Genomic DNA, 45,231 nt, shown 5'->3' on the forward strand with positions numbered 1-45,231 from the left:
GAAGTACTGGGACGCGCTCGTGAAGGCCTACGAGAAGGGCCATCCGGGCGTCACGGTCGACGTCAGCGTCTACTCCTGGAACGACGTCGACCGCAAGGTCAGGGAAATGGTCGCCGCCGGTGAGGCGCCCGACATGGCGCAGGTCGGCACCTACGCCGACTACGCCTCCACCGGCAAGCTCTACGAGGTCGACGACCTGCTCTCCATCCCGGTCCAGGCCGGTTTCCTCCCCCAGCTCGCCGACGCGGGCAAGGTGCGGCGGGTCGCGTACGGGATGCCGTTCGCCGCGTCCACCCGCGTCCTCTTCTACAACAAGAAGCTCTTCACCGCGGCGGGCATCGACAGCGCCCCCGGCACGTGGAGCGAGCTGGCGGCCGACGCGAAGGCCCTCGACGCGGCCGGCGTCAAGATCCCGTACGCGCTGCCGCTCGGGGCGGAGGAGGCCCAGGCCGAGACGTTGCAGTGGCTGCTCAGCGGCGGCGCCGGCTACACCGACAACGTTGGCACGTACCGGCTCGACTCGGAGGACAACGTCCGGACCTTCACCTGGCTCAAGGACGAACTCGTGGACAAGGGCCTCACCGGCCCCACCGCCCCCGCCGAGCTCAACCGGGCCGACGCGTTCGCCGCGTTCGCCCGCGGTGAGGTGGGCATGCTCAACGGGCATCCCAGCCTGATGCGTATGGCCGCCGACAAGGGCGTCGAGTTCGGGACGGCCGCTATGCCGGGGCGGGAAGGGCGGAGGCACCCCACCCTGGGGGTCACCGACTGGATGATGGCCTTCAAGCAGAACGGCCACGGTGACGAGATCGGCGACTTCCTCGACTTCGTCTACAGCGACAGGAACGTGCTCGCGTTCTCCCGCGAGTACGACCTGCTGCCGGTGACCGCGTCCGCGTCCGAGGCGATGGCCGCCGACAAGGACGACGCGGATCTCAGGCCGTTCCTCGCCGAGCTTCCCGACGCCGAGCTGTACCCCGTCGGCAAGGTCTCCTGGGCGGATGTGAGCGCGGCGGTCAAGGAACAGATCGGGCGGGCGGTGCGGCCGGACGCGAAGCCGGGGGTCGTGCTGGAGCAGTTGCAGCAGACGGCGACCGTTGCGGACCGGGAGTAGGACGCCTGCACAAGCTCGGGGGTGCGGGTTCGTCCGGCGGGTGCGGGTGCGGGTGCGTGCGTGGGCGTGGGCGCGGGTGGGCTGGGCGGGGCTTCTCGCGCAGTTCCCCGCGCCCCTGAGAAGCAGGGCTGCGCCCCGTGCTTTCGGCCGCCAGGCCGCGTCTTCGAGGGGCGCGCAGAACTGCGCGATCAGCCCCCACCCACCCGCACCCGAAGGACGCAGCCCCACCCCCGATGTCACAGCCGTCCATTACGGTCGTCCCATGGACGAGCTCGACGCGCGCGAACAGGCGATCCTCGCGTTGGAGCGTCAGGGGTGGCCGGGCCCGGGCGCCAAGGAGCGGGCGATACGAGAGCGGCTGGGCCTCGCGCCGGTGCGGTACTACCAGCTGCTCAACGCCCTGCTCGACGACGAACGCGCCCTCGCCCACGACCCGGTCACCGTGAACCGCCTGCGCAGGGTGCGGGAAAGCCGCCGCTCCGAGAGATGACCCTTTCGGGGCCGGTCGGGCACCGCGGTCGCGGGGTCGTGGATAGGGTCGGACCCATGGGCAGCCACAAGGACGAACAGAACCCCAAGGCCAACCCCAAGGCCACCTTGCCGACCCCCGTGACGCCGGCCGGACGGGACGCGCTGGACGCGATCCTCGACCGTCCCGGCCGTACGGTGATCGCGCTCGACTTCGACGGCACACTCGCCCCGATCGTCCCCGACCCCGAGCAGGCCCGCGCCCACCCCGACGCGGTGGCCGCGCTGGCCGCCCTCGCCCCCAAGGTCGCCGCCGTCGCCGTGGTGACCGGCCGCCCGGCCGGTGTCGCCGTCCGCCACGGCGGTTTCGCCGGCGTCCCCGGCCTCGAACATCTCGTCGTCCTCGGCCACTACGGCGCCGAACGCTGGGACGCCGTCACCGGCACGGTCAGCGCCCCCGCCCCGCACCCCGGCGTCGCCGCCGTCCGCGCGGAGCTCCCCGGTCTGCTGGACAGCGTCGGCGCCCGGCAGGGCACCTGGATCGAGGAGAAGGGCCGGGCGGTGGCCGTCCACACCCGCCGCGCCACCGACCCCCAGGCCGCCTTCGAAGCCCTCCGCTCCCCCCTCACCGACCTCGCCGCTCGCCACGGCCTCATCGTCGAACCAGGCCGCCTGGTCCTCGAACTCCGCCCACCGGGCATGGACAAGGGCGTCGCCCTCCGCGAGTACCTGGAGGAAACGGACGCCGAGGCGGTCCTCTACGCCGGCGACGACCTGGGCGACATCCCCGCCTTCGCCACCCTGGAGAAGCTCCGCACCGAGGGCACACCGGCGTTGCTGGTGTGCAGCGGCAGCACGGAAGTGACGGAACTGTCGGAGAGGGCGGACGTGGTGGTCGACGGCCCGGAGGGCGTGGTGCGTCTGCTGGCGGCGATCGCCGACCGCATGTGACGGCGACCGCATGTGACGCCGACCGCATGTGACGGCGACCGCATGAGACGGCACGACCGCTGGTGAAGGAGAACCGCCCCACATCGCCGCCGCTCGCCCGCCGACGCGTGGTGGTCGGTGACCAGGACTAGGTCCACCGTGGATCCCTGCCGGTGCGTGCGAGCAGCCGCTCGTACGCCGACGCGCCCTCGGGCTCCGGCACCGGCTCCCCGAAGACCCCCATCTTCCTGGCCGTCGGTGCCAGCTCGTCCACCGCGCCGGCCAACTCCGTCACCACCGCTTCGTCGGCGCCCGGGTCGTCCTGGCCCGTCGCCCGCGCAAGGTCCCACACATGCACGGTCAGATCGAGCAGAGCCATCGAGCCGACCAGCCGCGCCGGCATGTTCATCCCGCCGGTCCTGCCTTCCTCGGCACCGGGCGCGGACCAGGCCGCCACGAGACGGTCCGCCTCGTCCGCGAGCCGCTCACGCCACTCAGGGCTCTCGGCCACCCGGTCGGGCGTCTCGCCGAAGTCCGCCGTCTCCTTCGCCGCCAACCTCTGGAACTGCACGATCACCTGGAAGAGATGATTGACCAAGGCCTTCACGTCGTACTCGGCGCACGGCGTGGGCCCGGCGAGCGCCCCGTCGGGAATGCCCCGCACCACCGGAACCGCCCGCGTGCGCGCCATGGCCAGCAGCTCACCGATGCCGTACGTCTTCGCCTCGTTCGTGTCCATGACCCGACCGTAGGGAAACCGCGCCCGCGCCTTCTTGAAGAAACGCGACGCGGGAGGCGTGACCCACACGGCGCGACGTACGATCCGGTCATGAAGGCTCCCCGGCACGACACCCGCGGGATCGTCGACCCGAGCGGGCTGCTGAACCGCGTGCGCTTCCGCCGCCACGAGCCCGCCGAGCAGCTGCGCCGGTACGTCGAGTGGTACTGGCTCATCGACTGGGACCTGCCCGAGCCGTACGCCTCCCAGCTCGTCCCGCACCCCGCTGTGAACCTCACCTTCCAGTGGGACGGGGTCGACGACCCGCGAACGCCGCCGTACGGAGAGGTCACCGGCGTGGCGCTCGGCCTGTACACAAGGGAGCTGACCGGAAGGGGCCGGGTCTGCGGGGTGAAGTTCCGCCCCGGTGGCTTCCGGCCGTACGCCCCCGAGGTGCCGGTGTCGCGGTGGACGGGCCGGGTCCTGCCTGCCCAGGAGGTGTTCCCGCAGGTCACGGACGACACCGCCCGCTCGGTCGTCACCCCGGCCGACGACCGGGCCCGCGTGGCCGCCCTCGACGCCTTCCTCCTTGCCCTGCCCCGCGCCCCGGACCCGCAGGCCGACCTCGCCATGCACCTCGTCCGGCGCGTCCGCGCCGACCGCACGGTGCGCCGTGTCGGGGACTTCGCCGACACCGCCGGCCTGTCGGTACGGGCGCTGCAGCGGCTCTTCTCGGCCCACGTCGGCGTCAGCCCGAAATGGGTCATCCTCCGCTACCGCCTCCACGAGGCCCTGGAACACGCCGGCAGCCGCACCGACATCGACTGGGCCACCCTCGCCAACGACCTCGGCTACGCCGACCAGGCCCATCTGACGCGGGACTTCACGGCGACACTGGGCCTACCGCCGACGGCCTACGCGGCGGAAGCCCGAACGCTCGCTCAGGCCTCCTCCAGCGCCCTCAACTGATCCAGGAACCACTGTGTCGGCGGCAGCGCCGTAGCCGCCGCGGCCAACCGCTTCGTACGCTCGGCCCGCTCGCCCCCGGGCATCGACAAGGCCTGGTGCAGAGCGGCCGCCGTAGCCACGACGTCGTACGGGTTCACCACCACCGCGTCGTCCCCCAGTTCCTCGAACGCCCCCGCCTCCCGCGACAGCACCAGCGCGCATCCCTCGTCGGACACGACCGGCACCTCCTTGGCGACCAGGTTCATGCCGTCCCGGATCGGGTTCACCAGCGCCACGTCCGCCAGCCGGTACGCCGCCAGTGACCGCGCGAAGTCGTCCTTCAGATGGAGGATGACCGGGGTCCAGCCCGGCGTGCCGTACCGCTCGTTGATGTCGTCCGCCACCCGCTGGACCTCGGTCATGTAGTCCCGGTACACCGCGAGGTCCTGCCGCGACGGGTAGGCGAGGGCGATGTGCACGACGCGCTCGCGCCAGGACGGCTGGTCGTCGAGGAGCTGCCGGTACGCCAGCAGGCCCCGCACGATGTTCTTGGACAGCTCCGTGCGGTCGACGCGGACGACCGTGCGGCGCGGCGTGCCGTCGGGGGCCGTCCCGATCTGCTCCCGCAGCGTGGTCATGCGCTCGTCGACGTCCGCCTGGTGAGCGCGGGCCCGCAGGAAGTCCGCGTCGGCGCCCAGGCCGTGCACCCCGATCCTCGTGCCGGACGAGGCGTCGGGGCCCAGCACGGCGTCACAGCACTCGGTGAACGCGTCCGCCCACCGGCGGGTGAGGAAGGCGGCCCGGTCGGCGCCGAGGATGCCGTGGAGCACCCGCGCGGCGATGTCGTCGGGGAGCAGCCGGAAGTAGTCGACCGGCGCCCACGGGGTGTGCGAGAAGTGGCCGATCCGCAGGTCGGGGCGGAGTTCGCGCAGCATCCGGGGGACCAGGGTCAGGTGGTAGTCCTGCACCAGCACGGCCGCGCCCTCGGCCGCCTCCTGGGCGAGCGCCTCGGCGAAGGCGTGGTTGTACGTCTCGTACGACGCCCACTGGCGGCGGAACTCCGCGTCGAAGGCCGGTTCCAGCGGGGTCTGGTAGAGCATGTGGTGCACGAACCACAGCGCGGAGTTGGCCACGCCGTTGTAGGCGTCATGGTGCACGTCGGCGGGGATGTCGAGCATGCGGACGCCGGGCTCGGCGACACCGCGTCGTACGGCCTCGCGGTCACCGTCGCCGAGGGCCGAGCACACCCAGACCGCGCCGGATTCCGGGTCGATCGCGGAGAGCCCCGAGACGAGGCCACCGCCGCCGCGCTTCGCTGTGAGGGCGCCGGTCTCGTCCTGGGTGTAGGTGACCGGGCCGCGGTTGGAGGCGACCAGCACCTGGGCCGCACCGTGCGTTGATGCCATACGGCTCAACCTAGCCAATGGTCCAACCGGTCAAACGTGCGGTTCGGCCGTATACAGGAGCGGCCAGGGGGGTGGGGGGTGCGTGGGGACGGCGGGTGCGGGTGGTTCGTGGTTGCTCGCGCGGTTCCCCGCGCCGTTGAGGATCAGGCCCTGCGGGCCCGATCACGCGGCCCTTCGCCGCACGTACTCCGTGATCTCCACCATCGGTGGCCTCTCCTCCAGGTCCACCGAGTACGTGCGCGGCTCGAAGCCCGCCTCACCCCGTTCGAACTGGGTGAGCACCGGCCGGATCAGATGGCCCCGGGCCAGCCGGAGCTGGGCGGTGCGGTAGATGGCCGCGGACATGCGGCCCAGCGCCGCGCCGTCCTGGTGGCGGTGTTTGCGGACGCCCACGTCGACCTGGGCCAACGCGTCGAGGCCGACGAGGTGGAGCGCGTCGACGAGCATGCCCAGCTCGACGCCGTAGCCGACGGGGAAGGGGAGCCGTTCCAGCAGGGAGCGGCGGGCCGCGTACTCGCCGCCGAGGGGCTGGACGAAGCCGGCCAGTCGCGGCCAGTGCATGTTGAGCAGGGGGCGGGCCATGAGTTCGGTCACACGGCCGCCCTGGCCGGCCGTCGTCGTGTCGGAGGCGCGCCCGTCGGACACCGTCAGGGGGCGGTCGTACATCGCCTTGACGAGGTCGACGCCGGGATCGGTGAGCAGCGGGCCGACGATCCCGGAGACGAAGTCCGACGAGAACTCCTTGAGGTCCGCGTCGATGAAGCAGACGATGTCCCCCGTCGTCACCATCAAGGAGCGCCAGAGGACCTCGCCCTTGCCGGGGACGGCCGGGATCCGGGGCAGGATCGCGTCGCGGTGGACGACCTTCGCCCCGGCCGCCGCCGCCACCTCCGACGTACGGTCGGTCGAGCCGGAGTCGACGACCACGATCTCGTCGACGAGCGGGACCTGCCGCATGAGGTCATGGCGGATGATCGCGACGATGTCGCCGACCGTCGCCTCCTCGTTCAGCGCGGGCAGGACGACGCTGACCGTCTGTCCCGAGGCCCGTTTGGCGGCCATGATCTTGTGGAGCGGGCGGTCTGCCACGGACCAGGAGCGGGTGCTCAGCCAGCGCTCGACTTCCTTCAGCACAGTGAGCGGCTCCTCTGCGTTCATCTCGCGGTTCGGACGGCTCTCTCAACTGTCCTGGCCGTCGGTTACAGTCTTGGACAACGCTGGTGACCATCGCATGTCGGTGTTCGTGTGCGTATACAACCAAATACCGCTCATCCAGAGGGGCAGAGGGATACGGCCCGATGAAGCCCCGGCAACCCTCCAGCCGGTCTCGTGACGATCACCGTCGATCGCCCCGCGAGGCTCCCGGCTAGGGAAGGTGCCAAATCCGTCTCACGACGAAATGCGTCGTGAGGAAGATGAGGAGAAAGGGCCTCGCCTCACATGGCTGCGCAGACTGTTGTCACCGAATCCCCGAAGACCGTCGACCTCGGTCCCGCCGCGGCGCTGAGCTGCCGCGAGTGCGGCCACCGCGTCCCCCTCGGACCGGTCTTCGCCTGCGAGGAGTGTTTCGGGCCGCTGGAGATCGCTTACGACTACTCCGAGTACGAGACGGAAGAGCTCCGCAAGACGATCGAGTCCGGGCCCGCCAACATCTGGCGCTACGCCCCTCTCCTGCCCGTCCCGGCCGACGTCGCCGGCAAGCCGAACATCAACCCCGGCTGGACGCAGCTCGTCAAGGCCGACAACCTGGCGCGTGAGCTGGGCGTGACCGGCGGTCTGTACATCAAGGACGACTCCGGCAACCCGACGCACTCCTTCAAGGACCGCGTCGTCGCCCAGGCCCTGGAGGCCGCCCGCGCCTTCGGCTTCACCACGCTCTCCTGCTCCTCCACCGGCAACCTCGCCGGTGCCGTGGGTGCCGCCGCCGCGCGCGCCGGCTTCCGGTCCTGTGTGTTCATCCCGCACGACCTGGAGCAGGGCAAGGTCGTCATGGCCGCGGTCTACGGCGGCGAGCTCGTCGGCATCGAGGGCAACTACGACGATGTGAACCGCTTCTGCTCCGAGCTGATCGGCGACCCGGCCGGCGAGGGCTGGGGCTTCGTCAACGTCAACCTGCGGCCGTACTACGCGGAGGGCTCCAAGACCCTGGCGTACGAGATCTGCGAGCAGCTCGGCTGGAGGCTGCCGGACCAGCTCGTGGTGCCGATCGCCTCCGGGTCGCAGCTCACGAAGATCGACAAGGGGCTGCAGGAGCTGATCAAGCTCGGGCTCGTCGAGGACAAGCCGTACAAGATCTTCGGTGCGCAGGCTGAGGGGTGCTCGCCGGTGTCGGTGGCCTTCAAGGCCGGGCACGACGTGGTGCGCCCCCAGAAGCCGAACACGATCGCGAAGTCGCTCGCGATCGGCAACCCGGCGGACGGGCCGTACGTCCTCGACATCGCCCGGCGGACCGGCGGGGCCGTGGAGGACGTGAACGACGAGCAGGTTGTCGAGGCGATCAAGTTGCTGGCGCGGACGGAGGGGATCTTCGCGGAGACCGCCGGCGGTGTGACGGTCGGAGTCACCCGGAAGCTGATCGAGAACGGGGTGCTCGACCCGACGCTGACGACCGTCGTGCTCAACACGGGGGATGGTCTGAAGACGCTGGACGCGGTGGCCGGAACCGGGCTTACGGCGACCATTCGGCCCAACCTTGATTCGTTCCGTGCAGCCGGTCTTGCGTAAGGCCTGGTAGTCGTTCGTCTGCGGGGCTGTGGGGGCTTGTCGCGCCCACGCGGCGGAGCCGCACATCCAACGCAGCCGCACATCCAACGCAGTCCCGCGCTCCTAACCCCACTGCTCTGACCGGAGGTCACACGTCATGTCCGTCAATGTTCGGATCCCTACCATCCTGCGCACTTACACGGGCGGCCAGGCTGAAGTCCAGGCCGAAGGGGCCACCCTCGCCGAGGTCATCGCCGATCTGGAAAAGAACCACAACGGGATCGCCGCCCGGGTTCTGGATGATCAGGGCAAGTTGCGGCGGTTCGTGAATGTGTACGTGAATGACGACGATGTCCGGTTCGAGCAGGGGCTGGAGACGGCCACTCCGGACGGCGCCGGCGTGTCCATCATTCCGGCGGTCGCCGGTGGCTGAGGCCCGGCGAGTACCGGCCGGTAGTAACCGTCGGTAACATTGATTACCGAGCGTTCACCGAATTGCCCCCTCCGCGAGAGAAGCGGAGGGGGCAATTCTCTATGATTAAGCGCGGTAGAGTTGGGGAACCCGGTCCGATCGCCGTAGTGATTCCATGCCGGGTGCATATTTGATCGCGCCGCACGCCCTATATGAAGTAGCCAAAGTGTGCAGGGCTTTTGTGTAATTTGTTCCCTTTGTGGGGCCCGACTTGCCCTGAATTCGGGCGAATTGTTCGTACATTCCCGACCGGTCGTGTCCAGATTTCTCGTCCGATTGACCTGTTGCAGAGGGCAGTTGGACAGATACATTCGGCCGCGGTCGACGCGTTCCGGCGCACGCCCCCAACCGTTGGGGGGTGAGGTCTGACCCGGATCCGCGAAGTGTGGATCTGTGCAAGGGCCAGTAATAGGGGAGTTAGGCATGGCTCAGGGCACCGTCAAGTGGTTCAACGCGGAGAAGGGGTACGGCTTCATCGCGGTCGACGGTGGTGCGGATGTATTCGTCCACTACAGCGCGATCCAGATGGACGGTTACCGCACCCTGGAAGAGGGCCAGCGGGTCGAGTTCGAGATCTCGCAGGGTCAGAAGGGGCCGCAGGCGGACATGGTCCGGCTCGCGGCCGGCTGAAGTAACGCGCCGGGTTTTCGCAGCGACGTTCTTCGTTCTTTTCGGGAGGGCCCGCACCCCGTACAGGGGTGCGGGCCCTCCTGCGTGTGGGGGTGCCGAGAGGTCCCGAGCCGCTGCCGAGCCGCTGCCGAGGCGCTGCCGGGAGGGCGCGCGGGGGCGCGTTCACCTGCGGATCACCGAGAGGCGCTTGCTCCCGCCCGTCACCCGACCACCACCCCTCGACGAGCCCGCTACGCGGGCGCACCTTGCACTCGGGCATGCCGAGTGCTAATCATTGGCGTTAGCACTCTGAAGGTGAGAGTGACAACGAGGACCGGGTCGGTGAGGCCCGCAGGCCATGTGGGGCAAGGAACCACGAGGCAGGCAGGCCGTCCGTCGCGGGCGCCAGCGCGGTCCGGAGCAATCCACCCCAGTCCGGGAGGACCACTTCACATGGCCAAGATCATCGCGTTCGACGAGGAGGCGCGGCGCGGCCTCGAGCGCGGCATGAACCAGCTCGCGGACGCCGTCAAGGTGACGCTCGGCCCCAAGGGCCGGAACGTCGTCCTCGAGAAGAAGTGGGGCGCCCCCACGATCACCAACGATGGTGTGTCCATCGCCAAGGAGATCGAGCTCGAGGACCCGTACGAGAAGATCGGCGCCGAGCTGGTCAAGGAAGTCGCGAAGAAGACGGACGACGTAGCCGGTGACGGCACGACGACCGCGACCGTCCTTGCCCAGGCGCTCGTCCGCGAGGGCCTGCGCAACGTCGCCGCCGGCGCCAACCCGATGGCCCTGAAGCGCGGTATCGAGAAGGCCGTCGAGGCCGTCTCCGGTGCGCTGCTCGACCAGGCCAAGGAGGTCGAGACCAAGGAGCAGATCGCCTCCACCGCCTCCATCTCCGCCGCCGACACCCAGATCGGCGAGCTGATCGCCGAGGCCATGGACAAGGTCGGCAAGGAAGGCGTCATCACCGTCGAGGAGTCGCAGACCTTCGGTCTGGAGCTCGAGCTCACCGAGGGCATGCGCTTCGACAAGGGCTACATCTCCGCCTACTTCGCGACCGACATGGAGCGCATGGAGGCGGTGCTCGAGGACCCCTACATCCTCATCGCCAACTCCAAGGTCTCCAACGTCAAGGACCTGCTCCCGCTCCTGGAGAAGGTCATGCAGTCGGGCAAGCCGCTGCTGATCATCGCCGAGGACGTCGAGGGCGAGGCCCTGTCGACCCTGGTCGTCAACAAGATCCGTGGCACCTTCAAGTCCGTCGCCGTCAAGGCCCCGGGCTTCGGTGACCGCCGCAAGGCCATGCTCGGCGACATCGCCATCCTCACGGGCGGCGAGGTCATCTCCGAGGAGGTCGGCCTCAAGCTGGAGAACGCGACCCTGGACCTCCTGGGCCGCGCCCGCAAGGTCGTCATCACCAAGGACGAGACCACCATCGTCGACGGCGCCGGTGACACCGACCAGGTCCAGGGCCGGGTCAACCAGATCCGTGCCGAGATCGAGAACAGCGACTCGGACTACGACCGCGAGAAGCTCCAGGAGCGCCTGGCGAAGCTCGCGGGCGGCGTGGCCGTCATCAAGGCCGGTGCCGCGACCGAGGTCGAGCTCAAGGAGCGCAAGCACCGCATCGAGGACGCCGTTCGCAACGCGAAGGCGGCCGTCGAGGAGGGCATCGTCGCCGGTGGTGGCGTGGCCCTGCTCCAGGCCTCCCAGGTCTTCGAGAAGCTGGAGCTCGAGGGTGACGAGGCGACCGGCGCCAACGCCGTGAAGCTCGCCCTGGAGGCCCCGCTCAAGCAGATCGCCGTCAACGGTGGTCTCGAGGGTGGCGTCGTCGTGGAGAAGGTCCGCAACCTCCAGGTCGGCCACGGCCTGAACGCCGCGACCGGTGAGTACGTCGACATGATCGCCTCCGGCATCATCGACCCGGCGAAGGTGACGCGTTCCGCTCTGCAGAACGCCGCGTCCATCGCCGCGCTCTTCCTCACCACCGAGGCCGTCATCGCCGACAAGCCGGAGAAGGCCGCCGCGCCCGCCGGTGGCGGTATGCCGGGCGGTGACATGGACTTCTGATCGACCCCGGTCGATCGCCGTCCCGCGTGTCCGAGGGCGGCACCCCCTGTCGAGTCAGGGGGTGCCGCCCTCGGGCGTGTCCGGGGTCACAGCGGGTGGGGTGCCGCGGGTGGAATGCCGTGACGGCGGAGGAGGTTGAGAGGAGAGACATTATATGCGTACGCATGTAGTGAATATTCATCAGATCTCCGTACGCCCCCGAGGAGCCCACGTGACCACCGTCTCCACCTCCCGTGCCGCCGAGGTGCTGTCCCGCCCCGTCACGATCAACGGCCTGACCGTCCCCAACCGGATCGCCATGGCGCCCATGACGCGGGTGTTCTCGCCCGGTGGTGTGCCGGGTGCGGACGTGGCCTCGTACTACGGGCGGCGGGCCGCGGCGGGGGTGGGCCTGATCGTGACCGAGGGGACGTACGTCGGGCACGAGACGGCCGGCGATCTGGACGGGGTGCCCCGGTTCGCCGGGGAGGAGCAGCTCGCGGGGTGGGCGAAGGTCGCCGAGGCGGTGCACGCCGGGGGCGGCACGATCGTGCCGCAGCTCTGGCACATCGGCACGGTCCGCCAACAGGGCAAGCTCTTCCCGGACGCCCCGGTGTTCGGCCCCTCCGGACTGAAGGTCGACGGGACCGCGGCGGAGGGCGGCCGGGCCATGACGCAGGCCGACATCGACGAAGTCGTCGCGGCCTTCGCCAAGTCCGCCGCCGAGGCCGAGCGCATCGGCATGGACGGCGTCGAACTCCACGGCGCCCACGGCTATCTGATCGACCAGTTCCTGTGGGAGCGCACCAACCGCCGTACGGACGCCTACGGCGGTGACCTCGTCGCCCGTACGAAGTTCGCGGCGGAAGTCGTGGCGGCCGTGCGGGACTCCGTGTCCGCGACCTTCCCCGTCATCTTCCGCTACTCGCAGTGGAAGCAGGAGGCGTACGACGGGCGCCTCGCCGAGACGCCCCAGGAGCTGGAGGCGCTGCTGAGCCCGCTCGTGGCGGCCGGTGTCGACGCGTTCCACGCCTCCACGCGCCGCTACTGGCAGCCGGAGTTCGAGGGCTCCGAGCTCAACCTGGCTGGCTGGACGAAGAAGCTCACCGGCAAGCCCACCATCACCGTCGGCTCGGTCGGCCTGGACGGCGAGTTCCTCGCGGCGTTCGCCGGTGAGGGGGCGACGCTCAAGGGGATCGACGACCTGCTGGACGGGCTTGAGGCCGAGGAGTTCGACCTCGTCGCCGTGGGCCGCGCGCTGCTCCAGGACCCCGAGTGGGCGGCGAAGGTGCTCGACGGCCGCTTCGGCGAGCTGAAGGCGTTCGAGCCGGCCGCGCTCGGTTCGCTCAGCTGATATGCGCCGGGCCGGGGATCTTTCGCCAAGTCTCCCCAGTACCCGGCGGTAGTGATCCAAATCCGTCAGATGTGTCGCTGTAGGGTCAAGACCGCAGCGTCGCCCGGCACCCCAACTGCCGCTGTTCCGGCTGTAGTTGGGGTGTTCTGTTGTGTGCGACCGCTTCCTTCACCCCCACGGACGGACGAGAGATCCAATGGCACGACACAAGCTCACCCTCAGGAACAAGCGCCTCATCGCGGCCGGTGCCGCCGTGGCGGCCGTCGCCGGCGGCCTCGGCGTGGCCGCCAGCGCGGGCGCCAGCGAGACCACCGAGAGCACGAAGAAGAAGCCGGTGGAGAAGGTCGTCGTCAAGACGGTGTTCGCCCCGGCCGACACCGCGGGCGTGGCCCCGGCCGTCACCTACAACACCGCACTGGTGCCCTTGGCCGCTCGCGTGCAGGTCAAGGAGGAGCTGCGGCGCGACGGCGGTACACGGATCGAGCTCCGGCTGCGGGACCTCGCCGCGAACCGTACCTACGGTGCCCACGTCCACACCAAGCCGTGCGGCAAGCTGCCCGCCGACGCAGGGCCGCACTACCAGGACGAGCTGGACCCGAAGCAGCCGTCCGTCGACCCGAAGTACGCCAACCCGGAGAACGAGGTGTGGCTGGACGTGAAGACCAACCGGGACGGCTCGGCGCGTTCGATCGCGGTCGTCGACTGGCGGTTCCGGGAGGGCGGGGCCCGGTCGGTGGTGCTGCACGAGGCGGCGACCTCCACGCACGAGGGGCACGCGGGGACGGCGGGAGCGCGTCTGGCCTGTGTGAACGTGCCGTTCAAGTAGGAGTTCAAGTAGGAGTTCAAGTAGGAGTTCGAGTAGGCGTTCACGTGACGGCTGGGTGCGGGCCCGGCGCCGTGGTCAGGCGTAGTCCTTTTGTGTGTTAGGTCAGATCCTGACCCCTTGGCTCATGGGTCCCGGTCTGTAGCTCGACTTGTGTGTGGTTCGCTCACATGTTCCCCAGCGGCTCGATGTCCATCCGGACGGGCTCGCCCCAGATGCGCGTCACGTCGTAGTCGGTGAACTCCTGGACCAGGCGGTAGGCGATGGCGGGGCGCGGGCCCCGGCGCTGGGCGGCCAGGTACAGCTCGGCCTCGCGGCGGTCGCGGCGGGGGGTGCCGCAGAGCTGCCAGACCTGGCCGTTCCACGCCTCCGGGAGCCAGCGCTGCTGGGGCTGGGGGCGGTCGTCCCGCACGCCGTAGCGCGAGGGGGCCGGGGTGACCGGGCCGGTGGGGCGGGGCGGGGCGTAGCTGTCGTTCAGCTCGGTGCGGCGGGCGGCACGGCGGCGCGTCTCGCAGAGCAGACAGCGGTCGGGGGCCTCCTCGTCGACGGGGCCGTTCGGGTGCTCGGCGCAGCGGGTGGTCGGCGCGGCCGTCGTGACCGTGTCGTCCAGCAGCTCCAGGGCTCGTCTGATGTCCGCCTTCACCTCGTGCAACCGGGCGTCCGGCGTGTCGGCGGTCAGGGCCTCGCCGTGCTCCCCGAGGACACGCAGGGCACGGCCGAGGGCGGTGAGCTGGGCGTGGTTCACGGGCTCTGTCCTTCCCGGAGAGACGAGGGGAGACGAGGGAGACGACAACGACCCCACCACCGTGCCACACGCCACTGACAGTCCCGCCGCGCCCAGGCCGCTCCATGCGCGTCAGGGGCCGCTGTGGACGGCAGCTTCAGGACGCCCATCAGCGGCTCCTCACCGCATCGCCGCCGCGAGGGCCGCCCTCAAGTGTCCGGCGTTCTCGGCCAGCAGGTCGGCCGCCGTGGGTGCGTCCACACCGCTCAGGAGGGTGAGGATGGCGTTCTTCACCTGGCCGCCGGACTCGGTGAGGGCCGTTTCGATCTCCGTGTCCGTCGCGCCCGTGGCCAGGGCGACGATGCGGTGGGAGCGGGCGCGGAGCTTGTCGTTGGTGGCGCGGACGTCGACCATGAGGTTCCCGTAGGTCTTGCCGAGACGGATCATCGTGATCGTCGAGAGCATGTTGAGGACCAGTTTCTGCGCCGTGCCCGCCTTGAGACGGGTCGAGCCCGTCACCAGCTCCGGTCCGACGACGATCTCGATGCCGTGGTCGGCGGCCGCGGCGAGCGCGCTGGCCTCGTTGCAGGACAGGCCGACCGTCAGGGCCCCGGCGGCGCGCGCGTGCTCCACCGCGCCCACCGCGTACGGCGTGCGCCCGGACGCGGAGACGCCGACCACCGTGTCGTCGGGCCTGATCACGAGCGCGTCGAGGTCGGCCCTCGCCAGCTCCGCCGAGTCCTCGGCCCCCTCGATGGAGGTGACCACGGCTTCCCGGCCGCCCGCGATCAGACCCATGACCTGCGACGGGCTCGTGTTGAACGTCGGCGGACACTCGGACGCGTCGAGCACACCCAGCCGACCGGCCGTGCCCGCGCCCGCGTAGATCAGCCGGCCGCCCCTGGCCATCCGCTCGGCGATCGCGTCGATCGCCGCCGCGATCAGCGGCAACCGCGCCGCCACGGCCGTCGGCACCGCCGCGTCCTCCCCGTTCATCAGCTTCGCGATGTCCAGGGTCGGCCGCTGATCGATGTCCGCCAGCTCCGGCCGGAACGCCTCGGTCGTCAGCGACTCCAGCTCGGCACGGACGGAGAGGTGGTGGGCGAAGGCGGAGGTGGCGGCGGTTGCGGAGGATGCGGAGGTGTTGGGGGAGGAGGTGGGCATGGCGGCTCATTCCGTACGGTGCGGTGCGACGTGCCTTCGGTCGACGTGCCTTCGGTGTGACTGTGCCTTCGGTACGACGTGCCTTCGGTACGACGTGCCTTCGGTGTGGCGCCCCGTCCCGAGGCGCGGGGCTGGGTCGATGTGCGGCGCCGCCGCGTGCGTGTGGTCCATCACGACGAACCGGCGGCCGGTCACGGCGTGTCGTCCCGGGCCCTGCGCCTATCGCGAAGGTCCCCCGACCCGATGCCGATGGGCGAGCGCCTCGTACGACGCCGACAACGCCGGCGCGGCCGACTCGTACGTCCGCTGGGCCACCCCGATGAACAGGCAGTCCACCACCAGCAGTTGACTCGTCCGGGACGACATCGCCGCCGGCCGCAGCTCGCTCTCCCGAGCCGTGGACGTCGTCAGCACATGATCGGCGTACTGGGACACCGGCCCGTCCGGTCGCCCGGTGATCGCGATCGTCGTCGCTCCGTGGTCGAAGGCGACCCGCAGCGGCTCGATTACGTCGCCCGTGGAGCCGGAGTGGGTGATCGCGACGGCGACGTCCTTCGCGCGGAGCTGCACCGCGTTGGTGACGGCGAGATGCGGATCGCTGTGCGCGTGGGCTATCAGCCCTATGCGGAGCAGCTTCTGCGTGAGGTCCTGGCCGACGAGCCCGGACGCCCCGACACCGTAGATGTCTATGCGGCGGGCCCCGGCGAGCGCACCGACCGCCGCGCCGAGCTGGCCCATGTCGAGCCCGGCCGCCGTGTCCGCGAGGGTCTGCTGCTCGTCGTACGCGAGCTTGGCGACCACGTCCGGCAGCGGGTCGTCGACCGCGATATCGGCCGTGACCGAGGGCGCGCGGCCCGACTGCTGGTGGGCCGCGAGGCCGGCGAGGGCCAGGCGCAGGTCCCGGTAGCCGGGGTAGCCGAGGAGACGGGCGGTGCGGACGACCGTCGCCTCGCTGGTGCCGGTCAGCTCGGCGAGGCCGGTGACGGTGAGCGCCGCGCAGCCCGCCGGGTCGTCGGCGACGGCCTCCGCGACCCGCTGCATGGAGCGGGTCATGGAAGGCGCCAGCGTCCGCACCTTCGCCGCGAGGGCGGCGGGGGCGGGCGCGCCCGAAGCGCCGGACGCGGTTCTGGCGAAAATTTCTTTCACGTCATCACTCACCTCATGAAAGATATTTTCTGTTCGGTGGTGTGGTCAAGGGTGCGCACAATGGACGCATGAGCACCGGCAGTGACCCCGTGAGCCCCCTTGAGCAGGCGCTGCACGCGGCCCGCGCCCTCGTCCTGGCCGATCTGGCGGCCGGTGAGGTCGCCGAGGCCGACGTCGTCTCCATGGTGGAGGACTCCGTCGTCCAGCGCCGCTGGTGGGTCGAGCAGTGGCCGGACGGAGCGGCGTTCGTCGCCGGGCTCGTCGCCCAGGACGTCCAGGACGCCCTGCTCGAACGGTACGGGCGCTGGCCGCTCTGCCCGGTCTGCGGCGTCGGCGACCCGCACGCCCTCGATGTCGAGCCCGAGCTGGGACCCGATCCGCAGTGGGTGTGTCACAAGGCGGGCGTACGGGTCGCGGCGGTCGGGGCGCTGGGCGCCGCTTCGGGAGGGGCGCCGTCGTGACCGTCTACATCGACCCGCCCACCTGGCCGGGGCACGGCCGCATGTGGTCCCACCTCGTCAGCGACGTCTCCTTCGACGAGCTGCACGCCTTCGCCGGGAGACTGGGCATCCCCGAGCGCGCCTTCGAGCGCGACCACTACGACATACCGTCCCACCGTTACGCGGAGGTCGTCCGGGCGGGCGCCGTGGAGGTGGGCTCGAAGGAACTGCTGCGCCGGCTGACCGGAGCGGGGCTCCGCCGACCGAAGCGGCGGGGGCCAGGGGCTGAGACGGCCGCGGGCTGAGGGGGACTCGGGCGGAGAGGTCGAGGGGGCGGGTGCCACGGGTTGCGGGTGCCACGGGCCGGGGTGCGACCGGCGCGGGCCGGAGCCGTCGCCCGGCTGGGCGGCGGTACGGACGCTGCGGCGAGCGGTGAGCGGGCGGAGTTCGTAAGACACCGCCGCGCAGCCGGAGTTCGTGAGGCTCAGGCACGCAGCCGGAGTTCGTGAGGCTCAGGCACGCAGCCGGAGTTCGTACGCGAACTGCTCCCCGTCCTCCCCGTCGCCCCGGTCCTCGCTCACCTTCTCGAAACCTGTCCGTGAGACGACGGCCTGCGAAGGGGCGTTGGCCTTGTCGACGACCGCGAACAGCGACCGTACGTCCCCCCGCTCCCGAGCCCGCTCCCGCGCCCAGCCGACCAGCGCGCGCACCGCCTCGGTCATGTAACCCCGCCCGCGCGCCCCCTCGACCAGGTCGTAGCCGATCTCGACCCGGCCCTCCTCGTCCGGGGCGCCGTGGTAGCCGAGCGCGCCGAGGGCCAGCCCGTCCTCCTTGCGGACGAGTACGAACATGCCCCACTCCGGCCGGTGCACCCCCGCCTCGTACGCCTGGAACACCAGCCCCGCCCCGATCCGCGTCCCCTCGACCGGCCCGCCCGCGATCCAGTCGAAGCCACCGGTGCCGCCCCCGGCGAGATCGGCCGCGGCCGCCGGGTGGACGCCCTGGAGGACGACGCGCTCGGTGTCGATGTGCAGCGGGTTGTTCCAGCGCCACTCGGTGACGGGTGCGCGCCCCGCCGACTCGTCCCGGCCCGTGGCCCACAGCAGCGTCGCCCAGGGGTCGTCACCGGGCCGGACGTGCGGGAAGAGGCGGGCGAGCACGGACTCGCACAGGCCCACGGGCGGTACGGACGAGGAGGACGCGAGCCCCAGGCCCTCCGCGATGTCGTGCGTGTGCAGCAGCACCTCGGCGACACCCATCGCCGCGAAGCCCTCACGGTCGGCCCAGCGGAACGGATAGGGGTGGAAGGCGCGCACCTCGCGGGGCGTGACGCGCACGGTCGCGGCCAGCAGTTCACCGGTCGTCTCGATGACGTGCAGGACGTCCGCGTTGTCGCTGCCCTCGTCCATCGCGATCTCGAACGGTACCCACGCCGTCGTCGCCCGCCCCGCCAACTGCGCCGCGTACGCGATCAGGTCCGACGCGACGTGCTCGGCGGTCTCACGGCAACTCCACTCCAGCCGCCCGGCCTTCGTTCCCGCCCAGTCCCGGTCCGTGACACCGCGCAGCACCGCGAGGCTGTGTGTGACGGCCTGCCGTACCTGTTCCCCACCCATTGGTCGCATGGGCGTGAGGATAGGAGGGATCAGACGTCCGTACGTACCGGATTTACGGTGCTGCCGCTGGTCCCGGCCACGAGACGGGAGGCGCGCGTACGGCGGTGCAGGCGCAGCGACACGGCCGTGGTGCCGATCGCGGCGGCCATGATGGCGCCGCCCGCCCAGGCCGTGGAGGCGAAGCCGAGGCCCGCGTCGATGACGACCCCGCCGACCCAGGGGCCGCCGGTGTTGCCGAGGTTGAACGCGGCGGTGGTGGTGGCGCCGGCGAGGGTGGGCGCGGCGGCGGCGACGTTGAAGAGACGGGCGTTGAGGGCGGGGGCGGTGTAGAAGCAGGACACCCCGAGGAGGAAGGAGAGAAGGACGACGGCGACGGCGTACTCGGCGAGCAGGGCCAGGGCGACGAGCAGGACCGTGGAGGCGGAGATACCGCTGAGCAGCACCCCGAAGAGGTGCGCGTCGGCGAACCGCCCCCCGATCGCCGTGCCGATCAGCGCCCCGATCCCGAACAGCGCGAGCACGGTCGGCACCCACCCGTCGTCCAGCCCGGCCACGTCCGTGAGCAGCGGCGCGAGATAGCTGAACGTGCAGAAGACCCCACCGGCGGCCAGCGCCACGACGGCGATGGACAGCCAGACCTGCCGGTCACGGTAGATCCGGGCCTCCCGCGCAAGCCGGGGCCGCTGGTCGGGAAGTGGGATGGCCGGCACGAGCGTGACGACTCCGACCAGCGCGACCGCCGACGCGACGGCCACCGCCCAGAACGCCGACCGCCACCCGAAGTGCTCCCCGAGGAAGGCCCCCGCCGGCACGCCCAGCACATTCGCGATAGACAATCCGCCGATCATGATGGCCAGCGCCCTGGCGCGCGCGTTCACCGGCACCATGGCGACGGCCACGGCCGCGCCGACGGCCCAGAACCCCGCACAGGCCAGCGCGCTCACCACCCTGGAGGCGAAGAGCACGGCGTAGTTGGGTGCGAGGGCACCCGCGACCTGCCCCAGTCCGAAGACCGTGATCAGCGTGACGAGCGTCGTCCGACGCGGCAGCCGCAGCGTCGCCACCGCCAGCAGCGGCGCCCCCACCACCATCCCGATCGCGAACGCGGAAATAAGCAGCCCGGCCCGTGGAATCGACACGTGCATGTCCTGCGCGATGGGCGGCAGCAGCCCCGAGAGCATGAACTCGCTGGTCCCGAGCGCGAAGACGGCGAGGCCGAGGACGTAGACGGAGAGGGGTATGCGGAAACGGGCGTGGTCGGTGGCGGGGTCGGCGGAGGGTGAGGGCATTCTCAGTGCAACCGACGACCGGGGGGCGGCATTCCCAGGGGCGTGCCGCGTAAGCCCGCCCGCAGCCCCCGGGCAGTCCCCCGGGCAGTCCCCCGGGCAGTCCATGGGGCAGCCCCCGGGCAGTCCCCCAGCCAGTCCCTCGGTCAGCCGGTCGTCAGTCCGCTGTCAGCTCGGCCAGCTCCGCCCGCAGGTTCTCCCGTGCCCGCGCCTCCCACTGCCGCTCCCCGTGGGGTGTCCGGAACAGCCTCGGCAGGTCCAGGAGTTGCCGTAGAACGGCCGCCCTGCCCTCCCGGAAGGTGTCGTCCGGGACGAAGCCGTACTCCTCGCGCACGGCGGCGGCGTAGGCGGCGTACGCGTCCGGCGGAGACGCGAGGACGGCGAGGTCCGCGTCGCACAGGACCTGCCCGTTCGGGTCGTCGGCGGCCGGGTCGTGGGTGACGGTCAGCCGGACCAGGCGGGCGACCTCCGCGACCTTCTCGTCCGGTACCCCGGCCTCGGGCAGCGCCCGCTCCGCGAGCCGGGCCGAGCGCTCCTCGTTCGTCGACCGCTCCGGCAGGTACACGGCGTCGTGGAACCAGGCGGCCAGCCGCACGAGATCCGGGTCCGCCGCGTACTCCGTCAACTCCTCGACGCGGTCCAGCACCGCGATGAGGTGGTCGAGCGTGTGATAGCGGCGCTGCGGCTCCGCCCACCGCCCGATCAGGTTGTCGGCGTAGGGGAACGGCGCGGGGTGGCAGGCACCGTCGCGGGCGGGGAGCAGGGCGCGCAGCCAGCGGCGGTGCAGGTCGTCGCGGACGTCATCGGGAGCCGTGGGCATGGGGACATTGTCCCGCCCTCGCCCCGCTGCCACACACGGCCCTCCCGCCCGACTGGACGAGCTGGACGACCTGGACGAGGCGGAAGACCTGGACGAGCTGGACGAGCTTCAGAAGGGGGCGGTCCAGCCGTTGTCGGACGTCCAAGTCAGGTAGCGGGATTCTCCGCCGTCACGGGTCGGGTCGACCTGCCACAGTGCCGCACACGCCTCCGGCGGAAGCGCGGTGGGGATCTCCACCGTCACATCCGTCTCGGGATCCTCCACGACCAGCGTGATGTCGCGGTCGGTGCGTGTGGCGCGTAGCCGTTGGAGCCACCCGTGCAGGCGCCTGCCGGCGGCGGTGGCCGGCTCGACGCTGGCCTCGGCCGCCAGTTCGCCGAGCTTCGACACATATCCGTCCACGAACTTGGTCAGCAGATAGGCCAACGGAATGCCGATGCACAGGGTCCATGACGACAGGTCTCTGCGCTCCTCCCCGTCCACCGCCACCTCGGCGTCGAGGCCGAGGTCGGCGAACAGGGAACGAAGCGCCGTACGGTCGGCCTCGGTGACCGGGGTCTCGGTCCTGACCTCGAGCATGCTCACGTCGTCAATCCCTTTCGTCTGCTTCGTCTGCTTCGTCTGCCGTCCGCTTGGGTTCGGGCAGCTCGGTGACCATCAGTCCGGCCCATTCGACCGGGTTCTCCCGCGGGAGTGTCCGGTACACGGATTTCACGGCGTCGTTGATGCGCCTGGTGAATCGGCCGGACGGGGCGATGGCGCCGTACATCGCCTTGAGGATCTCCGCTGTCGACCGGTCGGGAAGAGCCCATGCCCCGGCCGCCAGGGCGGAGCAGCCGGTCGCCAGGGCGGTGGCGATCAGCCCGGTCGGGTCGGCGCCCGCGTCGGAACCGGAACTGCAGGCCGCGGCGACGAAGAACGGTGGAAGGGGGAGCCCGAGCAGGTCCGCGCAGGCCAGGGAGCGCCCGCCGACGAACTGGAACTCGTATGCCAGCCCTTCTCCGCTGCCGTGGGTGGAGAGTACGAGGACGTCGGGCGAGGTTCGTCTCAGGGCCGGTGCCAGTTCCTCCGCCCGGTCGATCAAGGTGAGATCCACTGCTCCGGCGGTGGCGAGATCGCTGAGAGCCCGCAACTCCTGCATGCTTCCCGGCAGTTCCGGGTTGCAGTATGCGACCACGCGGGTTCTCGCGTCCGGGGCGCGCGGAGCGGGAGCCGTCCTTGCGTGCAGGAGCAGACGGAGCAGGGGCAGTCGGTTCACCGCCGCGCGGTCGGCCACGACGGTGTCGTCCGACAGTGGAAGCGCTGCCACGGGCAGCGCGCGCAGGGTGTTGTCGGCGACCACGACCAGCTCGCGGACCGAGGTGCTCCGCAGAAGCCAGTCCCGCAACGGCGCGGGCATGAGCTGTGCGGCCACGCCGTCGGCGACCTCGCCCCAGCGCGAGCGGAACCTCCGGTCGTTGGACATGACCGAGTGCAGGATCCGGGTCTCCTTGACGGAAAGCCCGAAGCGGCGAACACCGGGAGCGCACCCGGGAATCGACCAGGTGACGACTCCGGACAGTCCCTCCGAGTCATCGTCGGTGGCGGTGACCGACAGGATCGCCGCATCGCCCGAAGCCGTGATGAGGGTCTCCGCGTCCAGCGTGACCGGGATGTAGAGACGGGAGAACTCGTCGGACACCAGATGGCCCAACTCGCCCCGCAGTTCCTCGAGGCGCTTCTCCCAGTAGGCCAGGGGCGGCCCGAACCGCGCGGTCTCCTCGGTGGACGACCTCGGTCGCTCGACGCAGAGAACGCGCAACCGGTCGATCTGACCCAGGAGCTCGGCGAGTCGCGGGTCGAGCGTACGGGAGGTCTGTCTCAGCAGCGCGGCGAGCGTGTCCTCGCGCGCGGCCTCGGAGGCTTCCAACGCTGCCAACCCGGCATGTGGGGCCCCGTGTTCGGCCGCGGTCACCGCGATGTCGAGGAAACGCTGGTGATAGTTCGCCTGAGCGGACAGCAGACGCTGTCGGTGGCCCGTCGTACCGGTCCGTCCGCTGGCGAGGACGAGATGACCGACTGCTTCCCGGATCAACTCCACGGCTTCGTCATGCCGGCCGAGAGCGGAAGAGATCTCCGCGTCGAGTGCCAGAAGCTCCAGTCGTGCCAGCGGTGCGTCCACTTCCCGGATGCCGTCCAGCCCGGCCCGTACCGCCTGCCGGGCATGCTCGAACCGTCCGGACGACAGGAGGGCGGTGGCCAGGACCGCCTGGGCGTCCGATGTGATCACGGGATCGGCGGACGCCAGTTCCGCCGCGGCCCGGGCGCATTCGGCGGCGCGTTCGGCGCGCCCCGACACCAGGTGGGCACGTCCCAGCATGGCGAGGGTCTCCGCCCTGGCGGACGCGGCCTCCGGAACCCTCTCGGCCTGCTCACAAACCTGCTCAAGGTTGTCGATCGCGTCGTCCACCGCTCCGGCGAGTGCCTGGCCCTTGGCGTATTCGGTCGCTGCCCGCAGTACCAGCGTCATGATCGCGATGGGATGAGTGCCGCTGAAGTCCGTCTGTGGAAAGTAGTGGAAGAACGCTTCCAGGCAGTCGGCGGCGTCCTCGTACTCCTCGAGGAGCAGTTGGATGGACGCTCGGGCGACGAGGGCGCCCAGCAGGACAGGGTGGTCCTTGCGGCGCCGCGAGGACTCGATCACGCCGGCGCACATCCCCAGGGCCTTGCTGACGTCGCCTCGCCAGTGTTCGAGGATCGCCAGGTTGAGCCGGGTCTGGTCGATGCGGTGGTACGCCTGATCCGCGAAGAAACCTCCGATACCGCTGACGAGTTCGGTCACCGCCTCGATGGCGTCGGAGTACGCCCGGGCGGCCTCGTCCACCCGTTGCTCGGAAATCAGGCCCATGGCCTCCACCGTGCGGGTTTCCCACGCGATCACCGCACGCTCCTCCGTGCCGATACGCGGTATCTCGCTCAGCGCGCGGTCCAGCGGCTCACGCCACCGTGGATCTCGTAGCGCCTGGTAGGCCTTGGCCTGCAACGTCCAGGCGAACGCGGCTCGGTTGGCGCGACCGACGGAACTCGCCAGCTCCGCCGCCTCCCCGGCGACTTCGGACGCCCGGGCGTACTGCCGGCCGTCGTAGAGCGCCGATGCGTGGGAGATGGCCCGGTGCAGCGCGCGGGCGGTGGACATTCGCTTGATCAGAGACATGGTTCCCCCGGCCCGTCTTCAGCTTCGCGCTGGACGGAATCTACTGGAGCTGGGAATGCTTCGCTGCCGATTCACCCATCGGCTCTGGACGGTGACCCGGCGGTGATCCGGTGGCGATCCGGTAGTGATCCGGTGGTGATCCGGTGGCGCCTCGCTCGAAGACGCGCCCACGCGCCCTGGGTGACAGCTGCACAACCCCCTTCCCACGACCGCACTTGACGCGGCGCGGCGCATCAGGAGGAGGGGCGGGGAGTGGTCGCGCGTGCGTGAACGGTGATGTCCGTGCCCGGTGGTCCGGGGTGTTGGTAAATTGGACTAGACCTGTTGTCGTCATTCGAAGCCCGATGGAAGGGGCCCCATGACAACGCGCGCGCTTCTGGAGGTGATCGCCCTCGGCGCAGAAGACGCCGTCGCAGCCCAGGCCGGAGGTGCCGACCGGCTGGAGCTGGTCACGGACATGGAGGCCGACGGGCTCACCCCGGCGGTCGCGACGTTCGTGGGGGTGCGGACCGCCGTCGACATCCCCGTACGGGTCATGCTGCGGCTGGCCGACGGGTTCGCGGCGGGGGATGTGGACGCGTTGGTGCGGGTGGCGTGCGACCTGCGGGCGGCCGGGGCGGAGGAGTTCGTGCTCGGGTTCCTCGGAGAGGACGGCGGGGCGGATCTCGACGCCGTGGAGCGGGTGGTCGCGGAGCTGGACGGGTGTCCGTGGACGTTCCACCGGGCGATCGACCGCGCCGCCGACCGGGACGCCCTGCGCAAGCAACTCGCGGACCTGCCGGGGCTGGACACGTATCTCACGGCGGGCTCGAAACGAGGCGTCGACGACGGCCTGCCCGTGCTGCTCACCGAGGCCGCGCGCAGTGGCGACCCCGGCTACACCCAGCGCCTCATGATCGGCGGTGGCCTCCGCCTCGACCACGTCCCCCGCCTGCGCGCGGCCCGCGTCGACGCCTTCCACATCGGTGGCGCGGGCCGACCGGCGGGCTGGGCCGCACCGGTCGACGCCGACGCGGTACGGCGATGGCGTACGGCACTGGACGCCCACGTCGGACGCGCCGGGATCGGTACTTCGGGCAGGCCTGGCCCCACGCGACGGTGACGGCGCACGTGGGCTGCGACTCCCCGGACCGTACCGGGCCGGGCGACCAGGGGTGGGGTCGATGCGAGACGGGCCGGGCGGCCGGGGTGGGGTCGATGGGAGACGGGCCGGGCGGCCGGGGTGGGGTCGATCGAGACGGGGCCGCGTGGGCGCGGCGGGCTCCGGCTTCGGGACGATGTAGGGGTGACGGCCCCGTCGGGTGTCGCTTCCCGATCCCCGTCGAGCCGGCCGCGCGTGGACGTCGGCGTCACTCGCGTCGCCGTCGCCTGCTTCCCGGCGTCATTCGCGTCGCCGTCGCCTGCTTCACCGCGTCACCCGCGTCGCCGACGCCCGTGTCGCCCTCGGCTGTGTCAGAGCGGCGGGCGACCCCGGTCGGCTCGGCCCGGCGGTGCGCCCGCCCCGTCCCCGCTCCCCTACGCGTTCGGGTCGAAGGAGATGCCCGACGGCATCGCCGCCGCGAGGTTGGACTGGAAACTGCCGTCCTTCAGACCGAAGTTGGCGCTGCCGAAGTCGTACGAGACGAGGATGTCGCGGACGCCTGACGGGTAGCCGTTCCAGCCGACGAGCGGCGGGTACTGCCAGGCGCCCTCGTGGTTCTCCGGCGGCTCGTCGCCGGAGCCCGCGAGGCGGAAGCAGTGCGTCCGGATGCCGTCCTTGTGGTAGACGATCTTCGGGTGGGTGCCGTCCCAGCGGACCGAGGACGCGGCGTGCACGGTGAAGCCGCCGTGGGCGGATGTCGAGACGTACCGGGCGGTGCCGTTCTGCACCCAGACCACGACGTGCTCCCAGTCATGACGGTGGCCGCCGATGCCGCTGCCGGCGACCGCCTGGTCCTTCTCGAAGTAGAGGTCGTACATGATCGCGCACCAGCCGTTGTTGCACTTGTAGCGCGAGTAGCCGTTGGTGTTGTCCAGGTCGGACCGGTCGCGGCAGTCGCCGCTGAGCGAACCGGTCGGCTTGAGGCCGCCGTTGACCGTGCCGGTGGGGCCGATCGCGGGTGTGGAGTAGCAGCCGTCGGTGTCGTAGTCGTACGCCGGCTGCCAGGTCGTCTCCAGGGTCTCCGCGTTGGCCGGCAGCGCGGCGGGCGGCGCGGCGTACGCGCTGCCCGCGATGCCGACGACGAGCGCGAGCGCGCCGCCGACGGTGAGCACGGATCTGCCGACGCGGGAGCGGACGCGGGGGCTGACGCGGGGACGTGTCTTCACTGCGACCTCCTGATGGGCCACGGCGCGGGGCGGCATGCGCAGGGGGTGGGCATGCGCAGGGGTGGCATGCACACGGATGCATGCCATGGGCATGGCATGTGCAGGTCAGATTCGCCCTACCCGTGGGTAATGCACAAGGGGCGGGAGGTGTCGGAGTGATGACGAATCAATCAATGTGAGACGCCTGTGAGTTGGACTTCCAGGGCGGGCGGATCCGGCAGGGGCGGTGAGACGCCGCGATGTGACGTCACATCACGGATCGATATCCGCCACGTAGTTGTTGTGTGCGAAGTGGCCCCGAGAGGCGCCTCGGAGATCATCAAGCCCTGGCCCACGTGCATAGTTGTCTCCGCCCCAGCCAAACGGGGGCATGACAAGTTTCAGACACACGGGGACGGGCTCCATGCCATTCATACGCCGCCGTGGCCTCACGGCCGCAGCCGCCGTGATCGCCGCGGTCATGGTCACTACCACCGCCTGCAGCAAGACCGACGAAGGCGGGGCCCAGGCCTCGTCCTCGACGACAGCCCAGGCGGACGCGGGCGACAACATCGACACCGGCGAGAACGAGAGCGGAGGTGACACGACCGTCGGCGGCTTCAAGCTGCCCGAGGGCGTGCCCACCGACCTCACCGGTGACGCTCTGCAGAAGTGGAAGAACGGTGGCTGGCAGGACTTCGGCGACTGGGCGTCGAAGGCCGAGGACTTCGCCAACCCGTACATCGAGAACTTCTGGACGCCGGAGCGCGTCGCCGAGGCCGAGGAGCGGATGGCGGACCTGCCGAACATCGCCGAGGCGGGCAACACGGCCAAGGGCTCCGGCAAGACCACCCAGGCCTGGATGCCCGACGGCAAGGTCAGGAAGCAGACGGCCACCAAGGTCAAGGCGACCTACCACAAGAACGCCGCCCCGGTCGGCAAGCTCTTCTTCACCACGCCCCAGGGTTCGAGCGTCTGCTCCGCCGCGGTCGTGAAGGATCCGGCCCACCCCGGCAAGTCCAACCTCGTCTGGACCGCCGGGCACTGCGTGCACGCGGGCAAGGGCGGCGGCTGGTACCGCAACATCGCCTTCGTCCCGTCCTTCAACAACACGGGCAAGCTGAACATCAGCCAGGCGTCGGGCAACTTCCGCGCGAAGAACGTCTCCCCGTACGGCATCGCCTGGGCCGACTGGGCCACCACCTCCGGCACCTGGATCAAGGGGGGTGCCGCCAGCCAGGGCACCGTGGCCGCCGCGTACGACTACGCCGTCCTCCATGTGAAGCCGGAGAAGGGCTCCAAGTCCCTGGAGGAGCGCCTCGGTTCGGCACTGCCGGTGTGGTTCAACGCCCCCGCCGCCAACAAGGTCAAGAACATGAAGGTCCGCGGCTACCCGGCCGAGGCCCGGTACGACGGCTCGAAGATGTACCACTGCCAGGGCGCCACCAAGCGCTTCGTCCTCGGCTACAGCTACCCGAGCGACTACCCGGCCCAGTACATGGTCGGCTGCACCATGAACGGCGGCGCCTCCGGCGGCCCCTGGTTCATGAGCCACAAGGGCCGCACCTACCTGGTCTCCAACAACTCCCTGAGCGACCGCTCCTCGTTCATCACCGGGCCGCGCCTCGGCAAGAACGCCAAGCAGGTCTACCTGGCGACCAGCAACAAGTTCAAGTAAGGCGCACCCGCGCCCGATCGGCCCCCGGTGACCTCGGTCGCCGGGGGCCGATCACGTACGGGTTCCGCGTAGCGTCTACATTCGGCGGCATGAACACGTCCGAGGCGTCCGAGTGGTGGGAGCGGTTGCCCGCCGGTATCCGTGAACAGGTGGACGGATACGTCCTCCAGGACGCCCTCATGCCGGCGGTCCGTGTCGTCTTCACGGCTGGTCGCGCGCTGGGCCTGAGCCTCCACGACGCCCAGAGCGTCGTCAACGACCGCTACCTCCACCACGGCGACCGCGTCGCCCGCACCCCCGACAGCCCTCTCGACACGGAATCGCTGGCCGCCCTCGCCGCCGGCAGCCCCGGCCGCGTCACCGCGATCGAGGCGGTCTGGGACGGCGACACGGTCCACGGCTGGTTCGTCGAACTGCTGGCCCTCACGGCCGACCCGCCCGGGGAACACCGCCTGGCCGCCATCTATTGGGGGGCGGCCGAGCGGTACCTCGGCGAGGAGGCGGACGGAGACGGGCTCCACCCCTCGGCGGCAGCCGCCGACCACTGCGGCCGAGCCCTCGCCACCCACCTCTCGGTCCCCTTCCACTTCGCCAGCCCGCACACCCCGGACGACGAGGCGAGATGGCAGACCGAGGTGGGCTAGGGGGTGTTCGCGGCCTTTCGGGCGGCACGCGGCCTCGGGACCCAGGTCCTGGTCAGGCCAGCTGCGGCGGCAGGGGAGCCGCGTGGGTGACGATCAGGCCGGAGACCGCTCGGGTGAGCGCCACGTACAGGCGGCGCAGGCCGGTCCGTTCGTCCGGTTCGCCGTCGACGACCGCCTGCGGCTCGTCGAGCACCACGTAGTCGTACTCGAGGCCCTTGGCGAGCGACGCCGGTACGAGGGTGAGGCGGGTCTCGTACGTCGTCTCCTCGCCCGGCGCGAGACAGCCGATACCGGCCGCCGTGAGGGCCTCGGCGAGCGCGGGCACGCGGGCGTCGGCGGCGATGAGCCCGATCGAACCTTCGTTGCGAAGCAACTCCACGCACGCGGCGACCACTTGGGATTCGCCGGTGCTCGGCCGTACCTCGAAGAGGCCCGGGTTCTCCCGGACCGACGCGACCGGGGTAAGACCGGGCGCGATGTGAGGGAGGAGCCGGGAGGCGTACGTGATGACGTCGGTCGGCACGCGGAAACCGGCGGTCAGCTCCTCCACATGGGCCTCGGCCTTCCCCAGATGGGTCAGGGCCTCCTCCCAACTCCGGGTCGCCCACGGGGTCGTGCCCTGCGCGAGGTCGCCGAGCACGGTCGCGGAGCCCGTGGTGCAGCGGCGCCCGACCGCCCGGTACTGCATGGGGGACAGGTCCTGCGCCTCGTCGAGGACGACGTGCCCGAGGGAGTGGGTGCGCTGCACGAGGTCGGTGGTCTCGTCGACCAGCACGGCGTCGGCGGCCGACCACCTGGCCGACTTCACGCTCCGCGCGGGCTTCGCCCACAGGATCGTCTTCTGCTCGTCCCCGGTCAGGATCCCGTCCGCGTGCACGGCGAGGAAGTCCGCGTCGGAGAGGAGACGCAGCACGAGCTTGGCGGGGTCGACGGGCGGCCAGATCTCCTTCACCGCCGCCTTCACGGCGGTGTTGCGGGCCACCGCGTCCTGCACCCGGTCGTCGGGAGCCTCACCGGACCGTTCCATCTGCACCAGCACTGCGTGCGCGATCCGCTGCGGCAGGGCCTCGCGCGCGGCCCCGTAGCGAATGTCCCGGTCCAGCAACTCGCGGACGATCTCCTCGAGTTCGTACGCCGGGACGCGCCAGCGCCGCGATCCCCGGACGACCACGACCGGTTCCGTGGGGAGGGTGACGTGCGACCGTACGGCGCGGCGGAGCACCTCGGCCATCCGGGCGTCGCCCTTGACGACGGCGGCCGCCGCGTCGTCCGTGCCCCGGACCTCGACGTGGGCGACGAGGTCGTCGACCGTCGCCTGCTTGACCTCCAACTCGCCCAGCGCCGGAAGGACCTGCTCGATGTAGTGGAGGAAGGAACGGTTCGGACCGATGACGAGGGTGCCCGTGCGGGAGAGGCGCTCGCGGTGGGCGTAGAGGAGGTAGGCGACGCGGTGGAGGCCGACGGCAGTCTTGCCGGTCCCCGGACCACCCTGGACGCACAGCGAGCCCGACAGGTCGGACCGGACGATCTCGTCCTGCTCCGGCTGGATCGTCGCCACGATGTCCCGCATCGGGCCGACACGCGGGCGCTCGATCTCCCGTTGGAGCAGTTTGCTGGTGGTCGCCGCCTCGGCGGGGTCGGAGAGGTGCTCGTCCTCGTACGCGGTGAGGTCGCCGCCGGTGTAGCCGAAACGGCGCCGCAGCCCGACGTCCATCGGATCGGCCTGGGAGGCGCGGTAGAAGGGCTGGGAGACGGGGGCACGCCAGTCGATGACCATCGGGTCGCCGTCGGCGTCGTGCACATGCCGGCGCCCGATGTAGAAGCGCTCCCCCTCCGCACCCTCCGCCCGGTCCGCGCCCGGGGCGTGGAGGTAGTCGAGGCGGCCGAAGAAGAGCGGGGTGTGGCTGAGGTCCGCGAGGGCCTTGATCCGCTCGTCGATCTGGCGGGCCAGCACCTCGGCGTTCACCCAGTTCGCGGTGACGTCCCGGATGTCCAGTGCCTCCACGTCCTCCCGCATCGCCCGCAGCGCGGAACGGGAGGCGGAGAGGTGGGACCGCTCACGGGAGAGGGGGCCGGTGGGATCGGCGACGTGCGCGTCGGTGGGGTGCGCGTCGGTGGGGTGCGCGGACAAGGGGGTGCCTCCGGTGGCCTACGGGACTCAGGGGTCTGCCTGACGGCGGGATCTGCCTGACGGCGGGATCTGCGTAGTGGCGTTGGCCGGCCGGTTTCCGTCCGGGCGGCGGCGCTCCACGGACGGGAGGCGGGCAAGAGCGGAGAGTGTAGGGGAGGTGCTGGGGCGGAGGCCAATGGATTTCCCCGGGCCCCCGCGCCCACCGGCTCATGGCCCCTGGCCCCTGGCCCAGTCGGGCTCGTATACCCGGATCTCCGCCCGGCGTACCCCTAGGGGTGTTGCGAAAGTCAAGTACGAGGACTTTCGTCCGGCACGCCGAGAGCACGCACCGGACACCGCGTGCACCGCGGGCACCGCACAGGACTTTCGAACCGCCCCCTAGGGGGCCCGTACTGCTCGGGTATTACGGGAGTGCCGAACCTGAGGTGGAGCCGGGGGCTCAGCGGGTTCAGTCCGGAGACCGACGCAATCCACCGGCGCGAGTTCCACCATGGATACATGAGTGCAGCGACCTTCATCCCAGCCTCGGCCTCCGGCCGACCCGGTCCGCCGCCCGGCGCGACCGGCCTCGACGACCACCACCACCGCCACCGCCTCGCCGACGCCCTCCGTGCCATCAAGGTCTTCGCGGGCGCCGCCTTCGACGTGATCGTCCTCGGTGAGTACGCGGAGGAGGCGGGCGTCCGCCGCCGGTAGCGACGCCCGCCCTCCTCACCCTGGCCCGTGACGTCCGTCCTCGTGACTCCCGCGCGAGCCACAGGCCGCTCACGCCCCGACGACCTGGCTTCCGCTGCCCGCACTCAAGGCGGCCCAGGTCCTCGGCGGCACGGCCTGGCTCCACCTGTCGCTTGACCTGTCGCTTCGACCTGTCGCTCGACCTGCCGCTCAGCCCTCCGTCAGCAGTTCGTCGGCGTCCATGATCCGGTAGGCGTAGCCCTGTTCGGCGAGGAAGCGCTGGCGGTGGGCGGCGAAGTCCTGGTCGATGGTGTCGCGGGCGACGACGGAGTAGAAGTGCGCCTGATGGCCGTCGGCCTTGGGCCGCAGCACACGGCCGAGGCGCTGGGCCTCCTCCTGCCGGGAGCCGAACGTACCGGAGACCTGGATGGCGACCGTCGCCTCCGGCAGGTCGATGGAGAAGTTCGCGACCTTGGAGACCACGAGGACGTTGATCTCGCCCTCCCGGAACGCGTCGAAGAGCTTCTCGCGCTGCGCGTTGCTGGTCTCGCCCTTGATCACCGGCGCGTCCAGGTGGGCGCCCAGCTCGTCGAGCTGATCGATGTACTGGCCGATGACGAGGATCTGCTGCCCCGCGAAGCGGCGGACGAGCGCCTCGGCGACCTTCCGCTTGGTCGCGGTGGTGGAACAGAAGCGGTACTTCTCCTCCTGCTCGGCGGTGGCGTACGCCAGCCGCTCGGAGTCGGTCAGGTTCACCCGGACCTCGACACAGTCGGCGGGCGCGATGTAGCCCTGCGCCTCGATCTCCTTCCAGGGCGCGTCGAACCTCTTGGGCCCGATCAGCGAGAAGACGTCCGACTCACGGCCGTCCTCCCGGACGAGGGTCGCCGTCAGGCCCAGACGCCGTCGCGCCTGCAGATCGGCGGTGAACTTGAAGACCGGCGCGGGCAGCAGATGCACCTCGTCGTAGACGATGAGGCCCCAGTCGCGGGAGTCGAACAGCTCCAGGTGCGGGTAGACGCCCTTCCGCCGGGTCGTCAGCACCTGGTACGTGGCGATGGTGACCGGACGGATCTCCTTCCTCGTCCCGCTGTACTCGCCGATCTCCTCCTCGGTCAGCGACGTCCGCTTCACCAGCTCGTGCTTCCACTGCCGGGCGGAGACGGTGTTGGTGACGAGGATGAGGGTGGTCGACTTCGCCTGGGCCATGGAACCGGCGCCGACCAGTGTCTTCCCCGCGCCACAGGGGAGGACGACCACGCCGCTGCCGCCGTGCCAGAAGTTCTCGACCGCCTGCTTCTGGTAGGGCCGCAGCGCCCAGCCGTCCTCGGCCAGCTCGATCGGGTGCGCCTCACCGTCCACGTACCCGGCGAGGTCCTCGGCCGGCCAGCCCAGCTTCAGCAGCGTCTGCTTGATCTGCCCCCGCTCGGAGGGGTGCACGGCGACGGTGTCCGGGTCGATGCGCGCGCCGACGAGCGGGGCGATCCTCTTCGACCGCAGGATCTCCTCCAGCACCGGCCGGTCGGTGGTGGTGAGGACCAGGCCGTGGGTCGGGTGCTTGGACAGGGTGAGCCGACCGTAGCGGTCCATCGTCTCGGCCACGTCCACCAGGAGCGCATGCGGTACCGGGTACCGGCTGTACTGCACGAGCGCGTCCACGACCTGCTCGGCGTCGTGCCCGGCGGCCCGCGCGTTCCACAGACCGAGCGGTGTCACGCGGTAGGTGTGGATGTGCTCCGGCGCTCGTTCCAGCTCGGCGAACGGCGCGATGGCCCGACGGCATTCGTCCGCCCGCTCATGGTCGACCTCCAGGAGCAGCGTCTTGTCCGACTGGACGATGAGTGGACCATTCACGCGTGACACCCTTTCGATTCGGCCCGGACCAGCGCCTGGTCGTCGTGGGCTCTGCGGCGCTTCGGCCAAACGTCCAGTGTGCCTGATCGTTCCGCTCGGCCGCCGGGTCTGCCGTACGGCCCGCCCCCTCTCACCAGTGCTATTGGATGTCTATTCATTCCCCTGAGTGGCGGGAATTCAGATTTGTGGCAATGGTTCCGAAGAATGGCGAACCGTGCAGCCACCCACCCCGGCCGACCTCGCCGATCCGGTCACCCCGTCCGTCTCTCCGCAGGGCACCACGCTCGGCTACGCCCTGTTCGCCACCCGCTGGCTCCAGGCGCCGCTGTACTTCGGACTGGTCGCCGCGCAGGGGGTGTACGTCTACAAGTTCTTCAACGAGCTGTGGACGTTAATCGTCAAGTGCGTGAGCGGGAGCGCCACCGAGACGTACGTCATGCTCGCGGTGCTGAAACTGGTCGATGTCGTCATGATCGCCAATCTGCTGATCATGACGATCGTCGGCGGCTATGAGACCTTCGTCTCCCGCATCGGTCTCCAGGGCCACCGCGACCAGCCCGAATGGCTCTCGCATGTCAACTCCAACGTCCTCAAGGTCAAGCTCGCCACCGCCATCGTGGGCATCTCCTCCGTCCACCTGCTCCAGATGTTCGTGGACGTCCACCACACCTCGCGCCACGCGCTGCTGTGGGGCACGGTGATCCACATGGCCTTCATCGCCTCGGCCGTGCTCCTGGCGTACATGTCGGGGCCGATGCTGCGCGACGACAAGAACCACGGCTCCCCCCACGTCGCCCCCGCTCCCGCTGCTGCTCCCGCCGACGCCGACGCCGGCCCGTCCGCCCCCGTTCTCGTCCGGGCCCCGCTGCCGATCCCGGCCCAGGCGACGTCGTACGAGAACTTCGAGACGTGCGGGAGCCGGGGCGCCCCGTCCGCCTACGAGACCCGGTCCACGCGGGGCGGCACGCGGCTCGTGGCGTACGAGGCCCGGCGCGCGCCGTACACGGCCGAGGCGGAGGTCGAGGGACGGGTGGGGGCGGCCGGGTTCCCGGCGCGGAAGCTGTTGGAGGAGTTCGACCCGGGGCACCCTCGCTCCTTCGACCGGCGGCTGCTGGCGCGGCTCGGGACGCTGGACTTCCTCGCCACCGGGCGGAACGTGGTGTTCGTCGGCGCCCCCGGCACCGGCAAGACGCATCTGGCGATCGGACTCGGCGTACGGGCCTGCCAGGCCGGGCACCGGGTGCTGTTCGCGACCGCCACGGAGTGGGCCGCGCGGCTGGCCGGGGCGCGGGCCGAGGGCAAGCTGGCCGAGGAGCTGTCCGCGCTCGACGACTGCCCCCTGCTGATCGTCGACGAGGTCGGCTACCTGCCCTTCGACGCCGACACCGCCCGGCTCTTCTTCCAGCTCGTCGCCCACCGCTATGAGCGGGCCTCGCTGATCGTGACCAGCGACCGCCCGCTCGGGCGCTGGGAGGAGATCTTCGGCGGGGCCGCCCCGGCGATGGTCGACCGCCTCGCGCACCACGCCGAGATCGTCCGTCTCGAAGGGGACAGCTACCGGCTGCGGAGCGCTACTTCAGCAGGCTGACGTTCTGGATCAACGGCCCCTCCACGCTCAGTCCTTCGCCCACCAGCGTGCTGAGTTCGGGCAGGGGCAGCGGGTTCGCCGCCGAGGCCGGAGAGGCGAGCGCACCGACCAGGACGACGGCGGCGACGGCGGCGACGGCGGCGACAGCGGACAGGAGCGTGGCGATGGGGCGCATGCGTAGGAGGGGCCTTTCGAGCGCAGTGGTCGATCTCGATCGGACACAGGGTGGCTGCCCCACCGCCCACCCCACGATGCGCGCGCCCCGGCGCGACCGCTCGTCGGAGGGAAACCACCGGGTGGCCTGCATGAACTCCGGCATACGCCCGAACGGGTGAGAGGGGGGAGTCCGCTTGATCAACTAGGTCAGGTCGACTCGGTCAGGTCCAGTCGGCTCGGTCAGGGCAGGTCGACTCGGTCAGGTCGCGTCGTCCGCCAGTTCCGCGACGCCCGTGATCCGGTGGAGCGGGTAGGTGCGTACCTCGTCCGCCGTGTGGTCGTACGCGGTCACGAAGCCCCCCTCGACGCGGACGGGGGCGATGACACGCTGGCTGGCGGAGCCCTCGGCGTTGACGTAGCCGATCCACAGGGCCTCGCCGGTGAGGACGGCGGCCTGCATGGTGGCGAGGGTCTCGGCGGAGCCGGTGCGGGGCAGGCCACCGGCCGGGGCCGGGCCGCCGGGTGTCCTGCGGGGCGCCGTGGAGGCGAGGTCACCGGCGCGGATCGCGCGGATCGCGGCGCCCAGCAGGGTGTCGTCCGGAGCGGGAGGGCCGTCCGGGACGGGCTCCGGGGCCGTACGGGGTGGCGTGCGGCGGGCGTGGGCCCGGGTGATCAGGACGTCGCCCTCAGCGGACTCGGCGGCCGGCGCGTACCCCATCGCGCGCAGTCCGTCGAGCAGTGCCGCCGGGTCGGTCTGGGCGGCGAGGACGGTCGGCGCCAGACGCCGCAGCCCGAGCCCCTGCGACCGCTTGTCGGCCAGGATCTCGCTGAGCATCGCGTCGTCGTCGCAGCGGACGTACGCCGACGCCGCGCCGATCCGCAGATGGCCGTGGCGCCGGGCCACGTCGTCGATCAGATACGCCAGCGGCTGCGGCACCGGGGTGCGGGAGTGCGCGGTCAGGAAGTCGTGCAGGTCGGAGGCGGTCTGCCCCGCGTCCAGCGCCCGGCGCACCGAACCCGGTGTGAACCGGTACACCGTCGCGCCACCCTTCGACTCCACGTCCGCCACCACGCCCAGCATGTCGGCCAGGGGCCGCTGCAGCGGACCGGGTGCCACGGCCGTCAGGTCCGCCTGCAGCAGGACGTGGTCCAGCGGCTCGGGCAGCAGCGGCGCGAGCAGCCGGGCGGCCCGTGAGGCGGCGGCGGCCTGCTCGGCGACGGGATCGGGGGAGGGGGTGGGGTGGGGCGGCAGGGGGACGTGGTGGGCCGGGAGCTTGTCGCCGGGCGTCTCCGGCAGGCCGGCCGGGGGCGCGGCTTCGTGGGGGAGGCCGAGGAGCGCGCGGCCGTGGCTGGACAGGGCGCCGCGACCGGTGACGCCGAGCGACTCGGCCTCCGAGAGGGTCCAGCGGGCGATACGGGCGCGCAGGTCGCCGGGGAGCCGGGGCTGTGCGGACGGCGGGGGCGACGGGGGCTGTGACGTCTGCTGGGGCTGTCGGCCGCCACGGGTGGGGCGTTCCCAGTGGAGGCGGGCCAGTACGGAGTCAGGGGTGGCCGAGGTGCCCTCGGGGAGACCGGCGAGCAGGGTGAGCACCCGGTGGCGTACCTCGGGCGCGGCCGAACGGTCCAGGCCCGGCCCCAGCGCCGACAACGTACGGTCCTTGGCGTCCCGTTCACCGATCACGCCCGCCGTACGGGTCGCCGTCAGCCAGGCCGTGGCGAGCCGCGCCCAGCGCTCGGCGGCGGGCAGCTCCAGCCACTCGTCGTACGCGGGGGTCGCGGCGTACCGTTCGTCGGCCTCGCCGTCCGAGGCCAGCAGCCCGGCGGCGTAGGCGAGTTCGACCCAGAAGGCGGCGGTCGGTTCGGGCAGGTCGAGCGCGACGGCCGTCCGTTTCAGGTCCCGCACGCTGAGCCCGCCCGCCCGCAGGACGGCCGGGCCGCCCTCGTCCCAGTCCTTCAGCAGCTCCTCCACCGTCGCCAGCGCGGTGTACGCCTGGCCGGCCGCGGTCGCGTCCACCACCTGGGGGCGGTGCGCGGCCGAGGCCTCGAGCGGCGGCGGTACGGATTGGACCTCCCGGTGCGCGCGGCCCCCGCGCAGATGCAGGGCGACCTCGCGGGGGATGACGACCGTGCCGGGGGCGGTGGGCAGGAGGAGACCGCGGTCCAGGAGCCAGCGCAGATGGGGCGCGGGGTGGGCGGTGACCTGGCCGTACGGCGGGCCCCAGATCAGGCGGGTGAGGACGTCGAGGGACTCGGCGGGTGCGGAGGCCAGCAGGGCGGCCATGCGGCGTCTGTCGGTGAAGAGGGCGGTGAGCGAGGTGACGGCGGAGACCGAGTCGTGGGTGCTCGGCAGACCGGTCGCCGCGACGATCTCCTGCACCCGCCCCGGTGACATGCCCGAGGTGGCTTCCGCGACGGTCGGACCGAGGCCGGTGGCGGAGGGGTGCTGGGGGGCGGGGGCGAGGAGTTCGCGGGCCGTGCGGACGAGGCGGAGCCGGGACTCGGGGCCCCAGACGAGCGCCTGGTCGCGGAGCGTGCCGAGGGCGTGGGGCAGCGCGGTGGTGACGGCGGGGTCGGCCTGGTCGCCGGCCATGAGGGAGGCGAGTTCGTCGTACGACGCCGGGTCCGGGGCGACGGCGAGGGCCTGGGCGGTCTGCAGGGCGAAGCAGTCCAGGCGTTCCAGGGCGCGCACGACGGAGGCGCGGGTGCCGGCCCGGGTGGCCAACTGGGTCAGGTCCGTGGGCACGGGGGTGATGAGGTCAGGGCGCGCCCTGAGCAGCGCGGCGAGCGACCGGTCGTCCCTGCCCCGCAGCGCTTCCGCCAGCGAACGGGGGGCGCCTCCGGGTGACGCCGCCGTGGGGGTGTGCTCCTCGGTGCTCATCCGGCCAACGGTAGCGGAGGGGCTGCGCCGAACCGGGGCGCCTGAGGCTCGGGGCGGACTGTGTTCGGGCGGCTGAGGGTCGGGATGGGGTCGGGATGGGGTCGGGATGGGGTCGGGATGCGGGTCGGACGGGGGTCGGGATGCGGGTCGGGCGGGGGCTGATCGGGCAGTTCCCCGCGCTCCTCATGGGGCGTGGGCCCCCGGTTGCCCCAGCCGCCCCGGAGCCGAACAACTCCGGGTGCCGGGAAGCGATACCGTCGGAGGAGTATGCGCGCGGCCGACCCCGGAGGGGCTTCGTGGGGATTGAGAGCGACCAGGTCGTCTACGAGTACCTGAGCCGTGTCGGTGACGTGGCTCAGCAGAGGCAGTTGCCGTCGGGAACGCGGATGCGGCTCGTGTCGGGGCTGCGGGACGAGATCGACCGGCGGCGGGCGAAGGCGCCGGTGGACAGTCCGGCCGCCGTGCGCCGCATCATCGCCCGCCTCGGCACGCCGGACGAGGTCGTCGAGGCGGCGGGCGCGCCCGGGGACGTGCCGGAGCCGAGGGCCGCCGTGCCGGTGCAGCGGGTGACCGGGGCGGGCGAGGAGGAGGGCCGGCCCACAGGGCTGTCCAAGAGCCTGCGGCGGATCGTCCCACGGCCCCGGCCCGGTGAGGCGGACACGGACGCGGTGCCGCCTCCGGTGATGCGGGACGGGGCCGCTCCGCCGCATCTCGCTCCGCTGCACGAGTTGGGGGACGGGGAGGAGCAGCCCGACTGGTGGCGGGTCGGCGGGGGTGGGCCCGGCGGTGGTGATCTCGGGTTCGGGATCGGGGACGCGGTGCCGGGGTTCGTCGGCGGTGTGGAGATCCCCGAGCTGTTGAAGCCGCCGCCGGTGCGGGAGGAGGACAAGAAGGGGGAGGGGGAGGGGCAGAAGGGGGCGGTCGACAAGGAAGCGGTTCCCGCGGCGGCGGCCGTCGCGGGGGACGCTCCTCGGCGGCGTCGGGTGACGCTGCCCCGGCTGCGGCCCGCCGGTGGGGGGTGGAGCAATCCGCTGTTGCTGCTGGCCGCCGTGTTGTTGGTCGTGGGGGCGGTCATGGGGAGCCTGGTGCCGTTGGGGCTGGGGTGGTTGATCGCCTACCTTTCGCGGCGGCTGACGCCCATGGAGTCGAAGTGGGCGGTCATGGGGATTCCGGGGGGCGTGGCCGCCGGGGGGATCGTGTGGCTGTGGGGGCGCAGTGAGCGGCGTTGGGGCGAACCCATCGCCGAGGGGCACATGAACGCGGCGCTCGCGGAGACCTGGCCCTGGGTGCTTCGTCTCGCAGCCCTCTTCTCCGCCCTCTACCTCCTCTGGCGCTCCCAACGCCCCCGCTGACGCCGGATTCCGGGCACTTTCCTCGCCCCCGCCGCCTCTGCCAGTCCCTCCCGCGTCCCTCCCCCCAGGGGCGCCGCTCTTGCTCGCTCGCGCAGTTCCCCGCGCCCTGAAAGATCAGGCCCCGTGGGCCGAGCTGCATGGGCGCAGCCCCTGCTCTCAGGGGCGCGGGGCTGTGTCGACATGCGGCTCCGCCGCGTGGGCGCGACCAGCCCCCACCGACCCGCAGCCGCCTGCATACAGTCCGTCCCGAGCCGTCAGGCGCCCCCCATCCAGTCGCAGTCGAACGGGCCACCCCTGGCGCCCCCGCCCACGACACCCGGCCGAGCCCAGCCCAGCGGATCGGCAGAATGGGGGGCATGACTTCTCGTGGGCTGACCGTCGGGTTCGATCTCGACATGACGTTGATCGACTCGCGGCCGGGGATCCACGCCTGCTACGAGGCGCTGGCGGCGCGGACGGGGACGTACATAGACGCCGATCTGGCGATCACCCGGCTGGGCCCGCCCTTGGCGGACGAGTTGGCGCAGTGGTTCCCGGCGGCGGACGTACCGGCGATGGTGGACCTGTACCGCGCGATGTACCCGACGATCGCGATCGCCGCGACCCCCGCGATGCCGGGCGCGCCGGAGGCGATCGCGGCGGTCCGGGCGGCCGGTGGCCGGGCGATCGTGGTCACCGCCAAGTACGAGCCGAACGCCGAGCTGCACCTGGAACACCTCGGCATCGAACCGGACGCGGTCGTCGGCGACCTGTGGGCGGAGGCCAAGGCGGAAGCGCTGCGCGAGCACGGCGCGAGCGTGTACGTCGGCGACCACACCGGCGACGTACGCGGAGCCCGCACGGCGCGGGCGTACTCGGTCGCCGTCGCCACCGGGCCCTGCGACGAGCGGGAGTTGCGCGAGGCCGGAGCCGACGTCGTCCTCACCGACCTGAACGCCTTCCCGGAGTGGCTGAGCACCCACCGGCGGACGACCGCCCGCCAGTTCCAGGAAGGCGGCCGCCAGTTCCAGGAAGGCGGCCGCCAGTTCCAGGAACGCGGCCCCCAGTTCTAGGAACGCACCTCGCGCGCCCTCCTGCGCCCCGCGGCGACGGACTGGAGGACCCCGGCACCGGCGAGGAGAAAACCGACACCCATGAACATGCTCAGGATGAACATGTAGGTGGGGAACGGAGTCGTCCCGAGGAACAGCGGGGCCACGGTGACGAGTGTGGCCACGGCGCCGACGAAGAACACGACGGCACCGACTCGGATCAGCCGGTCACCGGGTTCGGCGGAATTCGGTTGGGTTTTGTCACGCACCGGACCAGGGTAGTTCCCTGCCTTCACTGGGCAGCGGCTCAGTCTCGTTTTCGGGCGGGATTAAGGCTGTGTGTCCCTGGGGAGAGCCCCAGTAAGGTGGTCAACGGCAGTTCAAAGGCGTCCGGCCCCGTCCGGGACCGATCGAGGGAGCGTGTGCTTTGCCGACTGGCAAGGTCAAATGGTTCAACAATGAGAAGGGCTTCGGCTTCCTCTCCCGGGACGACGGCGGTGATGTCTTCGTCCACTCCTCCGTACTGCCCGCCGGTGTCGACACTTTGAAGCCGGGACAGAAGGTCGAGTTCGGAGTCGTCGCCGGTCAGCGCGGTGACCAGGCCCTCTCCGTGACGATTTTGGAGCCGGCCCCCTCGGTCGCCGCCGCCCAGCGGAAGAAGCCCGACGAGCTGGCCTCGATCGTGCAGGATCTGACGACGTTGCTGGAGAACATCACGCCCATGCTGGAGCGGGGCCGCTATCCCGACCGTGCCGCCGGCAAGAAGATCGCGGGTCTTCTGCGCGCCGTGGCCGACCAGTTGGACGTGTAGCCCCCTCAACCACGGGATTCCTCAAGGGAAGTCGAGCGCGTCCGGGCCGAGGGGCGGTACCAGTCCCTCGGCCGCCGCACGCGTGAGCAGGCCCCTGACCGCCGCGTAGCCGTCCGCGCCGAGCTCGGCCGTGAACTCGTTGACGTACAGGCCGATGTGCTGGTCGGCGACGGCCGGGTCCATCTCCTGGGCGTGTTCGAGGACGTACGGGCGGGAGGCCTCGGGGTCGTCCCAGGCCGCGCGGACGGACGCGCGGATCGTCTCGGCGAGCCCCGTGAGCGTCCCGGCGCCCAGTGAACGCCTGGCGATGATCGCGCCCAGCGGGATCGGCAGGCCGGTGGTGTCCTCCCAGTGCTCGCCCATGTCGGCGAGCTTGTGCAGACCGTAGTCCTGGTATGTGAAGCGGGCTTCGTGGATGACGAGACCGGCGTCGACCTTCCCGTCCCGCACGGCCGGCATGATCTCGTGGAACGGCAGGACGACGATCTCGCCGACCTCGCCGGGCAGGGTGTCCGCCGCCCAGAGGCGGAAGAGGAGGTACGCCGTCGACCGCTCGCTCGGCACGGCCACCGTACGGCCGGTGAGGTCCGTGCCCGGCTCCCGCGTCAGCACCAGCGGACCGCAGCCCCGGCCCAGCGCCCCGCCGCAGGGCAGCAGGGCGTAGGTGTCGAGGACGTACGGGAGCACGGCGTACGACACCTTCAGCACGTCGAGGTCGCCGCGTTCGGCCATGCCGTTGGTGAGGTCGATGTCCGCGAACGTCACGTCGAGCGGGGGCGCGCCGGGGATGCGGCCGTGGGCCCAGGCGTCGAAGACGAAGGTGTCGTTGGGGCAGGGCGAGTACGCGATGCGCAAGGGCTCACTGTTCATGCGGGTCCCAACTCTCCAGTACGGCTGTCAGCTTCCCGAAGGCCTCGGTGAGCGCGGCCAGCGCGTCACCGATGCGCCAGGCCGCGCGGTCGCGGGGGCCCACGGGGTTGGAGACGGCCCGCAGTTCGAGGACGGGGGTGGTGTGCGCGGCGGCGGCCTCGGCTACCCCGAAGCCCTCCATCGCCTCGGCCAGGGCACCGGGGTGGCGGGCCCGCAGGGCGGTCGCGCGCTCGGCGCTGCCGGTGACCGTGGAGACGGTGAGCACGGTGCCGACGCGGGCGCCGGTGGCCGTCGCGGCGGCCCTCACGAGGTCCTGCGGCGGGCGGTGGGTGACCGTGCCGAAGCCCAGCTCGGTGACCGGGACGAAGCCGTCGGGCGTCTGGGCGCCCAGATCGGCCGCCGTGATCGCGTCGGCGAGCACCAGGGACCCGAGGGGCGCCTCGGGCAGGAAGCCGCCCGCGATACCGGCCGACACGACCAGTCCGTACGGCCTGCCTTCCAGCGCGGCGGCCGTCAGCGCGGCGGCGGTGGAGGCAGCGGCTAGGGCAGGGCCCACACCGGCGGCGAGAAGGTCGTGTTCGTGTTCGTGCTTGCGACGACCGTGGCCGTCGTGGAGGCGGTGGAGGGCCACGGCCGGGAGACGTACGTCGGTGCTCGGCCCCGGAAACGCCCGTGCCACCGCGTCCCGTTCGGCGGGGACGGCGGTGGCTACGAGGATGCGCATGGGCGAAGGCCGCGGATCAGGCGTCGGGGTTCTCGAGCGTGAAGTTCCACACGCCCTTGTACTCCGTGCCTTCCTTGTTCTGTTCGACGATGCTGATGGTCAGGGACTTCTGGGGGGCCTGCCCCGGCTGGGCGGAGAACAGGTCGCCGGCGTTGGGGAAGGTGAAGTACGTCTTCTTGTACTGGGGGGTCGCCGGCCGGCCGTCGATCCACAGGGCCCAGCCCGTGTCCGCGATCTCGGGGTCGACGCCGACGCGCAGGATCTCGCCCTGCGGCAGCTCGATCGTCTCGGAGGGCTTCTCCTTGACGCACTCCTGGACCCGCTGCTGGTTGAGGTCGTCGTGGCACTCGGCCTCGGTGTGCACGGATTCGTCGCCGAGGGTGAGGGTGGCGATCGGCGTCGGCTGGTCGCAGGCCGACAGGACGAGAAGGCCGGCGGAAACGGCGCCGAGAGTGGCTGCGGCGCGACGGCCGCGTCGACGAGCGGCTCCGCCGAGGGGCTGGGAGGTCATGGACGAAGGCTATCTGGCGTGTCCAGGGGTGCCTCTATGTGGGGTACGGCGTGCCGGGTCAGGCCACGCGGGCGTGCGGCGCGCCGCCGTGACGGGCGGAGGAGAGCAGGCCGCGGACCGTGGTGAGCCAGCCGGCGGCGACGATCGCGGCGGCCACGGTCAGGCCGAGGGTGCCGTTGAGCGGGAGGGCGATGCCGAGGGCGCCGCCCACCACCCAGGACATCTGCAGCAGGGTCTCGGAGCGGGCGAAGGCGGAGGTGCAGACGAGTTGGGGCACGTCGCGCTGGATCAGGGCGTCCAGGGACAGCTTGGACAGGGCCTGGGAGAAGCCGGCGACCGCGGCGAGGCAGGCGATGAAGAAGGTGCCGAAGAACAGGGCCGCCGTGATCGCCACGGCCAGTTCGACGGCGACGACGGTCACGATGATCAGTTCCGGCGAGCGTTGCTTCACCCACGCCCCCACGGCCGTGCCGAGGGCGTTCCCCGCACCGGCCGCCACGGCCACCATGCCCAGCGAGACGGCGGCGCTCTGTCCGTGCAGCGGGTGTTCGCGCAGTAGGAACGCCAGGAAGAAGATCAGGAAGCCGGAGAGACAGCGCAGGGCCGCGTTCGCGCCGAGCGCGTGGGTGACCGCCGGGCCGACCGTCCGCAGACCGGGGCGCCTGAGGGTGCCGCTGCGGTGCGGGCCGTGCAGGTGCTCGGGGTCGGCGGCGAGGAGCGCCCGGTCCTCGCCCTTCGCCGAGTCGACCTTCGCGGGGAGCGTGAAGGAGAGGACCGTACCCGCGACGAAGATCACGAAGGCGCCGTAGAGCGGCCACTGGGAGCCGAGGGCCTGCAGCCCCGCGCCGACGGGTGCGGCGACGCCGGTGGCGAGCAGACCGCAGAGGGTGACCCGGGAGTTGGCCTTCACCAGGGAGAACCGGGGCGGGAGGAGCCGCGGGACGACCGCACTGCGGACCACGCCGTACGCCTTCGACGCGACCAGCACGCCGAGGGCGGCGGGGTAGAGCTGGAGGCTGCCGGTCTCGACGGCGCCGACGAGGAGCAGGGCGAGGAGGGCACGGGTCAGCATGGCGCCGGCCATCGCGGCGCGGCGGCCGTGCGGGAGGCGGTCCAGGAGGGGGCCGACGACGGGGGCGAGGAGGGCGAACGGGGCGAGGGTGATGGCGAGGTAGAGGGCGACTCGGCCGCGGGCCTCGTCCGTGGGGACGGAGAAGAAGACGGTGGAGGCGAGGGAGATGGTGATCATCACGTCGCCGGCGCCGTTCACGCCGTGCAGTTCGATGAGTTTGCCGAGCCCGGACTCGCCGGCGCCGTGGGCGTGGGTTGCCTTGCGGATGCCTCGTGCCGGGCCCGTCACCGGGAGGTGCAGGGCGCGGCCCACCGAGCGGACGGCGCCGGTCACCCGACCCGATCCGCGCGCTTCGCTCCGCTCGGCGCCGGTCACCTCGTCATAGTGCCCCGAGAAGGCGGGGGGTAGTGCGGTTACCGCTCGTATGGCCGTGGGTGGGAGTGCGGGCGCCTCATGGGGCGGGGCCGCGGTCTCGTCGGCGGGCGCGGGCCCGGTGGGGCTTCCCGCGCAGTTCCCCGCGCCCCTGAAAGACCAGGCCCTGCGGGCCTGAGGGACCTGGCCTGCGGGCTGAGAGACCACGGTCTGGTGGATCTGGAAGGCGGCGGTGACGGTGGGGCTGTGAGGCGGCGGTGCGGTGGGGGGTGAGGCGGTGGTGCGGTGGGGGTGAGGGGCGGCGCGGTGACGGTGGGTTTGGCAGGTGGCGGTGTGGTGGGGCTGAGAGACGGCGGTCTGGTGGTTATGGCGGGTGGCGGTGTGGTGGGTTGGCAGGTGGTGGTGTGGTGGGGGTGAGGGGCGGTCGTGTGGTGGGTTTGAAAGCTGACGGCTCTGCGAGGCGGAGGCGACCGCTTCTGCGGGCCGGTGAAAAAGCAGGGGCGGAGCCCCGGTTTTTCAGGGGCGCGGGGAACTGCGCGAGAAGCCCCACCGGGCCCGCACACGCCCGACGCACCCCGGCCCTCCGAACCGTCCCGCGCGGAGCCCCCC

The 45,231-nt window shown here is 71.4% G+C and carries 41 protein-coding genes and 1 riboswitch (1 of these 42 running past the window's edge); of the genes, 20 read left to right on the forward strand and 21 right to left on the reverse strand.

The features are described from left to right. The 3 genes from ACFY9I_RS37615 to otsB form a co-directional block, all read left to right on the forward strand. Positions 1-1,114: the 3' portion of an extracellular solute-binding protein gene (locus ACFY9I_RS37615; protein ID WP_391010648.1), read on the forward strand. 104 nt of this gene lie to the left of the window's left edge; the window shows 1,114 of its 1,218 coding nt (coding positions 105-1,218); its start codon lies beyond the left edge, outside the window; it ends in the stop codon at positions 1,112-1,114. 262 nt (positions 1,115-1,376) lie between these two features. Continuing rightward, positions 1,377-1,604, forward strand: coding sequence for a DUF3263 domain-containing protein (locus ACFY9I_RS37620; RefSeq protein ID WP_391010533.1), 228 nt, complete (start codon positions 1,377-1,379; stop codon positions 1,602-1,604). Between the two features lie 56 nt (positions 1,605-1,660). After that, positions 1,661-2,533, forward strand: coding sequence for a trehalose-phosphatase (otsB, locus tag ACFY9I_RS37625; protein ID WP_391010536.1), 873 nt, complete (start codon positions 1,661-1,663; stop codon positions 2,531-2,533). Positions 2,534-2,660: 127 nt separating this feature from the next. On the opposite strand, the gene ACFY9I_RS37630 is transcribed toward otsB, so the two are convergent. Next, complete coding sequence (locus tag ACFY9I_RS37630; protein ID WP_391010539.1) at positions 2,661-3,251, reverse strand: TIGR03086 family metal-binding protein; 591 nt, start codon at positions 3,249-3,251, stop codon at positions 2,661-2,663. 90 nt (positions 3,252-3,341) lie between these two features. Between ACFY9I_RS37630 and ACFY9I_RS37635 the strand changes: the two genes are divergently transcribed. Further along, positions 3,342-4,199, forward strand: a complete 858-nt coding sequence (locus ACFY9I_RS37635; RefSeq protein WP_391010542.1) for a DUF6597 domain-containing transcriptional factor — start codon at positions 3,342-3,344, stop codon at positions 4,197-4,199. Here ACFY9I_RS37635 and ACFY9I_RS37640 read toward each other — a convergent pair. Together ACFY9I_RS37640 and ACFY9I_RS37645 are read right to left on the reverse strand one after the other, a co-directional pair. Next, positions 4,172-5,584 (reverse strand): trehalose-6-phosphate synthase, encoded by a 1,413-nt coding sequence (locus ACFY9I_RS37640; protein ID WP_391010545.1) that lies wholly within the window; start codon positions 5,582-5,584, stop codon positions 4,172-4,174. The genes ACFY9I_RS37635 and ACFY9I_RS37640 overlap by 28 nt on opposite strands. A 162-nt stretch (positions 5,585-5,746) precedes the next feature. Then, complete coding sequence (locus ACFY9I_RS37645; protein ID WP_391010548.1) at positions 5,747-6,718, reverse strand: glucosyl-3-phosphoglycerate synthase; 972 nt, start codon at positions 6,716-6,718, stop codon at positions 5,747-5,749. A 131-nt stretch (positions 6,719-6,849) separates the two neighbouring features. After that, a riboswitch (SAM riboswitch) is annotated at positions 6,850-7,006 on the forward strand. An 18-nt stretch (positions 7,007-7,024) separates the two neighbouring features. Between ACFY9I_RS37645 and thrC the strand changes: the two genes are divergently transcribed. The 6 genes from thrC to ACFY9I_RS37675 all read left to right on the forward strand — a co-directional run bounded on the left by thrC (position 7,025) and on the right by ACFY9I_RS37675 (position 13,603). Beyond that, on the forward strand, positions 7,025-8,308 hold the full coding sequence (thrC, locus tag ACFY9I_RS37650; protein ID WP_391010551.1) for a threonine synthase: 1,284 nt from the start codon (positions 7,025-7,027) through the stop codon (positions 8,306-8,308). A 136-nt stretch (positions 8,309-8,444) separates the two neighbouring features. Further along, on the forward strand, positions 8,445-8,720 hold the full coding sequence (locus ACFY9I_RS37655) for a MoaD/ThiS family protein (RefSeq protein ID WP_046917988.1): 276 nt from the start codon (positions 8,445-8,447) through the stop codon (positions 8,718-8,720). A gap of 462 nt (positions 8,721-9,182) precedes the next feature. After that, the gene (locus tag ACFY9I_RS37660; protein ID WP_005486335.1) at positions 9,183-9,389 is read left to right on the forward strand and encodes a cold-shock protein; all 207 of its coding nucleotides are present in this window, start codon (positions 9,183-9,185) and stop codon (positions 9,387-9,389) included. A gap of 432 nt (positions 9,390-9,821) precedes the next feature. Continuing rightward, positions 9,822-11,444, forward strand: coding sequence for a chaperonin GroEL (gene groL / locus ACFY9I_RS37665; RefSeq protein ID WP_391010555.1), 1,623 nt, complete (start codon positions 9,822-9,824; stop codon positions 11,442-11,444). Positions 11,445-11,655: 211 nt separating this feature from the next. Continuing rightward, a complete protein-coding gene (locus ACFY9I_RS37670; protein ID WP_391010558.1) occupies positions 11,656-12,777 on the forward strand; it encodes an NADH:flavin oxidoreductase in 1,122 nt (373 codons plus the stop codon). A 196-nt stretch (positions 12,778-12,973) separates the two neighbouring features. Then, positions 12,974-13,603: a superoxide dismutase family protein gene (locus ACFY9I_RS37675; RefSeq protein ID WP_391010561.1), complete on the forward strand. Its 630-nt coding sequence runs from the start codon at positions 12,974-12,976 to the stop codon at positions 13,601-13,603. 163 nt (positions 13,604-13,766) lie between these two features. Here the strand turns inward: ACFY9I_RS37675 and ACFY9I_RS37680 are convergent, their stop codons facing one another. The 3 genes from ACFY9I_RS37680 to ACFY9I_RS37690 form a co-directional block, all read right to left on the reverse strand. Then, positions 13,767-14,345: a hypothetical protein gene (locus ACFY9I_RS37680; protein WP_391010564.1), complete on the reverse strand. Its 579-nt coding sequence runs from the start codon at positions 14,343-14,345 to the stop codon at positions 13,767-13,769. A gap of 159 nt (positions 14,346-14,504) precedes the next feature. Next, the gene (gene murQ / locus ACFY9I_RS37685; RefSeq protein WP_391010566.1) at positions 14,505-15,488 is read right to left on the reverse strand and encodes an N-acetylmuramic acid 6-phosphate etherase; all 984 of its coding nucleotides are present in this window, start codon (positions 15,486-15,488) and stop codon (positions 14,505-14,507) included. A 219-nt stretch (positions 15,489-15,707) separates the two neighbouring features. Further along, on the reverse strand, positions 15,708-16,646 hold the full coding sequence (locus ACFY9I_RS37690; protein ID WP_391010568.1) for an SIS domain-containing protein: 939 nt from the start codon (positions 16,644-16,646) through the stop codon (positions 15,708-15,710). Positions 16,647-16,702: 56 nt separating this feature from the next. Between ACFY9I_RS37690 and ACFY9I_RS37695 the strand changes: the two genes are divergently transcribed. Both ACFY9I_RS37695 and ACFY9I_RS37700 read left to right on the forward strand, forming a co-directional pair. Next, on the forward strand, positions 16,703-17,095 hold the full coding sequence (locus ACFY9I_RS37695) for a hypothetical protein (protein WP_391010571.1): 393 nt from the start codon (positions 16,703-16,705) through the stop codon (positions 17,093-17,095). Continuing rightward, positions 17,092-17,379, forward strand: coding sequence for a DUF4031 domain-containing protein (locus ACFY9I_RS37700; protein ID WP_391010573.1), 288 nt, complete (start codon positions 17,092-17,094; stop codon positions 17,377-17,379). Before ACFY9I_RS37695 ends, ACFY9I_RS37700 begins: the two co-directional genes overlap by 4 nt. A 207-nt stretch (positions 17,380-17,586) precedes the next feature. On the opposite strand, the gene ACFY9I_RS37705 is transcribed toward ACFY9I_RS37700, so the two are convergent. The 5 genes from ACFY9I_RS37705 to ACFY9I_RS37725 all read right to left on the reverse strand — a co-directional run bounded on the left by ACFY9I_RS37705 (position 17,587) and on the right by ACFY9I_RS37725 (position 23,971). Continuing rightward, entirely contained in the window at positions 17,587-18,690 is a 1,104-nt protein-coding gene (locus tag ACFY9I_RS37705) for a GNAT family N-acetyltransferase (protein ID WP_391010651.1), read from the reverse strand. 29 nt (positions 18,691-18,719) lie between these two features. Beyond that, on the reverse strand, positions 18,720-19,979 hold the full coding sequence (locus tag ACFY9I_RS37710) for a Cmx/CmrA family chloramphenicol efflux MFS transporter (RefSeq protein ID WP_391010576.1): 1,260 nt from the start codon (positions 19,977-19,979) through the stop codon (positions 18,720-18,722). Positions 19,980-20,133: 154 nt separating this feature from the next. Then, the gene (locus ACFY9I_RS37715) at positions 20,134-20,796 is read right to left on the reverse strand and encodes an HD domain-containing protein (protein ID WP_391010579.1); all 663 of its coding nucleotides are present in this window, start codon (positions 20,794-20,796) and stop codon (positions 20,134-20,136) included. Between the two features lie 108 nt (positions 20,797-20,904). Further along, a complete protein-coding gene (locus ACFY9I_RS37720) occupies positions 20,905-21,381 on the reverse strand; it encodes a hypothetical protein (RefSeq protein ID WP_391010582.1) in 477 nt (158 codons plus the stop codon). A gap of 4 nt (positions 21,382-21,385) precedes the next feature. Then, on the reverse strand, positions 21,386-23,971 hold the full coding sequence (locus ACFY9I_RS37725) for a CHAT domain-containing protein (RefSeq protein WP_391010585.1): 2,586 nt from the start codon (positions 23,969-23,971) through the stop codon (positions 21,386-21,388). A gap of 376 nt (positions 23,972-24,347) precedes the next feature. On the opposite strand from ACFY9I_RS37725, the gene ACFY9I_RS37730 reads away from it, so the two are divergent. Further along, positions 24,348-25,091, forward strand: a complete 744-nt coding sequence (locus ACFY9I_RS37730; protein WP_391010588.1) for a copper homeostasis protein CutC — start codon at positions 24,348-24,350, stop codon at positions 25,089-25,091. 413 nt (positions 25,092-25,504) lie between these two features. On the opposite strand, the gene ACFY9I_RS37735 is transcribed toward ACFY9I_RS37730, so the two are convergent. Beyond that, positions 25,505-26,296, reverse strand: coding sequence for an NPP1 family protein (locus ACFY9I_RS37735; RefSeq protein ID WP_391010591.1), 792 nt, complete (start codon positions 26,294-26,296; stop codon positions 25,505-25,507). A gap of 403 nt (positions 26,297-26,699) precedes the next feature. Here ACFY9I_RS37735 and ACFY9I_RS37740 point away from each other — a divergent pair, with 403 nt between their 5' ends. Further along, positions 26,700-27,953 (forward strand): trypsin-like serine peptidase, encoded by a 1,254-nt coding sequence (locus ACFY9I_RS37740; RefSeq protein ID WP_391010594.1) that lies wholly within the window; start codon positions 26,700-26,702, stop codon positions 27,951-27,953. Positions 27,954-28,042: 89 nt separating this feature from the next. Further along, entirely contained in the window at positions 28,043-28,597 is a 555-nt protein-coding gene (locus tag ACFY9I_RS37745) for a hypothetical protein (RefSeq protein WP_391010597.1), read from the forward strand. Positions 28,598-28,649: 52 nt separating this feature from the next. Here ACFY9I_RS37745 and ACFY9I_RS37750 read toward each other — a convergent pair whose 3' ends face one another. Beyond that, complete coding sequence (locus ACFY9I_RS37750) at positions 28,650-30,614, reverse strand: ATP-binding domain-containing protein (RefSeq protein ID WP_391010654.1); 1,965 nt, start codon at positions 30,612-30,614, stop codon at positions 28,650-28,652. 612 nt (positions 30,615-31,226) lie between these two features. Between ACFY9I_RS37750 and ACFY9I_RS37755 the strand changes: the two genes are divergently transcribed. Further along, on the forward strand, positions 31,227-31,424 hold the full coding sequence (locus ACFY9I_RS37755) for a hypothetical protein (protein WP_391010600.1): 198 nt from the start codon (positions 31,227-31,229) through the stop codon (positions 31,422-31,424). Between the two features lie 189 nt (positions 31,425-31,613). Here the strand turns inward: ACFY9I_RS37755 and ACFY9I_RS37760 are convergent, their stop codons facing one another. After that, the gene (locus ACFY9I_RS37760) at positions 31,614-33,257 is read right to left on the reverse strand and encodes a DNA repair helicase XPB (RefSeq protein ID WP_391010603.1); all 1,644 of its coding nucleotides are present in this window, start codon (positions 33,255-33,257) and stop codon (positions 31,614-31,616) included. A 214-nt stretch (positions 33,258-33,471) separates the two neighbouring features. Between ACFY9I_RS37760 and istB the strand changes: the two genes are divergently transcribed. Continuing rightward, positions 33,472-34,845 (forward strand): IS21-like element helper ATPase IstB, encoded by a 1,374-nt coding sequence (gene istB / locus ACFY9I_RS37765; RefSeq protein ID WP_391010606.1) that lies wholly within the window; start codon positions 33,472-33,474, stop codon positions 34,843-34,845. On the opposite strand, the gene ACFY9I_RS37770 is transcribed toward istB, so the two are convergent. Next, the gene (locus tag ACFY9I_RS37770; RefSeq protein WP_391010609.1) at positions 34,829-35,020 is read right to left on the reverse strand and encodes a hypothetical protein; all 192 of its coding nucleotides are present in this window, start codon (positions 35,018-35,020) and stop codon (positions 34,829-34,831) included. The genes istB and ACFY9I_RS37770 overlap by 17 nt on opposite strands. Before the next feature lie 240 nt (positions 35,021-35,260). After that, on the reverse strand, positions 35,261-37,879 hold the full coding sequence (locus ACFY9I_RS37775; protein WP_391010612.1) for a helicase-associated domain-containing protein: 2,619 nt from the start codon (positions 37,877-37,879) through the stop codon (positions 35,261-35,263). Positions 37,880-38,175: 296 nt separating this feature from the next. Here ACFY9I_RS37775 and ACFY9I_RS37780 point away from each other — a divergent pair, with 296 nt between their 5' ends. Together ACFY9I_RS37780 and ACFY9I_RS37785 are read left to right on the forward strand one after the other, a co-directional pair. Continuing rightward, the gene (locus ACFY9I_RS37780) at positions 38,176-39,231 is read left to right on the forward strand and encodes a hypothetical protein (RefSeq protein ID WP_391010615.1); all 1,056 of its coding nucleotides are present in this window, start codon (positions 38,176-38,178) and stop codon (positions 39,229-39,231) included. Positions 39,232-39,578: 347 nt separating this feature from the next. After that, entirely contained in the window at positions 39,579-40,283 is a 705-nt protein-coding gene (locus ACFY9I_RS37785; protein WP_391010618.1) for a haloacid dehalogenase-like hydrolase, read from the forward strand. Here the strand turns inward: ACFY9I_RS37785 and ACFY9I_RS37790 are convergent. Continuing rightward, complete coding sequence (locus tag ACFY9I_RS37790; RefSeq protein WP_391010621.1) at positions 40,280-40,531, reverse strand: hypothetical protein; 252 nt, start codon at positions 40,529-40,531, stop codon at positions 40,280-40,282. The two genes, ACFY9I_RS37785 and ACFY9I_RS37790, sit on opposite strands and share 4 nt — an antisense overlap. Before the next feature lie 158 nt (positions 40,532-40,689). Here ACFY9I_RS37790 and ACFY9I_RS37795 point away from each other — a divergent pair, with 158 nt between their 5' ends. Next, the gene (locus tag ACFY9I_RS37795; protein ID WP_391010624.1) at positions 40,690-41,073 is read left to right on the forward strand and encodes a cold shock domain-containing protein; all 384 of its coding nucleotides are present in this window, start codon (positions 40,690-40,692) and stop codon (positions 41,071-41,073) included. Positions 41,074-41,094: 21 nt separating this feature from the next. On the opposite strand, the gene ACFY9I_RS37800 is transcribed toward ACFY9I_RS37795, so the two are convergent. Genes ACFY9I_RS37800 through ACFY9I_RS37815 form a run of 4 tightly spaced genes read right to left on the reverse strand, consistent with a single transcriptional unit; the run spans position 41,095 to position 44,625 of the window. Further along, positions 41,095-41,943 (reverse strand): MqnA/MqnD/SBP family protein, encoded by an 849-nt coding sequence (locus tag ACFY9I_RS37800; RefSeq protein ID WP_391010627.1) that lies wholly within the window; start codon positions 41,941-41,943, stop codon positions 41,095-41,097. After that, positions 41,933-42,667: a futalosine hydrolase gene (locus tag ACFY9I_RS37805; RefSeq protein WP_391010630.1), complete on the reverse strand. Its 735-nt coding sequence runs from the start codon at positions 42,665-42,667 to the stop codon at positions 41,933-41,935. The genes ACFY9I_RS37800 and ACFY9I_RS37805 overlap by 11 nt, the downstream gene beginning before the upstream one ends. A 16-nt stretch (positions 42,668-42,683) precedes the next feature. Continuing rightward, positions 42,684-43,178 carry a hypothetical protein gene (locus tag ACFY9I_RS37810; protein WP_391010633.1) on the reverse strand — a complete coding sequence of 165 codons (495 nt, stop codon included), beginning with the start codon at positions 43,176-43,178 and terminating at the stop codon, positions 42,684-42,686. Between the two features lie 58 nt (positions 43,179-43,236). Further along, positions 43,237-44,625 carry an MFS transporter gene (locus ACFY9I_RS37815; protein WP_391010636.1) on the reverse strand — a complete coding sequence of 463 codons (1,389 nt, stop codon included), beginning with the start codon at positions 44,623-44,625 and terminating at the stop codon, positions 43,237-43,239. Between the last annotated feature and the right edge of the window lie 606 nt (positions 44,626-45,231).

Origin of the sequence: Streptomyces sp. NPDC012510 (genome assembly GCF_042955065.1) — a bacterium.
GTDB lineage: Bacteria > Actinomycetota > Actinomycetes > Streptomycetales > Streptomycetaceae > Streptomyces.

Coding starts and splice junctions, on each gene's coding strand:
- ACFY9I_RS37675 (WP_391010561.1), top strand. CDS start 12,974: ATGGCACGACACAAGCTCACCCTCAGGAACAAGCGCCTCATCGCGGCC.
- ACFY9I_RS37655 (WP_046917988.1), top strand. CDS start 8,445: ATGTCCGTCAATGTTCGGATCCCTACCATCCTGCGCACTTACACGGGC.
- murQ (WP_391010566.1), bottom strand. CDS start 15,488: ATGCCCACCTCCTCCCCCAACACCTCCGCATCCTCCGCAACCGCCGCC.
- ACFY9I_RS37810 (WP_391010633.1), bottom strand. CDS start 43,178: ATGACCTCCCAGCCCCTCGGCGGAGCCGCTCGTCGACGCGGCCGTCGC.
- ACFY9I_RS37730 (WP_391010588.1), top strand. CDS start 24,348: ATGACAACGCGCGCGCTTCTGGAGGTGATCGCCCTCGGCGCAGAAGAC.
- thrC (WP_391010551.1), top strand. CDS start 7,025: ATGGCTGCGCAGACTGTTGTCACCGAATCCCCGAAGACCGTCGACCTC.
- ACFY9I_RS37755 (WP_391010600.1), top strand. CDS start 31,227: ATGAGTGCAGCGACCTTCATCCCAGCCTCGGCCTCCGGCCGACCCGGT.
- otsB (WP_391010536.1), top strand. CDS start 1,661: ATGGGCAGCCACAAGGACGAACAGAACCCCAAGGCCAACCCCAAGGCC.
- ACFY9I_RS37725 (WP_391010585.1), bottom strand. CDS start 23,971: ATGTCCACCGCCCGCGCGCTGCACCGGGCCATCTCCCACGCATCGGCG.
- groL (WP_391010555.1), top strand. CDS start 9,822: ATGGCCAAGATCATCGCGTTCGACGAGGAGGCGCGGCGCGGCCTCGAG.
- ACFY9I_RS37805 (WP_391010630.1), bottom strand. CDS start 42,667: ATGCGCATCCTCGTAGCCACCGCCGTCCCCGCCGAACGGGACGCGGTG.
- ACFY9I_RS37775 (WP_391010612.1), bottom strand. CDS start 37,879: ATGAGCACCGAGGAGCACACCCCCACGGCGGCGTCACCCGGAGGCGCC.
- ACFY9I_RS37620 (WP_391010533.1), top strand. CDS start 1,377: ATGGACGAGCTCGACGCGCGCGAACAGGCGATCCTCGCGTTGGAGCGT.
- ACFY9I_RS37745 (WP_391010597.1), top strand. CDS start 28,043: ATGAACACGTCCGAGGCGTCCGAGTGGTGGGAGCGGTTGCCCGCCGGT.
- ACFY9I_RS37695 (WP_391010571.1), top strand. CDS start 16,703: ATGAGCACCGGCAGTGACCCCGTGAGCCCCCTTGAGCAGGCGCTGCAC.
- ACFY9I_RS37630 (WP_391010539.1), bottom strand. CDS start 3,251: ATGGACACGAACGAGGCGAAGACGTACGGCATCGGTGAGCTGCTGGCC.
- ACFY9I_RS37785 (WP_391010618.1), top strand. CDS start 39,579: ATGGGGGGCATGACTTCTCGTGGGCTGACCGTCGGGTTCGATCTCGAC.
- ACFY9I_RS37750 (WP_391010654.1), bottom strand. CDS start 30,614: ATGCGGGAGGACGTGGAGGCACTGGACATCCGGGACGTCACCGCGAAC.
- ACFY9I_RS37715 (WP_391010579.1), bottom strand. CDS start 20,796: ATGCCCACGGCTCCCGATGACGTCCGCGACGACCTGCACCGCCGCTGG.
- ACFY9I_RS37660 (WP_005486335.1), top strand. CDS start 9,183: ATGGCTCAGGGCACCGTCAAGTGGTTCAACGCGGAGAAGGGGTACGGC.
- ACFY9I_RS37740 (WP_391010594.1), top strand. CDS start 26,700: ATGCCATTCATACGCCGCCGTGGCCTCACGGCCGCAGCCGCCGTGATC.
- ACFY9I_RS37640 (WP_391010545.1), bottom strand. CDS start 5,584: ATGGCATCAACGCACGGTGCGGCCCAGGTGCTGGTCGCCTCCAACCGC.
- ACFY9I_RS37710 (WP_391010576.1), bottom strand. CDS start 19,979: ATGCCCTCACCCTCCGCCGACCCCGCCACCGACCACGCCCGTTTCCGC.
- ACFY9I_RS37635 (WP_391010542.1), top strand. CDS start 3,342: ATGAAGGCTCCCCGGCACGACACCCGCGGGATCGTCGACCCGAGCGGG.
- ACFY9I_RS37770 (WP_391010609.1), bottom strand. CDS start 35,020: ATGCGCCCCATCGCCACGCTCCTGTCCGCTGTCGCCGCCGTCGCCGCC.
- ACFY9I_RS37705 (WP_391010651.1), bottom strand. CDS start 18,690: ATGGGTGGGGAACAGGTACGGCAGGCCGTCACACACAGCCTCGCGGTG.
- ACFY9I_RS37800 (WP_391010627.1), bottom strand. CDS start 41,943: ATGAACAGTGAGCCCTTGCGCATCGCGTACTCGCCCTGCCCCAACGAC.